Origin of the sequence: Hymenobacter sp. B1770, from assembly GCF_049896385.1 — a bacterium.
Taxonomy (GTDB): Bacteria; Bacteroidota; Bacteroidia; order Cytophagales; family Hymenobacteraceae; genus Hymenobacter.
The window spans coordinates 1-56,887 of the sequence record NZ_JAFCUF010000007.1; the positions used below are offsets into that span (position 1 = coordinate 1).

A 56,887-nucleotide genomic window follows, 5' to 3' on the forward strand; every position below is an offset into this window, starting at 1 on the left:
CCAACAACGCCCACGTGCGGTCACTGATTTCGTCTAATTGATTCACGAACGCAAAGCTAATTGTCCGTACAACCTAAAATAAGCGAACGAAGAAACGATAACAACGAACGAAGCTACAAGAAAGAATTATGGGGCTGGGTCGTGGCTACTTGCCAGGGGCTTTTCGTAGGCAATGGCGGCCACTTCTACCGTCTCCTCGGTCGGCCCGAGCTTGAGCTTGGCGGTTTTACCCAGCTTGGTGCCCAGCACCGCCCGGGCAATGGGCGCGATGAACGCCACTTTGCTTTCGGCGATATCGGCCTCGTCGACGCCCACGATGGTGAAGGTGCGCTCCTGCCCAACCTTGGCTGGCGCCGACCCTTGGTTGCCGCCGCTCACGGTGCGCAGCGTGACGGTGGCCCCAAAGCGCACTTCTTTGGGCGGCTGGGTGCGCGGGTCCACCACTTTTGCGCTGGCAATGCGCTCGGTGAGCAGGGCAATGCGACCGTTATAGAGGGAGAGGCGATGCGAGCGGTCGGTGTCGTTGTCGCGGTTGGCCTCGGCCTGGGCGCGCTCAGCTTCGAGGGTCGTGAGCTCGGTGCGGAGTTGCTCCAGGCCCGCCGGCGTGACGTAGTTGGGCGTACCAGCGGGCAGCGCCGCCCGCGGCGGGATGATGGGCGGCGTTTGGGCGTCGTCCTCTTTGGTAAATCCTCGGCTCATAGCTGCTTGAACGCAACCGCATCGCCTGGGTTCTGCCTCGTGCAGCCCCTTTACCGGTGGCGGCTGCCCAGCGCCGCCCCAAGGGCCTGTTCTTCAGCACTCCCGACCCGACCCAGCGCGATACCAGCAAGCCGGGCACCTTGGTGGGGCTAGTGGGCAGCGGCGACAAAGTACTCCTGCGCATCCGACTGACGCCCCACCCGCCACTTACCGCCCGCAACGGCCGTAGCACGCCCGGGCCTGCCTTAGCCGGCCCCAACGGCCTCGAAATCATGCACGAACAGCAGCGTATCGGCTACGTCGATTTTGCCGCTGTCAAGGCCTGCGTGTGGCCCCGCGACGACCTTCCGCCCGGGCTACGCTTCCTCACGGCCACCACCCTAAGCGCGCTTCTGCTAAAAAGCGTTTGGTAGTACAACAACTCCTCGGCTCCCAGCAGCTTAAACGCCGGTGCAGTCGCGGGTTTTGCCGCAAACGTAACTATCACCGGCTTTTTGCTGTTAGGCCAGACTGCGTTTGCGCCGCCCTTAGCATTGCCTGTTTGTTTTTTTATGAAAGAATCCCTTGTTGAGAATACCCTGTTATCCGTTCCAACCGCTTCCCCGCCTACTCTCCCCACCGACTCCCCTACCCCACATAAGCTCGACAACGCCCTAGTGTGGCTAATGGCCGTTACCTGCGGCCTTGTGGTGGCCAACATCTATTACAATCAACCCCTGCTAGCTGCCATTGGCCGCACCTTTCGCCTCTCCGATAGCAGCGCCAGCCTCGTAGCCACAGCCACCCAGATAGGCTATACCCTGGGCATGCTGTTTGTGGTACCGCTGGGTGACAAGCTCGAGCGCAAGCGCATGATACTGATTATGCTGCTCGGTGCCGCCGCGTGCATGGGCCTGGCGGCCGTAGCACCCAGCTTTGGGGTGCTGGCGGGCGCCAGTGTGGTGCTGGGCATCTTTTCGGCAGTTCCGCAGTTGCTGGTGCCCATGGCCGCGCACTTGGCCCCCGAAGAAAGCCGCGGCCGCATTGTGGGCCGCGTGATGAGCGGCTTGCTCATCGGCATTCTGCTCTCTCGTACGCTCAGCGGCTACGTGGGGCTGCACCTGGGTTGGCGCGCCATGTTCGAAATCGGGGCCGGGCTCATGCTGTTGCTCGGCGTACTGCTGGCCTGGAAACTGCCCACCGACCAGCCCACTTTCACCGGCTCCTACGCTTCGCTGATGCAGTCGCTGCTCACGCTCACCCGCGAGCAAGCTCCCCTGCGGCGGGCCGCGCTGATAGGCGCCAGCCTCTTTGCCGCTTTCAGCGTGTTCTGGACTACCCTTACTTTTTACCTCGAAAGCCCACCCTTCAACTACGGCAGCGACGTGGTCGGTTTTTTTGGGCTAATCGGAGCCTTTGGGGCGCTGGCCGCCCCGCTGGCCGGCAAGATGGCCGACACCAGAGGAACGGGCTATACCATCACGATGGGCATAGTAATGGCGCTGGTCGCATACCTTATTCTGGGTTTCGCCGGGGTCTACATAGCCGGCCTGGTCATCGGGGTTATTCTCCTGGATGTGGGCGTGCAGGCTACGCACATCTCCAACCAGTCGATGGTATTTTCGCTGGTGCCCGAGGCCCGCAGCCGCCTCAACACTGTGTATATGACGGCATATTTCATCGGCGGCTCGCTGGGCTCGGTGCTCGGCGGACTGGCCTGGGTGCACGGCGGCTGGCCGGGGGCCTGTGCCCTGGGCGGGACGCTTACTGCGGTGGCGCTATTGGCGAGCCGGCGGCAAGCTTAGCTAGTGTGGGTTATGAGCCTCAACTTTGGGAACCTCACCCCAGCCGCCCCAGGCACACCTGCAGGCTGTGCCGCCAATGCGGAATAGCCACCCCCAGCTGCGTTTTGGCCTTGGTCTTATCCATGACCGAAAAGGCGGGCCGGGTGGCTTTGGTTGGGTATTCGGCCGTCCGGATGGGCACAGTGCGGACCGGCGTTGCGCTCAGCTCAAAAATGGCCGTGGCGAAATCGTACCACGATGTGACGCCCTCGTTGCTGTAGTGGTAGGTGCCGAATTCCTGACTCTGGGTTTCGATAATGGTGAGGATGCAGCCGGCCAAGTCGATGGCATAGGTAGGCGTGCCGACCTGGTCCCAGATGATGCGCAGCTCTTCGCGCTCGCGGCCCAACTTCAGCATGGTTTTAACAAAGTTGTTCGCGTATTCAGAATAAAGCCAGCTGGTGCGGAGAATGAAAAACTTGCTCGTATGCTCTGGAATCACCTGTTCGCCCTCCAGCTTGGTGAGGCCGTAGACGCTGATGGGCTCGGCTTCGTCGGTTTCTACCAGGGGCTGGTTGCCGGCGCCGGCAAACACAAAATCCGTGGAAATCTGAATGAGGATGGTGCCGTGTTCGCCGCAGAGCCGGGCCAGGTTTTCCACGCCGTCGCGGTTCACTTTACGGGCCAGGTCTACCTCGTCCTCGGCCTTGTCCACGGCGGTGTAGGCGGCGCAGTTGATGCAGTAGCTGGGCTGGTGCTGGGCAAAAAGCGCAGCCAAACCCTCCGGGTTGAGGATGTTGGCCTGCTCCTCGGGCAGAAATAGTAAGTTGGGCGTGTTTCGTTCTTGCGCTACGTGCGCCAGACACTGTCCTAATTGGCCCGAGGCCCCAAAAACCAGTATGCTGCTCATGTGTATCGACGTCTTGATTTGCTGCTGTACTACAGGGTTGTGCGGTGCACATACGAAAGGGCTGGCTTTTTGCTAAGCTGCCCCATCGTTTTTTCACCGGCACATCACCTTTATTCGAGCCGCAAGTTAGGGTCACGGGGCGGGCGCTTGTTCCTGATGGGCTCAAAACGCATCTCGCGGGGCTGTTTTTCGCTTAGGTATTTCCAGTAGCGCAACGGTATGTGGCGGCGATGAAGCTTCAAATTTTTGCGCTCCGGAATGTTGACGTGGTCGAAATACGACTGCCAGAGCAGCTTAAACAACGGCTCCCGCTCGTCGAGCACGGTGGCAGAAACACTGGTGGACGTTTGCGCCGAGCTGTTCTCAAACTTCACCACGTCGGTATGCGTCAGGTCGTAATAGAGGCCGTAGTAGCGGCGCCGGTCATAAATCAGCCAGCGCTGGTCGGCGTAGCGCTTGGTGAAGTGCGCGGCAATGAGCGGCAGCACGTCAAAATCAGGGTCGATGGTAGCGTGAAATAGCTCGTCGGTGGATTTCTCGAAGCGCACGAAGGCTTCCATGCGGTGCTTCTCGCGAAACATCTGCTGGGCCAGACGCTGAATGCGGCGCACGTCGGCATTGGCGTAGTTCTCCGAGATGTCGCGGTCGGTGCGCAGGGCTAGGTCTATATAACGGAAGATGAGCAATTCGCGCTCCGGGTCCTCGCTCAAAAAGACATGATAGAGCCTAGCACGGGCTTCATGGTCCATGGTTTTCAACAAGCCGTCCCAGACGCGGGTGGCCAGGGCTTCGTCGGTTTCGCGGTGCGCGGGCTGGGCGAAAAGGCCGGTTTGGGCCGTAGCTTCGGGCTGAATGCTACTGGGCGCCGCCCGCCAGTCGTAGATGGTAAACAGCACCGTGAGCAAGCCCTCAAACGTGCCATCGTAAGTATAGTCGCGGGGCGCAGCCGTGAGCTCGGGAGCTGGTCGCCGGCCCGCAGCGGCTGGGGCAGCGGCATTGCCGGAGCTGCGGATGGGCGTTAGCTTCCTCATAAGCGTTGGTATACGGGACCGGTCTGTGTTCCTCTGGGTTGGGTATCTTGCTTCTGCTAAGCTGCCGCCTGTTGCGCTGCGCTCGTGCAGTGTTTTATCACCTTGAAACGGGTTTCTCACTTCGTGAGCATGGCGGCAATTCGAAGCTCCTCATTTTACAGCACCTAAAAACTCTAGTAGCAACTCGTTCACTTCCTCAGCTCTTTCGTGCTGCACCCAGTGGGTAGCCCGCAGATACGTGAGTTCTGCATCGTCGCAAAAAGCTAAACTTTCGCGGGCTAATTCAGCTTTTAAAAAAGCGTCCTTTTCGCCCCAGATAATGCGAACTGGCACCCCAATGCGCCCGACCTTGCTAAGCCGACGCGCAAACCGGCCTGCTGCCCGGTACCAGTTTATCATGCTGCGCATGGCCCGTGGCTGGGCCCAAGCCGCCCGATACAGGGCTAAATCATCGTCGCTGAACGTGCCCCGACGACTGGTGCCGCGCAACGCCTTCCGGCCCATCCACCACCCGCGCAGGCGCACCAACGCCTCCGGCACCCAGGGCAACTGAAAGAAAAAGACATACCAGCTTTTGAGCAACTGGCCAGGCTTGCGGCGCATCGCCCGGCTCAACACTTGCGGGTGCGGCACGTTCAAAATAATCGCCCGGCTGATGCGGTCGGGGTGGTGCGCGGCCAGATGCCAAACCACCGCAGCGCCCCAGTCGTGGCCCACAACGGCGGCGGTTTGCTCGCCAACTGCATCAATCAGCCCAATAATATCGGCGGCAAGCTGGTCGATGGTGTAGTCCCGCACGCGGCGAGGCTTGTCGCTAAGGTTGTAGCCGCGCTGGTCAGGCGCCCACACCCGAAAGCCGGCTGCAGCCAGGGCCGGAATTTGGTGTCGCCACGCGTACCAAAACTCCGGAAAGCCGTGCAGCACCACCACCAGCGGCCCGCGGGCAGGCCCGCACTGCACGACGTGCAGCCGGATGCCGTTGGTAGCTACCTCATGGTGTTCGAGGGGGTAGGCCATGCAAAGCTGTACCACCGCCGCGCACCAGAAGTTGCGTTAGGCGGCCTGCTGGGCGTCGTTGTCGGCCATGCGCGCCATGGCGCGGGCGCGGGCTTCGTCGTGCGCTTGGCGCACCAGCGGCATAAGCTCGCTGATGCGGCAGCAGCACGAAAGCCGGGCTACCTTATCGGACGAAGCAGTAGTGCGAAAGGGCACATTCTGGCGGTGTATAACTTTCATGACGGAGAAAAAAATGTCGTTTTGCACGCCGCCCAGGCTGCTTTTCTGCAGCGGAGATTGGCCGTTCGAAAAAAGAGCGTCGTAGTTCATAGCTATCAGGAAGCCTGAGCAAATAAGTCTAGTTGTTGGGTCACGAGAGCAGAGCGCACCGAAGCGCCTCCAAACAGAATTTGGCGTCGCACCTGCTGCTCGCTGAGCTCGCCGATAATCGGCTGGTGCTCGCCCTGGCAGGTGAGAAAGTACTTGGCGCGCTTCAACACTACGCCCAGTTGGCGCAGGGTTTCCATGTTGAGGCTGGCGAAGCGGCGAGCAGCCACAATTTTCTTAGCCGAGCGGGCGCCCACGCCGGGAATGCGCAGTATCATCTCGTACTCAGCCGTGTTCACGTCCACCGGAAACACGTGGCGGTTGCGCAGGGCCCAGGCCAGCTTGGGGTCAATCTCGAGGTCAAGGTGCGGGTGAGCGGGGTCCAGAATTTCATCGGCCTGAAAACCATAGAAGCGCATCAGCCAGTCGGTCTGGTACAGGCGGTGCTCCCGGATAACGGGCGGCTGCGTCACCTGCGGCAGGCGGGCGTCGTCGGTCACGGGGATGTAGCCGGAATAGTACACCCGCTTCAGTCCGTAGCCCTGGTAGAGCGAATCGGTGAGCTTGATGATTTCCAGGTCCGTCTCGGCGCTGGCCCCCACAATGAGCTGCGTGGTTTGGCCGGCCGTAGCGAAAGCAGGCACCTTTTTAAAAAGCGCCTTCTCCTCTTTATTCTGAATAATGCCGTCCCGAATCTGGCCCATGGGGGTCAGAATCTCCTGGTAGTTCTTCTCCGGCGCCAGCGTGGTCAAGGCCAGCTCCGAGGGCAGCTCAATGTTTACACTGAGGCGGTCGGCGTAGAGGCCAGCTTCCTGAATCAGTTCCTCCGAGGCGCCCGGAATGGTTTTGACGTGGATGTAGCCGTTGAACTTGTGCTCGGTGCGCAGTTTTTTCACGATGCGCACCAAACGCTCCATGGTATAGTCGGGGCTACTGAAAATGCCGGAGCTCAGAAACAGGCCTTCGATGTAGTTGCGGCGGTAGAAGTTAATGGTAAGGTCCACCACTTCGTCCACAGTGAAGGCGGCGCGCTTTACGTCGTTGGAACGGCGCGAAACGCAGTAGGCGCAGTCGAAAATGCAGTGATTGGTCAGCAGTATCTTCAACAAACTCACACAACGGCCGTCCTCGGTGTAACTGTGGCAAATGCCCATGCCCTCGGCGTTTCCGAGGCCTTTGTTCTCATTTTTGCGCTTGCCGCCGCTGCTGCTGCACGAAGCATCGTACTTCGCGGCATCGGCTAATATGCTTAGTTTCTCTTGAATGCGCTCGTTCATGAGGAGGGGCTTGCTATCGGGCTTAAAATTAGTAAACAGCGGCCAAATAGGCACAATGTATTAAGCTAATTTTTTTGGTATTAGTTTCTTTTTACTCAGAAGAAATCAGCCAATATTGCTTCCTATTACTAAATTCTGCACTCTTACCCCTGCCGCACGTTGGCGGTGCGTAGCCTCATGCACCGGCTTGCTAAAAAGCAGGTGTGTTGGTAGCGCACTGGCCAGCTTCCGCAGCTGCTGGCAGGGGGCGCAGGGCTTGCATACCGGGGCAGGCTCCTTTTCGTAATTTGCAGCGTTGCGCCCCAATATGAGCTTTCGTGGTTTCTTCCTGCTGCTGTTTGTGATGCTTGGCCCGCTGGCCCGGCCGGCCCAGGGGCAGGCATTTGACCCCCGCTCGGCCGTACCGCCCGATTCGCTGCAGGCCAGCAGAGATGTTCTGCCCCACCGCACCGATTCGCTGCGTCGCCGTTTCGACGAGCAGCGGGTAATCAATCGACTGAAAGCGTACTCGCGCCGCAAAACCATTGCCGGCCGGGCCGTATCGGGCTTACTGAGATTTACCAAGCGCGATGAAGAGCAAGCTGGCCTCGACGCCGTCTTGCTGGACCGGCAATTCGACAGCCACAACTTCAAGATTGTGCGCCGCATCGAAATCAAGACCTTGGACGCCTTCGGCTACAGCCTTGCTGACTCTACCAAGCGGCCGCGCAGCATCGTGGAGAAGTCGGGCAATGCGCTTCACATCAAAACGGCTCGTTCCCGCATTCGGCAGGTGCTGCTGTTCAGGCCCGGCCGCCCCCTAGAGCCCCAAGCGCTGTCCGAGTCGGAGCGACTGCTACGCCAAACACCCGAAATCCTGGACGCCCGCGTGCTGGTAAATGAACTGACTACCACAAGCGACAGTGTCGATATCCAAATTCTCACCACCGACGTGTTCAGCATTACCGCGGGCCTCGATTTGCGTTCGCCTACGACGGGCCGAGTCAGGTTCGGCGATGACAACTTCTTGGGGCAGGGGCATCAGTTGGAGAATTCCTACCGCTACGGCCTGGGCCTGAGCACCGATAACAACGAAAAGCCCCAGCAGTGGTCGTACGAGGGCAGCTACACGGCACCGTTCCGCCACTTTGTGCGCGCCCAAGCCCGCTACCGCAACGAGAACAACTTCCGCTCGACGGGGCTCTCGGTGCAGCGTGACTTTTATTCGCCCAGCGCCCGCTATGCTGGCTCCATCACCCTGAACAGCGTCAACCAGAACACCACCCTGGCCGTGCCTCCGCCCGGCCAGCCTTACCTCTATTTTCCACTGCGCTATACCGTGCAAGATGCCTGGCTGGGCCGGGCCCTGCGCCTGCGCTCCTACGACCTGGGCTACGAAAACCCCGGGCGCATCATCGTGTCGGGGCGGCTGTACAACGTCAACTACAGCGCCACTCCCCAACCCGACCCCAGCACCGGCCTCAAGGCTCCGGACTTCCGCGATGGCACGCTACTGCTCGGCACGGTTGGGTACTCGGTGCGGCGTTATTATAAGGACCGGTACTTGTTTGGATTTGGCCGTACCGAAGACGTGCCCACCGGTACCCTGGTGAGCCTGACAGCCGGCTACGACCTCAACGGCTCGATACCCCGCCGCTACGCAGGCGTGCGCCTGTCGGCAGCCGGCTACAGCCCCCGCAGCGGGTATTTGTACGCGGGCATCGATTTTGGCTCTTTCCAGTTGCTCACCTCGGAACGGAGGTGGCAGCAAGGCTTGCTCTCGTTCCAATTGACTTCGTTTACCAAGCTCTACAATACCGGCAACTGGCAGTATCGCCATTTCTTTAGCAGCCGGGCCGCCGTAGGCTTCAACCGCTTGCCGGGCGAGCAGCTCCAGGGCATTAGCAACGAACGCGGGATACGGGGCTTTTCCACGGCTCTGCCCATTTTTGCCACCAGCCGCTTCTCTCTCAATTACGAAACCACCCTATTTACCCCTCTCTCGCTGCTGGGCTTCCGGCTGGCGGGCATTGCCTTCGCCGACGCCGTTTGGATAACCGACCGGCCCCGCGGCGGCTCGCCCTTCGACGGGGCACCTTACAGCGGGTTTGGGCTGGGCCTACGTCTCCGCAACGAGTACACTGCCTTGCGCACCTTTCAGGTGCTGATCGGCTACTACCCACGCGGCTTCAGCGATGCCAGCGGCGTGCGCATGTTTGAGTCGCCTCGCGAAACGGTCACCTTCACCGATTTTGGCCTTGGGCAGCCCGGCACCGGGCTTTATCAGTAAGGCATCCCAACCGTGCCCGAATGTGGCCGAGGCACAAAAACGAGCGTCCGGACGGGCGCGGCCTCCGTTTCCTCATCGCACAGCTACCTGCGTGGGTAGCCGCGTTAGAAGGAAGCGGAGCCGCGCCCGTCCGGACGCTCGTTATAATAAGCAGTGGTGCTTGCCGGCTTAAAGCGGCTTACCGGTCAGTATTAAACGTAATGGGCACGGTGCAGGCCACGCGCACGGGCTGGCCATTTACCCGGGCGGGCTCCCAAGGTGGCATCAGCCACACCAGGCGCAGGGCCTCGTCATTGAGGCCGCTGCCGGGCCCGCTGATAACGTGGGCATCCTGCACCTTGCCTTCGGCGTTGAGCACGAAGTTGACCATTACCCGGCCCGAGATGCGGCGCTGCAGCGCCTGCGGGGGGTAGCGCAGAGACTTGCTCAGATACGCCGAGAAGGCTTTGTCGCCGCCGGCAAACTGCGGACGAACTTCTGGGTTGATATACACCGAGTCGGGGTACACCACCACGGGCGCAACGCTGGCCTGTGGGCCGCTCTGCACCGTAGCATTAGGACCAGACTGGGCGAGGCATTGGCCGGTGGCCAACAGGCCCAACAGGCTTACGAATGATAATAAAGGTAGAGAGTGTGCCACGTTGCAAAAGTTAAGAGTGAGAGAAGCAATCAGCGGTTAGGCGGGTGAGCTACTTGTCAGTAACGAAATAAATATACAGGATAATTTATCAAAATTGTCTTTTCTTCGGAAAATAAAATTATCACACATAATAATTTTATTGGTATGCATATGGCTTATCCATGAGGTGCATTTATTGCTACTTGGCGAAAGCCTCATAAAACACTTATTAAAGCATTTTTTATATCTTACTACTTATGCAAAGATAAATGTGTTTGGCACTTTAAATATGAATAGCGTCAGACTTTTACAAAAACATAATAAAACAATTTCAAGATTACCATGCAAACCGCTTGCACTCATCAGTTAACCTTTTACTTTTGCTATCGTTAATCGACAATAAACGAAATATCTCCATGGCAGCCCATAAACGCGAACAGTTCACTGCTGCTGAACAACAGATAGCCCTCATTGCGAAAGCTCTGGGGCACCCGGCGCGAGTGGCCATCCTGCAGCTCCTAGCGCAGCGCCAATCATGCGTGTGCGGCGAGCTGGTGACAGAACTTCCCATCTCGCAAAGCACCGTGTCGCAACATCTTAAGGAGCTAAAGGCGGCGGGCCTGGTGCAAGGCGAAGTCGACGGCCCCCGCGTCTGCTACTGCATCGACCAAGCCGGCTGGGACCGTGCCCGCCAACTCATGGCGGGCCTACTGGCAGAGCTGCCAGCTCCCGCCAGTAGGCCCGCCTGCTAGTATTCATTCACTTACTATTAAAGACAGAACAGTATGAAAATCTCTGAAATGAAGCAGCTCCTGCCAGAGCTGGACGCCATCAACTTTCGACTGCCAAACGGCACCTACCTCCCGGCTCACTTCCATGTGACGGAAGTAGGCTTGGTGACCAAGCACTTCATTGATTGCGGAGGCGTGGAGCGCCGCGAAACAGTGGCCAATTTTCAGCTGTGGGAAGCCGGCGACTACGACCATCGGCTGGCGCCCCAGAAATTCCTTCACATCCTCAACCTCTCGGAGAAAATCCTAGGCAGCGACGACCTGGACATCGAGGTGGAATATCAGCAGGACACCATTGGCAAGTATGGGCTCACGTTCGACGGCAAGAATTTCCAGCTAACCCCGAAACAGACGGCTTGCCTGGCGCAGGACGCATGCGGCATTCCCGACGCTGCTTTCTCGTTGCCCCAGTTGCAGGTAGCTGGCTGCAACCCGGGCGGCGGGTGTTGCTAATGTAACCGAACGGCGCTGCCTTCTGCGGGTGGCGCCGCTTGGTGTTGCTTGTTTCCTCCCTTCCCTTGCCATGACTATTGCTTTTTTTTCTGATGTGCACGGCAACCTGCCGGCCCTGGAAGCGGTGCTTGCCGATATTGACCGGCGCCGGCCCGACATGGTTTTCTGCCTGGGCGACCTGGTTGGCTACGCACCCTGGCCCAATGAGGTGGTGAACGAGGTGCGCCGCCGCGGGATTCCCACGCTGGCCGGTAACTACGACCAGGGCATAGGCCTGGCCAGCCCGGAATGCGGCTGCGCCTATAAAACGGACACCGAGAAGGACCTCGGCGCCCAAAGCATTGCCTTTACCAACTACGTGGTGGGGGCCGAGGAGCGCCGCTACCTGCGCCTGCTGCCCAAGCACATGCGGCTCGACTTTCAGGACGAGCCTTGCACACTAAGCCTTCTGATGGTGCACGGCTCGCCGCGTAAAATCAACGAGTACCTGTTTGAGGACCGGCCTGAGAAAAGCTTCCTGCGGGTGCTGGAAGAAGCCAACGCCAACGTTCTGCTCTTCGGCCACACCCACAAACCCTTCCACCGCACCTTCGCTTACGAGCACGAAAGTGGCGAAACCCGCTACCGCCACGCGCTGAACATCGGCTCAGTGGGCAAGCCCAAAGACGGCGACCCGCGCGCCGCATACCAACTGCTGCACCTCAACGAACAAACCACCCTCACCGACCCGGCCAGTGTGCGCTCGGAGCTGGTGCGCGTGGCTTACGACGTGGAACAGGCAGCCCACGCCGTGGAGGCCTCGCCCCTGCCCAACGAGTACGCCGACATGCTCCGCAAAGCTTACTAACCATCTTCTTCACACCCCATGACCCTCCAGCCCTTAACGGCTGCGCACTGGCCTCAGGTGCGAGCCATCTACGAGCAAGGCATTGCCACGGGCAACGCCACTTTTGCCACCAGTGCCCCCACCTGGGAAGCCTGGGACCGCGACCACCTCGCTCACAGCCGCCTGGTGACGGTCGATTCCGGGCAGGGCGGCAGCGACCAGGTGTTGGGCTGGGCGGCGCTGTCGCCGGTGTCGGGCCGCTGCGTATACGGCGGCGTGGCCGAGGTGAGCGTGTACGTGGCCAGCAGCGCCCGGGGGCGCGGCGTGGGCCGGCAGTTGCTGGCCGCTTTGGTCACCGAGTCCGAAGCTAACGGCATCTGGACCCTGCAGGCCGGCATTTTTCCCGAAAACACCTCCAGCCTCAGCATTCACGCCGGGGCTGGGTTTCGCGAAGTGGGCCGCCGCGAACGAATCGGCCAACTCCACGGCGTCTGGCGCGATACCGTGCTGCTGGAGCGCCGCAGCCAGGTGGTGGGCGCGGCCGAGCCTCAGCCCTTTGCCACTTCTAACCTTGCACCCACTACTATAAATGACAACGCTTAACCATTCTGCCCGGCGGAGTTCGCCGGCTCCGGCGGCCCTGGCCGAAAAGAAGCTCTCAGGCCTCGACCGCGGCCTCACGCTGTGGATATTCCTGGCCATGGCGCTGGGCGTGGGCCTGGGCTACTTGGTGCCCGGCGTGGAGCGCGTGGTAAACTACTTCTCGGTGGGCACCGTGAACGTGCCCCTGGCCCTGGGCCTCATCGTGATGATGTACCCGCCGCTGGCCAAGGTGAAATACGAGCAGCTGCCGCGGGTATTCAAAAACACGCGCATCATTGGGCTGTCGCTGTTTCTGAATTGGATAGTGGGCCCGTTGCTCATGTTTTTCCTGGCCATTTGGCTGCTGCCCGACAAGCCGGAATACATGATGGGGCTGATTTTGATTGGCATTGCCCGCTGCATTGCCATGGTGCTGGTGTGGAACGACCTGGCCGACGGCAGCCGCGAGTACGCCGCCGGCCTGGTGGCGCTGAACTCCATTTTTCAGGTGCTTTTCTACAGCTTACTGGCGTGGCTGTTCATCACTGTATTGCCGCCCTACTTTGGGCTGAAAGGCTACTCTGTGAACATTGGCATCTGGGACATTGCGCAGAGCGTACTGGTGTATTTGGGCATTCCGTTCGCGGCCGGGTTTCTGTCGCGGCTGGTGCTGCGCCGCCTCAAGGGCGACGCCTGGTACGACGGGGTGTTTATCCCAGCCATCAGCCCGCTCACCCTTATTGCCCTGCTGCTCACCATCGTGGTCATGTTTAGCCTGAAGGGCGAGTTGATTGTGCGCATTCCGCTGGATGTGCTGCGCGTGGCACTGCCGTTGGCGCTGTACTTCGGCATTATGTTCGTCGTCAGCTTTGCAGCCGGCAAGTGGCTGGGAGCCGACTATGCGGAGAATGCTTCGATTGCCTTTACGGCTACCGGCAACAACTTCGAGCTGGCAATTGCGGTGGCCATCGGGGTGTTTGGACTGAATTCGGGTCAGGCTTTTGCCGGGGTCATCGGGCCGCTGATTGAGGTGCCGGCACTGATTGCGCTGGTAAATGTGGCCTTCTGGTTCCGGCGGCGCTGGTATGGTGGGCGTACCACGGCAGACAGCAGTCTTTAAGGGGGTTAGAAACTTGGCGCGTCACGGCTGCATTTCCGCACCGTTGAAAAAATTGAGTGTGCAGGCTTTGATATCGAAGCACAAAACACAATGCCCCATTCAGGCAACGCCTAATATTGCTTCGTCCCTACCTATGTTAGCCCAAAAATGCATTGGTCGTCAACAGAGCACCGGGTCGGACGGGTTGATACCCCGTAGTTTTGTTACCTATTCGGTAATAATCCCCGACCTTAATCCTCGCGCAATATTTTGCCAGACACTAAGCCTTACTTCTCTATTGTCAGCCCAGTATACCGGGCCGAGCGCTTGCTCGATGAATTGGTGGGTCGCATTAAATCCGCCATTAGCCCGCTAACGGAGAACTACGAAATTATTTTAGTTGACGACCGTGGCCCTGATAACTCCTGGTCCCGCATTCAAGCCCTGGCCCTGCGAGACGCTCGGGTGCGTGGGGTACGCCTATCGAGGAACTTTGGCCAGCACAAAGCCATAACGGCTGGCCTAGAGCAAGCGCGAGGAGAGTGGATAGTGGTGATGGACTGTGATTTGCAAGACCAGCCCGAGGAAATCCCGGCGCTTTACAACCATGCAAAGGCAGGTAGTTATGACTTGGTATTCGCCCGCCGCGTTGTGCGGCAGGATTCTTGGTTGAAGCGGATGAGCTCGCGCGTGTTTTATCGGGTGCTATCTTACTTGACTGATACAAAGCAAGACCCAGCTATTGCAAATTTTGGTATCTACCATTGCAAAGTTGTTGATGCCGTACTCACGATGCGCGAGAGCATTCGTTACTTCCCCACCATGGTGCGCTGGGTTGGTTTCCGGGCGGGCAGTTTGACCGTGATTCATGCCGAACGTTCCGAAGGCACCAGCAGCTACAATTTCCGGGCGCTCGTTAACCTAGCCCTTGACATTATCCTGGCCTATTCCGACAAACCCTTGCGGTTAACTGTGAAGATGGGAATGGCAATTTCAGGACTGGCTTTTCTTATGGTGCTTGTTACACTGGGGCGCTACTTACTGGGTCACAGTTGGGAACCAGGGTACATCAGCATCATCACTTCCATCTGGTTCTTCGCGGGGCTGGTGCTTTCGGTGCTGGGTGTTGTGGGCTTATACATCGGAAAGACCTTCGAACAGGTGAAAAACCGCCCCATCTACGTGGTCGATGTGCGCACCGAAGAGTCTCATATTGTATGAAAAGCGCAACGCTGCCACTGCAGCATCTGCCTTGGGATAGCGAATTTTTAGGCTTTCCAGTGGCTCGACTCCTTGCGCAGGATTTGGCGCCACTCCAACTGGCTGCGGTGGCTACAGAAGCACGCCAGGCTGGCTATCACTTGGTGTATGTGATTGATAATCCAACGAACACAATTCATGCTGAGGCTATTGTTAGTGCCGGAGCGTGGCTTGCTGACCGAAAGGTTACTTTTTTGATGGACCTACCAGCGCCAGCTACAGTGACTGCGCAAACACCCAGCATTGAGTCGACTACAAAACTTACCACACAACTAGAGTCATTGGCTTGGCAGAGCGGCACGTTTTCCCGCTTTCGTTTAGATCCGCATTTTAGTCCTAAGGTTTTTCAGAACTTATACAGCGAATGGCTGCGTAATTCTCTGACCGGCGCCATTGCTCGGCGGGTCCTGGTTTGGTACGATGCTGAAGGTGTTGAGCGGGGCCTGTTAACACTCGGGAAAAAGAACGGGCGGGCCGACATTGGCCTATTGGCTGTCGATGAGGTTGTGCGCGGGCAGCAAGTAGGCCAGCAGCTGGTGGCCAGTGCTGCGGCCCAAGCATACGAATGGGGCTATCGGGAAATTCAGGTTGTAACGCAACGGGATAACCAACTAGCATGTCGCTTTTATAAAAAATGCGGTTTTCGGCTTGCGCACGAGGAGCACATATATCACCTGTGGCTAGGTTAGGGAATTATCACCTGTACTGTAAGCTACGAGCATACCTTTACAGCCTATAGAAATAAGCTTATGCTCCCTACAATACCCTTTAACAAACCATACTTTTCTGGCTCCGAGACCCGGTACATTGAAGAGTCTGTTCGTTCAGGAAAAATTTCAGGTGACGGTCTATTTACCAAGCTATGCCACCAGTTTTTTGAGCAGCAATTAGGGTTTCAGAAAGTGTTGTTGACCACTAGTTGCACCGATGCGCTAGAGATGGCAGCTATTCTGCTCGATTTGCAGCCCGGCGATGAAGTCATCGTCCCTTCGTACACCTTTGTGAGTACGCCAAACGCATTTGTCTTGCGAGGCGCCAAAATCGTGTTTATCGACAGCACCGCCGTAAACCCGAACATGGATGCGTCCCTGTTGGAGAGCTTAATTACCACGCGAACCCGAGCCATTGTTCCCGTGCACTACGCCGGCATCGCCTGCGACATGGATGCTATTCAGGCCACAGCCGACAAGCACGGAATTGCAGTAGTAGAAGACGCTGCCCAAGCCATCGACAGCTTTTATAAGAACCGCGCCCTAGGCACCATTGGAAAGCTGGCTGCTTTTTCGTTTCACGAAACCAAGAACATCATTTCGGGGGAGGGCGGAATGCTGGCCATTAACGACCCTGGGCTCATGCAGCGGGCCGAAATTATTCGGGAAAAAGGCACTAACCGCTCATCATTCTTTCGGGGCGAGGTAGACAAATACGGGTGGGTAGACTTGGGGTCCAGCTTCCTGCCATCCGACATTATTGCCGCGTTTCTATTCGCGCAACTAGAGAACTTGGCTGATATTCAAGCACGACGAAAAGCTATTTGGCGGGCATACTACGACGCCTTTTTTCCGTTGGCCGCCCAAGGAATAGGTCTGCCTATGCTGCCAGATTACGCTACCAACAACGGGCATCTGTTTTACCTCGTCTGCCGCAGCCTAGCTGAGCGCACAGCGCTTATTGAGCACCTAAAAGCATTGCATATCCTTCCGGTGTTTCATTACCTGTCGCTGCATACCAGTCCTTTCTATGCTAGCAAGCACGATGGGCGCGCCCTTCCCTGGGCTGACCATTACACCGATTGCCTTGTGCGTTTGCCCCTTTATTATGAGCTACACGCAGACTTGCAGCGTCGGGTAATTGACGGGGTGCTGGGCTTCTATCATAACATTTAAGCGAGTTGAGGGCCAACAGCCTTTCCGTGTTTCCTACAATTTCAGGCCGTGCGACCTTGCTACGCGCTCGCATCATTTGGGTGACACCTAATACAGCTTCTTCTCATGCCAACCCCCAAAAACGTACTGGTGCTCTGCACCGGAAATTCCTGCCGCAGCCAGCTGATGCACGGCTACCTCACCCAACTTCTCGGCGAGAAAGCTACCGTGTACAGCGCCGGCATCGAAACGCACGGCGTGAACCCCAAAGCCATCGCCGTGATGCAGGAAGACGGCATAGACATCGGCCACCACACCAGCAACCACGTAGACGAATACAGCCATGTCCACTTCGACTACGTTATTACCGTGTGCGACAACGCCAACGAGGCCTGCCCGGTATTTCCGTCGTCGGCCACGAAACTGCACCACAATTTCCCCGACCCAGCCAAAGCAATCGGCACGGCCGAGGAAGTAATGAGCCAGTTTCGGGCCGTGCGCGACCAGGTGAAGGCCTACGCCGCGAACTTCACCCGCCAGTACTTCGACTAAAACGCCCTCTGCCTGCACTATGAACACCCTTCTCGTCCTCACTGATTTCACGCCCGCCGCCGACAATGCCCTGCACTACGCCACCGGGCTGGCAGCTTCGCTTCAGGCTCACCTGCTGCTGCTGCACGTGCAACCCGGGCTTCTCAGCCCGGATGCGTTCACCGGCAAATATCCCAGCCGGAGCGAGAGCGAGCTACAGGCCCTGCTGGACGAGCGTTGCGCCCGCGCCGAAACCAGCGGCGTTGCTTGCGCCAGCGAGCTAGCCAGCGGCAGTGTGGGCGACACCGTAGCCAAGGCCGCTCGCCGACACCATGCCCTACTGGCTATTGCTGGCAAGCCCAATACCCAGGAAACACAGGACGAATTGGTGGACAGCGCCTCCTTGGACTTGGTGCGCGACACGCCCTGCCCTGTGCTGGTGGTGCCCGAATCGTATGCCTCTGCGCAACTGCCGGCCCGCCTGCTGCTGGCCACCGACCTCTCCGATATCGACTTCGGCAACAGTGTGGTGAATGCCAACGCCCTGCTCCGCCATTGGCAGCCCGCCGTGACGGTGGCCTATGTAGCCGACGCCGACAACCCAAACGAGTTGGCGGTCGGGGCCACACATCTGGCCCCATTGCTACGCGATGTAAGCCAGGTTCAGGTACAACACTTCCGCCATTCCGATGCTGAAGAAGGTCTGCTGGCCGCCGCCCAGTCCGTACAGGCCGATTGGCTGCTGCTCGTTGCCCGGCAGCGCAGCCGCCTGAGCCTCATGTTCAACAACAGCGTGACGGCGAAGGTGCTGCTGCACAGCCCTGTGCCCGTGCTGGTGGTGGCCGAAGCATAGCGTAAGCAACAAGCCGAAGGCCGGTGGCTTAAAATGGGTCACTAAGCCATTAAATCATAATCAGTTCGCGACCAGCACTGGGGCCGGAGCAGCCGGCTTTGTATTTAAGCGCAAAAACGGTTTTTCGACAAGAAACCAGCTAATTGCGGCACAAGGCATTACGATAACCATAGAGACTAGAAAGAGGCCGTATACTCCCATGCTGTGCCCCGCATAAAGCATCACAAGCTGTTGCACTGGCCAGCCGTATAAATAAATGCCGTAAGAAAAGTCTCCGTATTTAGCGAAGCGGTGTAACCTCACCTTTTGGTTGAACACAAAATAGAACAGCACGTACGCCCCGAAAACGGATTGGGCGATTTCAAAGAAATTGAGCCACCGCAAAGTCAGTACCAGAACGGCTATGGAGAAGGCCACCAAGTAAATGGACCGTGGTATGTACTGCCGATAGGTATAAAAGCACATGCCCGCCACAAAGGGCAATAGCAGGTGAATTAAAGTAAGCCATTTAGGAGAATACACCTGAAAATACTGAGGCATCAGGCCAAACCCTAAAGGAGCGTAAGGCCCGCGCAAATAGTACGCCTTGTAGTCCACGACATTAATTAATAGCACGACAAGGAATATCAATAGCACCCGCCCGCGCTGTTGAAAGGCGCCTACAAGCGCGCACACGGGAATTATTATATAGCATATAAATTCGTAAGATATTGACCACAATGAACCATTGATAGAGCCCGGGTACGGCAGGGTCTTGTAGGTTTCGGGCAATATGGGTTCTCGTAAAGTGAGCGTGCGCAAAGCGAAGTGCTTGAAGTCTATAGACGACCAGTACTCGGTGATGGTGGTAGGTAATGTCCGGCCCAGGGGAGCAAAAAGAAATGCACAGGCCAAACACACGAAAATAAACCCGGGGTAAATCCGCAAAAACCTCTTTTTAAGAAAATAAGGCAGGTTCCGGCTCCGGTCCCAACTCTGACTTATTAAGAACCCGCTGATAACAAAGAAGAAGTTAATAGCAAACGTACCGAGCGTTAACTGATGGTTTGATAAGCGCCACAAAGGCTCGCGAAGAAGGCTGCCATCGTATATCACATAACAGTGGCAGAACACCACAATGGTCGCGAGTACAACCCTGGAAAAATCGAAATTATTTTTATAATTGTTTTCGGAAGGATAGAGAGTTACCATAGACCCTAGCTAATTGATTGTTATTCATTTTTTAACCCCTAAGGAAGCAGCATGAGGCTACCAACTTTTAATTTGTATTTTGAAAATAATTAACAGGATTTAAATATTTCACAAAATTCATAAGCCAACTTAAGAAAAGACTTTTATTACAAATAATTAATTTAATAAAAACATGAAAATCATTGTATTAAAAAACAACAGACGTGTTTTCTGTATTTGATAAAAAGTAGTAATAGGAGATTATTGACGGGGTTATATGCGCAGGTGCATTCCTTACGCATGTGCTTGTTTGAGCATCGACCAGTTCTTGCCCATCCGGGCAGAATCACCTAATTGTTTCGTCTATCCATAGTCACTGTATTCCATCGGCTAGCCTATTAATACTACCGGGACTACATGATTAATGCAATAGTTTTTCCTGCTACAACGTTTATAAGAGATTGGATTTACCAGTTACGAACGGATATCAGCAGTTCTTCCCCGCTGCTTTACTATTGATAGGCGGTTAGGCCAAAAATGTCCGCTACAGGGCCGTGTTCTTGCACATCGCAGTGGCCACGGGCGTAATTGCCGCATTCTGTCATTGCCAGAGCGGCCTCAAATTCATGTTCCGGGCGCGACAGTGAGAAGGTATTCACTCTTGTATTCTTGAGTAATAGCCGTGGCGCAACCAGAGGCCTAGCGTCCGCAAACACATACCAAGTGGCAGGGATACCGTAAGTGGAAGTTCCTTATCGGCGCCGACCTTTGCGCCCCACCTTAACTATCCTTACTCCATGGCCAGCCTCCTCCTCGGCGATTACAACGACCTCGAAGTAGCCCGCGAAACCAGCGTCGGCCTGTACCTCACTTCCGACGACGGCGACCTGCTGCTTCCCAATAAGTACGTGGAGCCCGGCACCCGCGTGGGCGACATCCTACGCGTCTTCGTGTACCGCGACTCCGAAGACCGCCTCATTGCCACCAATCTGCGTCCCCTGGCCCTGGTCAACTCCTTCGCCGCCCTCACCGTGCGCGACCACAGCCCCGCCGGCGCCTTTCTCGACTGGGGCCTCGAAAAGGACCTGCTCCTCCCCTACCGCAACCAGCGCCGCGACCTGCGCACCGGCGAGCGCGTGCTCGTGTACGTGTACCTCGACGAAGAAAGCGACCGCCTCGTGGCCTCGGCCAAGTGGAAGCAGTTCCTCAGCAACGCCACCTTCCCCGGCGAGCCCGGTGATGCGGTGCGCCTGCTCGTGGCCGACGAAACCGAGCTGGGTTACCCCGTCATCGTGAACGGCACGCACCAAGGCCTGCTGTTTCACAACGAGGTGTTCCGCCCCCTGCGCCTGGGCGAACAGCTGCCTGGTTTTCTGCGCCAGGTGCGCGACGATGGCAAGCTTGACGTGCGCCTCCAAAAAGAAGGCTATGGCGAAGTAGAGTCGGCCACCGATACGCTGCTCAAAGCCATTCAGGCAGCACCGGGCGGGCGCCTTCCCCTCGGCGACAAAAGCCTGGCCGAAGACGTGTACCGCCGCGTGGGCATGAGCAAGAAAGTGTTTAAAAAAGCCCTCGGGGCTCTGTTCCGGCAGGGCCTGGTGCTACTCGAGCCTGAGGCCACGGTACTGAAGTAGAATAAAAAACTCCCCTTACCTAGGAGGGGACGCTAACTCGTGAGGCTTAGCTGGGGGTGGTTGTAGACGGTGAACGACGATTCAGGCTTTAGTCGATAGTGCCGTAGCCGGTTTTATATTGCCGGTCAACTCTGCGCCTGAATAGTCGTTCAACGAGTTCAACCACCTCCGTTTCCGCTTCGCGGGAACATCCCCTCCTTACCAAGGAGGGGAGTTTATCGTTCTTTCTCCTTCAACTATGCGCAAAACCGCTTTACTCGCCGGGGCTACGGGCCTCATTGGCTCGCAACTGTTGCCGCTGTTGCTGGAATCGGAGCGTTATTCCAAGGTAATTGTGGTGGGGCGCAAAACCTTGACGATGCAGCATCCCAAGCTAACGCAAGTGGTTACGGACCTCGACAAACTGGAAGACAAGCGCCTGCAGCTTATTGCCGACGATGTCTTCTGCTGCTTGGGCACTACCATGAAGCAAGCTGGCTCGAAGGAAGCCTTCCATAAGGTCGATTTGCTGTACGTTGTGAAGCTGGCGGCGCTAGCGGCCGGCAATTTTGCTTCGCAATTTATAGTGGTTTCCAGCCTCGGGGCCAACGCCGACTCGGGGGTTTACTACAGCAAGGTGAAAGGTGAAATGGAGGCGGCCGTGCGGCAGCTTTCGTTTCGTGCCATTCACATTTTCCGTCCTTCGCTGCTGTTGGGCGAGCGTGAGCAGCCCCGTTTAGGCGAACGGATTGGCGCAGCGGTACTGGGGGCACTCAAGCCACTGATGCGCGGGCCCTTTCAGAAGTTTAAGCCCATAACCGCGGCCACAGTAGCCACCGCCATGCTGCGGGCCGCCGAAGAGGACGGAGGCGGGGTTCGCGTGCACTTATCCAATGAAATTGCAGAAGAAGAGAGCAAGAGAGCGAAAGCTTAGCGCCCGTCGCTTAGTTTTGTCCAAATTCTTGTGTTCACTTTTTATCATTTCATGAAACGCTTACAGTTTACTCTACTTTTTATTCTTCTTGCACTACCGGGCTTCATGGCCCATGCTCAATCTAAAAAGAAAAGCGATGGTGGCAGCGGCGGAAGCAGTTCGGGCTATAATACCGGCATCGGCCTGCGCGGCGGGGGCTACTCTTCGGGCCTTACCATTAAGCACTTCTTGGGCAACAAAAACGGAGTAGCTCTCGAAGCTCTTCTCACGACAGAATACAAAGCTCGCGGTGCGCGTCTCACCTTGCTAGGCGAGAAGCACAAAACGGTAGCCGACGTGAAGGGGCTGCAGTTTTACTACGGCGCGGGCTTCCACGCTGGCTCTTACCAAGGCCGCCACTACTTTTCCGATACGCGCTACTATAAGGGCCGCAAGGGCGAGGTGTACTTTGATAATCGCACCTATATGCGAGACGAAGAGACCTACATCGCATTCGGCGCCGACCTGATTTTGGGTCTCGAATACAAAATAGAAGACCTGCCTTTCGTAATCGGGGTTGACTATAAGCCTTTCTTCGACGTTTTCAACGGCTACACCGGCTTCTACAATGATGCGGCCGTAAGCCTGCGCTTCACTTTCTAAGTCGCGCTGCAGCTCAGTCTTCTTGTCAGAGCAACCGCCTAACGGCAAAAAAGCCCCGTCAGTTACTGACGGGGCTTTTTTATTTATCTGGCAAGGCTATTATGTGGCAAGGCTACGAATGGTCGTTCAGGCGCTCCAGCAACGCCTCCACTTTGCGTTCCAGTGCTGCCACCCGCTCATCGAGTAGGGCCGGTGGGCGCAGATGGGTGGTAAATACGCCCTTCACTTCCCATATTTCCAGGGCTTGGCTTAGCTCAAGGTCCTGGCTGCCGTAGTCGGGGTTGTCGGCGCGCAGCTTGAGGATTTGGGAGTCGGGCAGGCGACCGGCGAGGCGGCGGATGAGGATTTTGCCTTGCGTAACGAAGACGTAGACACTACCCGATTTCAGGGTAGGGTTGGCTTTGTCGATGCGGCAGCACAGCACAATGTCCTGGTGGCGCAGGCCCTGACGGTGCAGCAGCATGTCGGCGCCCGATACCTCGAAGGCTCGGGTGGGCCCCGTGAGCTGATGCGGCAGCTGCAGCCACGGCAGCGAATCGATAAAAGCCGGGTCGTGGTGCTTTACAATGTATTCAAGGGCCCGGTTGCGGTACACGAGCGGGGTCACGTTCTGCTGGCGGTCGGCTTCGGCTATTTCCTCGGCTGTAGGCGTGGGCGGCTGTAGCTGCTCCTTGAAAATATCGAAGCCGTAGAGCTCATTTACGGTCAACTCTTTTGTAAGTAGCAAGTCTACCGATAAGCCAAAATGTTGAGCAATCTGAATCAGAGTTTCCATTTTTGGCTCAGAGCGACCTTCTTCGTAAGCCCCTACGCTTGGCCTTGCCAAACCAAATAATTCCGCGAAAGCTGCCTGACTCAGCTTCTTAACTGTGCGAAGCTTGCGGATATTCTTTCCAACATTCGACATGTTATCAAAAAATTATTTCGCTCAAACTTTGAGCATATTCAAAACTTTGCTTACTATTGTATCGTAAATCTACCACCAAGTCAGCGAAGAGCTTCCTAGCCTCGCTACTTTTTTGAGCACCCAGCTTTCCTCATCTCTTTTCTGCCCATGGCCAACCCCTACTTCGCTACCATCAAAGGCTACCTCCTCGAACTGGGCTTCGATATCTGCCACGCCGACGAGCAAGAAGGCGTGTTTGTGGTCGACAAGCCGGAACTGGCCATCCGGAACCTCGTCATCGGCTGCGGCGACCCGCTGCTGATTCTGGAGCAGTATCTGCTCGACCTGCCCGCCCCCTCGCTGGAAGTGTACCAGCGCCTGCTGCAAAAGAACCGCGACATCATCCACGGTGCTTTCGCGCTCGACGAATCCGGCTGCAAGCTCATCTTCCGCGACACCCTGCAAATAGACTCGCTGGACTTGGCCGAGCTTGACGCCTGCGTCAATTCGCTGGGCCTGCTGCTCAGCGAGTTTGCCGACGAGCTGATTCAGTTCTCGAAAGGATAGTACTTGCCCGACTGCCCTGCCCCCGCCGTCTGTCATGCTGAGCTTGCGAAGCATCCTCTCACGTCACAACCGGTCGTGCAAACGCGATAAGATACTTCGCAAGCACAGCATGACAGACGGCACCTCAACTTCATAAATCATTAGTCCCCAACGCCATGAACATCCTCAACCGCCTTTTCAAAATCGGCCAGTCGGAAGCCCACTCGGCCGTCAATCAACTCGAAGACCCCATCAAAATGACCGAGCAGGGCCTGCGCGACCTGCGCCAGGACCTCGACAAAAGCCTGCACGGCCTGGCCGAAGTAAAGGCCATGGTCATCCGGGCTCGCAACGAAGGCGAAAGCTTCCGCACCAAGGCCTCGGACTACGAAAGCAAGGCCGTGCAACTGCTCCAACGCGCCCACAAAGGCGACCTGGACGCCACCGAAGCCGACCGTCTCGCGGGCGAAGCCCTGCTAAAAAAAGCCGAAAACGAAGCCCAGGCCGCCCGCGCTGCCACCGACCAGCAAAAGTTCGAACTTTCGGCCGCCCAGTTGGACCAGAACGTGAGCACGCTTAAGTCGACCATCAGCCAGTGGGAGAACGAGCTAAAAACCCTCAAGGCCCGCGTGACGGTGAGCGCCGCCACCATCACCATCAACAAGCAACTGGCGCAGCTCGACTCGTCGGGCACGGTGAGTTTGCTGGAGCGCATGAAGGAGAAGATTGCTGTGCAGGAGGCCTTGGCGGAGTCTTACGGCGAAATCGCCCAGGCTGGCAAGAGCATCGACACCGAAATCGATAAGGCCTTGGGGGGCAGCGGGGGCAGCAAAGCCAGCGAAGACCTCAAGGCTCTGAAGGCGAAGCTGGGCTACACCGAATAGGCTTTGCCGCGCCGGGCTGGCTTTGGAATCATTGTAATACTCCTACCTTTAAGCTGCCCTAGATATGCCCATGACCGAACTTTTACAAGCGGCCGTTCTGCCGCCTAATCTGCTGCCCACGGCCCTGCTGGTGTTTGTGCTGCTGTACTGGCTTACGGTGGTGGCTGGCCTGCTGGATATGAAAACCGTGGACCTGGACCTCAGCGACCACGGCCACGCGCATTTCGACAGCGACGCGCCCCACGAGGGCATGGGCACGAGTTGGCTCAACGGCGCGCTGGCCTTCTTTAACCTGGGACGCATTCCACTGATGATATTCCTCAGCTTCGTGTTTTTGCCGCTGTGGGTGGGCAGCATTTTGCTCAACTATTACACCGGCAATACTTCCCTCCCGCTCGGCCTAGCGTTTTTCCTGCCGCTGTTCATTGGCAGCCTGTTCGTGGCCAAGTTTCTAACGCTGCCTTTCGTGAAGCTGTTCATGGCCATGGAGAAAGACCACGACGGGGGCGCGGTGGTCATCGGCAAGGTGTGCACCGTGCTGTTGCCCGCTACGACCGAGCACCTGGGCCAAGCCTCGGTGCGCATCGACGGAGCCCCGCTGATACTGAACGTGCGGAGCACGAATGCGCCGCTGGGCAAAGGCGAAACAGCGCTGGTCATTGATTTCGATGCGGCAAGAAAATGCTATCTGATTGAGCCGTTTGCCGGCTAACCCCACCCCTGCTGTAGAGACGCGACACTTCGCGTCTTGGCGTTGAACGACTGGCACAGCGCAATGCGGCACAGTCATAACAACATCAGCAACGACGAGACGCGAGGTGTCGCGTCTCTACACCTGCCAAAAACCTTCAAAACCTACCTATTTAACAACCCCTACTCACATGTTAGTCTCACTTTCCTGGGCCGTCCTGATTATCGTCGGCCTGTTTCTCCTTGGCTTCCTGGCCGTCATTGCCAAGATGTACAAGAAGGCGGTTCAGGGCGAGGCCCTGCTGCGCACCGGCATGGGCGATGCCAAGGTTTCATTCTCCGGCATCATCGTGGTGCCCATCCTCCACAAGCTGGAGGTGATGGACATCAAGCTGAAGGCCATTGTTATTGCTCGCTCAGGCCCCGAGGGTTTGGTGTGCAAAGACAACATGCGCGCCGACGTAAAGGTGAACTTCTTTGTGCGCGTCAACAAAACCCACGACGACGTGGTGAACGTGGCCCAGAGCATTGGCACGCACCGCGCCTCCGACCCCGTGGCCCTCGAAAGCCTGTTCGACGCCAAGTTTTCGGAAGCCTTGAAAACCGTGGGCAAGCAGTTCGATTTCATTGAGCTCTACAACTCCCGCGAGCAGTTCAAGCAGGAAATCCTGCGCATCATCGGCACCGACCTCAACGGCTACGTGCTTGACGACTGCGCCATTGACTACCTCGAGCAGACCCCGCTTTCTTCGCTGAACCAAGACAATATTCTGGACGCCGAGGGCATCAAGAAAATCATTGCCCTAACTTCAGAACAGAAGATTCAAGCCAACCAGATTCAGCGCGACCAGCAGAAGACCATCAAGAAGCAGGACGTGGAGGCGCAGGAAACCATTCTGCAGCTGGAGAAACAGCTGGCCGAAAACCAGGAAAAGCAGTACCGCGAAATTGCCAACATCAAGGCTCGGGAAGCTGCCGAAACCGAGAAAGTGCGCCACGAGGAGCGCATGAAAGGCGAGAAAGCCCGCATCACGGCCGATGAGGAAATCAAGATTTCGGAGCAAAACCGCGACCGGCAGATTCTGGTGGCCGAGCGCAACAAGCAACGCACTGACGCTGTGGAAACCGAGCGCGTAGAGCAGGCCCGGGCGCTGGAAGCCAACGAGCGGGAGCGCATCGTGGCCCTGGCTCAGATTGAAAAGGAAAAGGCGCTGGAAGAAGAGCGCAAGAACATCCAAGGCATCATCCGCGAGCGGATTACGGTGGAAAAAGCCACGGTGATTGAGGAAGAGCGCATCAAGGACACCCGCGCTCAGGCCCAGGCCGACCGGGAGAAACTGGTGGCCGTGACCAAAGCCCACCAGGAAACCGAGCAGGCCACCATTGCCATGGTTGGCAGCGCCGATATGGAGAAGCAGGCCGCAGAGTACCGCGCCAAGCAGGCGCTGATTGATGCTGAAGCCGAGAAGGCTTCGGCCGAATTCCGCTCCTCGGCTATCCGAGTGCTGGCCGAAGCCGAGGCCAGCAAAGCCAGCGCCGTGGGCCTGGCTGAAGCCCAGGTGATGCAAGCCAAAGCCATTGCCCGCCAGAAAGAAGGCGAGTCAGAAGCCAACGTGATGCAGCTCACGGCCTCGGCCGAAGCCCAGGCCATTCAAGTGAAAGCCACGGCCCAGGCCGAAGCCGACGAGAAGCTCGGCGTGGTTGCGGCCAAGGTGAGCCTCGAGAAAGGTCTCTCCGAAGCCAGCGTAATCGAAGCCAAAGCCGATGCCGACCAGAAGCGCGGCCTGGCCGAAGTGACGGTGAACGAGCAGCGCTTCGCGGTGGAAGCCAAGGGCATCGAAGCCAAGGCCGACGCTATGAAAAAACTGGACGGCGTGGGCAAAGACCACGAGGAATTCAAGCTGCGTCTCGACAAGGAGAAGTCAGTAGAGCTGGCGCAAATTAACATTCAGAAGGACATTGCCAGCGCTCAGGCCGGCGTGATTTCGGAAGCCTTGAAGTCGGCCAAAATCGACATTGTAGGCGGCGAGACCATGTTCTTCGACCAGATTATCGGCTCCATTACCAAGGGCAAGATGATAGACCGCGCTGTGCACAATTCCGAAGTGCTTGGCACCGTGAAAGACGCCTTCTTCTCCATGGATGGCAATGGCGGAGGCGACTTCAAGACCAACCTGCGCCGCTTCGTCGACAAGTTTGGTCTGAGCTCCGACGACATGAAGAACCTGAGTATCTCGGCCCTGCTGCTGCAGATGATGAACAAGGCGGGCGATGACGCTACCCGCAGCACCATTACGCAACTGGCCAGCACGGCCACTGCGCTGGGCATCGGCGAAAAGCAGGTGAAGACGCTGAACCTGAACTAAGGTCATCTGCAATAACCCCATCCCCCGGCCCCTTCCCCTCCAGGGGAAGGGGAGCCGAGGCGGCGCGGCAATCGGCATTTTTCAACCTACAGAAAACAGTAACGACAAAATGAATCCTGACGAAAACCTAGAAAAGAGGCGTCAGGCTCCCCTTCCCCCGGAGGGGAAGGGGCCGGGGATGGGGTGAATACGCCCCACCCTTTCGGCATGTACACCACCGACGCGAAGCGCTGGATGACCTCGCTAAAAGATTACGCCCGCGCTAACCGCAAGAACCCGACTCCTGCCGAAAATCACCTCTGGCAAGAGCTGCGTTGCAATAAACTCGGTGCTCCATTCCGCCGCCAGCACGCCATCGGTCCATTCATAGTTGACTTCGTGTGCCTCGCGGCCTGGCTCATAATTGAAGTGGATGGCAGTATCCACGGCGATATAAGTCAAGCGGAGTATGACGGTGGGCGCACGCACGAATTGCAGGAGAACGGATTTCTAGTAATCCGTTTCACCAATGAAGAAGTGCTGCACAGCACACCAAAAGTTTTACGGACAATCGCCGAGCACCTAATCGCGCTCTACCCAAACTATGAGCCCCGATAATAACACTGCTACAAAGAAAAAAAACTACGCCGCCGTGGCTCCTCTTCCCCCGAAGGGGAAGGGGTCGGGGGATGGGGTCAAACTAGAGGGCGGCACCTACGAAATCCTCCGCAACCGCCTGCAAAAAAGCGGCGCGGACCTGCGCACCCGCCTCACTACCCTCAACACCGAGCGCAAAGCCGTTTTCGGCGCCATCGACACCAAGCTGATTGGCACTGGACGCATCAACACTGAGCACAATTGTGTGCCGTGGGACATGGTGCCGGTGGGAGGCCAATTCCTATTCGGCTACAACGTCGTGCTGGGGTTGAAAACCGAGGTGGAATTGTCGGATGTGTTCGGGGCGTATTCTTATGCGGAACACGAGTTTCATCCGCTGCCGTTGGAGCTTATTTCCAACGCGCAATTCACCGAGGAATTTCGCAACCTCTACAAGTATTACAAGAACACGCAGTTCGTGAAGTTTGCGCAGCTTGGGACGCACCTGTTTATGGTGTTTCGGGTGGGCAAAAGCGCGAACGATATCAAGACGTTTAAGTGGCTGCTGCAAGGTGATACGCTCACGTACATCGACAATCGCAGCGACCACGAATACGTGTTTCCGCCGCAGCACGAGTTTACCTGGAAGCGCACCACGCGCGACATGCAGCGCAGCGGCAAACACCCACATATCAGCATCGAGGACAAGGTTTTTGTGGAAACCATCCACGGCGACCTCACCATCAAGATTGAAAATAACACCGAAAACGGGCGCGGCATTTATTCCGAGCCGGTGGCGGACAAAGACCAAACGCTCGACGATTCGGAGATTTATTACTCGGTAGTTGGCAATATTATTCTGCTGAAAATACGGCCGTATCAGGAGCAGGACTACCGGTATTTTATTTACAATTTGAAGCTGCAAACGGCGCAGCGTTTGGATGCGCTGGCGGAGGCTTGCGTGCTGTTGCCCGACAACCAAGGCCTGATATTCCCGCACGGGTTTTACCTGCAAACCGGCGAAGGAAAATTATTTGAAAAAGGGCTGCGCGATATGCTTTTTGAGAAGCGAATTGTGTCGCCCAACGGGGAAGATTTTCTGTACGTTTTCTTCAACAAGGAAAACGGCGCGTACCTGCTGCTCTCCTACAACATCATCGCGCAGCGGGTCGATAATCCCATTAGCTGCCACGGCTACGCGCTGTTTGAGAACGGCGAGCTGTGCTACTTCCGAAAGGACGACGAGCCCAAGAAGCACCACGCAGTGCAAATCTGGCAGACGCCTTATGTGGCGCCGAATTTTGAGCTGCCGGTCACTTCCGATTCCTATCTCTACAAGCTGGGAAACAAGGAAATTGTGCGGGCCATGTCGGAGGCGCAAGAAGTGCTCACGCTGCTGGGCAAGGACGATAGCTACGCCGGGCTCTACCTGGATTTGATTCGCCTCACGGGCACGCTCACCGACACCTACCACTGGCTGCGCGAGCCCGCTGCCCAGGCCCTTGCCGAGCCCCTGCACGACATTCAGCAAGCCTCCAACGCGGCAGTAGACGAGTTTGACAAGGTGCTGAGCATCCGCAAAAGCACGGGCGCCGAAACCCAGCGCGTGCTGGCCAAGGCCGATGAGCTGACCGGGCGCATCAAGCGCACCACGGCGACCGACGTGAACGAATACGTGCAGCTGCTGGCGGAGCTGCGCGGCGTGCGCGGCGAGGTTATTTCGCTTAAGGAGCTGCGCTACGTGGAGTTGCCCGCCGTGGAAAAAGCCGCCGCCGAACTGGAGCAAACCAGCAAGGAAGTGGCCGGCCAGACGGTGGATTTCCTGCTGAAAGACGATGCGCTGAAGCCCTACTCGGTACGCGTGCACGCCATTGCCGAAGCCATTGAGAGGGTACAGAAAGTAGCCGAAGCTAACGAGCTGGAAAAGCAGGCCAACGCGGTATCGGGCGAGCTGGAATTGCTGATTGAAGTGGTGAGCAACCTGCCGATGGAGGACCCCACGCAGACCACGCGCATCATCGACAACATCTCGACGATTTACGCCAGCTTCAACCAGATTCGGGCTGCCCTGAAGCGGCGGCGGCAGGCGCTGGCCGGTACCGAGGCGCAGGCCGAATTCACGGCGCAAATCAAGCTGCTCGACCAGGCGCTGGTGAACTACCTCGACCTGTGTGACGTGCCCAACAAGTGCGACGAGTACAGCACCAAGCTCATGGTGCAGCTGGAGGAACTGGAAGGCAAATTCCCGGAATTTGACCAGTTCCTGAACCAGCTCGCGGGCAAGCGGGAGGAAGTTTCCGAAGCGTTTGAGTCGCGCAAGGTGAGTTTGGTAGAAGCCCGCAACCAGCGCGCTTCTGCCCTCCTCCAATCGGCGGAGCGCATTCTGAAAGCGGTGCAAAACCGACTGGGCCGCTTCGAGACCGTGGCGGATATCAACGGCTACTTCGCCTCGGATATGATGGTGGAGAAGGTGCGCCAGACCGTGCAGGACCTTCTCAACCTCGGCGACCCGGTGAAGGCCGACGACATCCAGAGCCGCCTGAAAACGGTGAAGGAAGACGCCGTGCGCCAGCTGAAGGACCGCGCTGAACTGTTCACCGACGGCGGGCAGGCCCTGAAATTCGGTCCCTACGCCTTCACCGTGAACACCCAGCCGCTGGAGCTGACCGTGGTGCTGCGCGACGGCGACCTGCACTACCATCTCACGGGCACCAATTTCTTCCAGAAAATCACGGAGCCCGCTGTGCTAACCTCCCGCGCCGTGTGGGACCAAACGGTGGTGTCGGAAAATGCCGACGTATACCGTGCCGAATACTTGGCTTGGTTGATTTTACAAGCCGCCCAGCACCCCGCACCCGCTCTGGATGGCGCACCCGCCGTGCTGTCGGCGGCGGAACTCTCGCACCTCACCGTGGCCGAGCTGACCAAGCACGTGCAGCAATTCATGGCCCCGCGCTACGCCGAGGGCTACCTCAAAGGCGTGCACGACCACGACGCGGCCCTGCTGCTTGAAGCGCTGGTGCGCCTCACCCGCACCGCCGATTTGCTGCGCTACCCTACCGATGTGCGCGCCGCGGCCGCGCTCTACTGGTACGGCTTCACGGGGCGCAAGAAGAAAGCCACCTGGCAGCACCAGCTGCAAGGTATCGGCGTGCTGCTGCAGGTGTTTCCGGACTCGCGGGAGTTCGAGGTACTGAAGGCGGAACTGCAGCTGGCTATTGAAGAATTCGCGGCAGGCACGGGCTTGTTTCAGCCAACGCATCTGGCCGAGGCTGGTGACTATTTATTCTGCGAATTAACCCGCGGCGAAACCTTCGTGATTGCGGCTGAAGCAGCGGAATTGCTGCAGCTGTTTCAGCAGTCGCTGAAGGAGCGGAACGCCACTGCGCAGTACGAGACTTCGGTGGCCTTGCTGGCCGACCAGCCGGGCGCGCAGTTCCAATTGGTGCGGCAGTGGCTGCAGTCGTTTTTGCAGCAGTCGCCTGCGGTGCACCTCACTGAGTTTCGGGACGAGTGCGCAGTATTGCTGCTCACCAATTCCTTCGACCCGGCACGCATTGTGCGTACGCCGCTACGCGAAATGCTAGCGGGTCTGCAAGGCTCGCACGCCCGTATTCACGAGCGTAACTACCAACTAAATTTCCCGGAATTTCGGCGCCGGCTGCACCACTATGCTCACACGGTAGTGCCGCTGTTTGAGGCCTTCGGCGCGCTGAAAAAGGAGTTGCTGGCCCGCTTCAGCGAGGAGCTGCGACTGAATGAGTTCCGGCCCCGGGTCCTCTCCTCTTTCGTGCGCAACAAACTGATTGACGAAGTGTACCTGCCGCTCATCGGTGCCAACCTGGCCAAGCAAATCGGCACGGCAGGTGCCGACAAGCGCACCGACCTCATGGGCCTGCTGCTGCTGGTATCGCCGCCCGGCTACGGCAAAACTACGCTCATGGAGTACGTGGCCAACCGCTTGGGGCTGATTTTCATGAAAATAAACGGCCCGGCCATTGGCCACGCCGTGACCAGTGTCGACCCCGAACAGGCCCCCAACTCCGGCGCCCGCGAGGAACTGCTGAAGCTGAACCTGGCCTTCGAGATGGGCGACAACGTCATGATTTACCTCGACGACATTCAGCACTGCAACCCTGAGTTTCTACAGAAATTCATTTCGCTCTGCGATGCCCAGCGCAAGATTGAGGGCGTGTACCAGGGCCGCGCCCGCACCTACGACTTCCGCGGGCGCAAGGTGGCCGTGGTGATGGCCGGCAACCCTTACACCGAATCGGGCGAGCAGTTCCGCATCCCCGACATGCTGGCCAACCGTGCCGATATCTACAACCTCGGCGACATCATCGGCGACACGGCCAATACCTTCCTACTCAGCTATCTCGAAAACGCGCTGGTGGCCAACCCCGTCCTCAGCCGCCTCGCCGCCAAAAGCCAGGCCGACGTGTACCCGCTTATCAAGCTGGCCGAAACCGGCGACAGCGCCGGCCTCACCTTCGAAGCCAACCACTCGCCCGAGGAAATCAACGAGTACGTGGCTGTGCTGCAGAAGCTGCTGCGCATCCGCGACGTGGTGGCCCGCGTGAACGAGGAGTACATCCGCTCGGCGGCCCAGGCCAACGAGTACCGGACCGAGCCGCCCTTCAAGCTGCAGGGCTCCTACCGCAACATGGCCAAGCTGGCCGAAAAGGTGCGCCCCATCATGAACGACGAGGAAGTGCGCGCCCTGCTGGCTACGCACTACGATAACGAAGCCCAAACCCTTACCAGCGGCACCGAAGCCAACCTGCTCAAGCTGCGCGAGCTGCTGGGCTGGCTGCAGGAAACCGAAACCATCCGCTGGGCCGACATCAAAGCCACCTTCGCCCGCAACCTGCGCACCAGCAGCGGCGGGCAGTTGCAAAGCGTGCTCACGCAACTGGAGAATATTGCCGGCGGGCTGTGCGGGATAAAGGCGGTGCTGGAGAAGGAGTAGATAATTAAACTACCGTGGCTGTTGCAGAACTCCCGGCTTCGTGTTCAGCACCAGTTCGACGCGCGAGGGAGCGAAAATAAAGGCCGTCCCAGGGGCTTTCTAGCATGTTGACCCAACGCACTTCACCCTTTACGCGTTCTGAGAGGAGTTCTGCAACAGCCACTACCGTTTGGGTAAACTATCTCCCACTAGGTAGTTGGGCAATGAATCGGTTTTTTAGGCCATCCAACTCAACAAAAATGCAGTCGGCATCTCCGAAAACCAGCATAATCCCCGTCCCCCATCCCACGTTTGGAAGCACGTCGTTTAGGTCAAGGGTGAGGGTGTCAATGCTAATGTTCTCGCTGATGACGTAACAGGTATGCGAGGCGATGCCCAGTTGCTTGAGGGCTTGGCAGATGCTATACTCATCGCCTCCAGTGACTCGCTCAAGCATACGCTGCTCGTAAAAGCTGCCCCCGTGCAGGTCAGCGATAAACCTCTTCCGGTTCTTGGCTGAGGTCACAAATTGCAGATACCGTTCGCGTTTATTCTTCGCGCTGAACCGGTTGATGACTTTAACTTCTAACGCAAGGTTTTGAGGCATAGTGTAAACTTACCTTCCACTGCTTTCAAACTCTCCTTAATTTGAACGCAGCGCGTTTACCGTCGGACCGTGGCTGTTGCAGAACACGTGGGTGGCGCCTGAAATCATGGGAGATGGCGCGTTCGGAGGCAAATAAGCCTCATAAACGGCCGTTCTTGCGGTTGGTTCGGTGAAATAACTTGGGAGCGTTAGCTCGGTCACGGGTTCTGCAACAGCCACGACCGTTTTCGTGAACTGGGATGGCATTTGGTTCGGCCCCGTAGTCGCCCTTGCTCGGCCCGTGGCCCGGGGACCCGCTGTACCTTGTGCGGGTCTACGCCTCCCCTTTCCTCGCCCCATGTTTAACATCCTGTATGTCCTCTTGGCCCTGGACACCGTGCTGCTCGGGGGCTGGCTGCTGTGGGTGCGGCCCACCCCAGACGTGGCCATCATCGATGCCTTAATCATTCCTTTGCTGGCCGGGTTCAACGCCTTGGTGGCGGCCGGGTGCTGGCTGCGCAAACGCCCCGCGCTGGCCGGGGCCTTTTTGCTCAACGCCTTTTTCGCCGGGGGCATCTTTGAGCTGCTGCTGCAGAGCTGGTACGACTACGACCGCAAGGAGCGGTACGACCGCTATGCCTTTGCCCAAAACGCGAAGCAATACGAACTAACTCTTGTCAAGCAAGACCACGAGTTCTTGCTTTCAGAGGTCACCCACCAAAAAGACGGGTACACAACCGAGGTGGCGACGGGCGAGTACGTCGTGCGCCACGACACGCTGGTGTTGCGGGAGTCGAATGGAACGCGGCGGTACGTGCTGCATCAGCGCATGCTGAGTGGCTTTGAGGGCAGCGCCGCGCCCATCCCCCTTCGGGAACTAAAGTAATCCTCCTCTGCCGCTTGCAATAACGCTCCTTTCCTTAAACCCCTCTCAAAAGCCCTGCACCAAGTAGCTAATAAGCCCTTACCGTGTGGGCAGAGTTCAAGAAACTGGTTTACCAATCAAAGTTTACGAAACTGCGTTAACTGATGAGTTTCGTAAACTTCCTCAACATTACGAAAACCCCGCCAGAACCTGACGGGGTTTTCGTTGCTCGGGCTTTGAAATCTTACCTCAACTGGAGCGAGTTTAGAGCAGCGTAACTCGTGACCGGCTATAACGGAGAAGCTGTGCCTCCCCTGCCCCGCGAGCGGCAAGCCGGGGTCGCAGTCGTTCACGCACTTTGTTCTGCTGCGGCCCGGATGGCCAGCCCGGGTTGCACTGCGGTAAACTTGCGCTAGCTGCGCGGGTAGTGACGGCAACGGACTACAGATTACGGACGCCTGACCACTGAGAAGCTGCGGAGTTTGCGCTTCGGAACGGGAACGATTGCGCAAGTATCGGCTGGGATTTCCCCCTCCTGGTGCCAACTTCGCTGTCACAACCACTCCAATAACATCCTGACATGACCAAAATACCCGTAGCGAACCCCGTGGTAGAACTCGATGGCGACGAAATGACGCGCATCATTTGGAAGTTTATCAAAGACAAACTCATCACTCCGTATCTGGAACTAGACATCAAGTACTACGACCTTGGCATTGAGTACCGCGACGAAACCAACGACCAGGTAACCATCGACGCGGCCAACGCCATCAAGCAGTACGGCGTGGGCATCAAGTGCGCTACTATCACCCCCGACGAAGAGCGGGTGCAGGAGTTTGGCCTGAAGCAGATGTGGAAGTCGCCCAACGGCACCATCCGCAACATCCTCGATGGCACCGTATTCCGCGAGCCCATTGTGATGAGCAACGTGCCCCGCCTCGTGCCCAACTGGACGGCCCCCATTTGCATCGGCCGCCACGCTTTCGGCGACCAGTACCGCGCCACCGATTTCGTGACCAAGGGCAAGGGCAAGCTCACCATCAGCTTCCAGCCCGAAGACGGCGGCGAAGCGCAGTCGTTTGAGGTGTACAACTTCAAGAGCGATGGCGTGGCCCTGGCCATGTACAACACCGACGAGTCCATCCGCGGATTTGCCCACGCCTGCTTCAACCAGGCCCTGATGAAAGGCTGGCCGCTGTACCTGAGCACCAAAAACACCATCCTGAAAAAGTACGATGGCCGCTTCAAGGACATCTTCCAGGAGATTTACGAGCAGGACTACCTCGCCAAATTCAAGGACGCCGGTATCACCTACGAGCACCGTCTGATTGATGACATGGTGGCCTCAGCGCTGAAGTGGAACGGCAACTTTGTGTGGGCTTGCAAAAACTACGACGGCGACGTGCAGAGCGACACCGTAGCCCAGGGCTTCGGCTCGCTGGGCTTGATGACCTCGACACTGGTGACGCCCGACGGCACCGTGATGGAAGCCGAAGCCGCCCACGGCACCGTGACGCGCCACTACCGCGACCACCAGAAGGGCAAGCCTACGTCGACCAACCCCATTGCGTCCATCTTCGCCTGGACGCGCGGCCTGGAATTCCGCGGCAAGCTCGACGGCAACCAGCCTCTTATTGACTTTTGCCACGCCCTCGAAGCCGTGTGCATCGAAACCGTGGAAAGCGGCAAAATGACCAAAGATTTGGCAGTCTGCATCCACGGCAACAAGGTGGAGCACGGCCGCGACTACCTCTACACCGAGGAGTTCTTGGAAGCCCTCGACGAGAACCTGAAAAAGAAGCTTGGCGCCTAAGCCTGGCGTCTATTCACTACCAAAGCCCATCCGGTTTCCGGGTGGGCTTTTTTGTAACCATTTCGCAAGCCGGCCAAGCGGGGCTTGTCAAACCTAAGGACGCCGCAGCCAAGCTGGGCCTAAGCACAACAAATTGCCGCTATCAGGTGACTACAGAACAGTACTCCCTGGGAGAACGCGCTTCTTTGCTAAAGTCACCTTTTTCCCCGTCCTATGAAAATCATCATTGCGCTGCTGTCCGTCTGGTGGGCCGCTTTCTCGCTGCCTTTCCAGGCAAAAAACCACCCGAAAAAGGCTGCTGCACCCAAAGAATACGTCATCACCCAGTTCGGAGCCAGCACCGACAGCACCAAGCTGAACACGCTGGCCATTCAGAAGACCATCGACAAGGCCAGCGCCAGCGGCGGGGGCACCATAGTGATTCCGAAAGGGATTTTTCTGAGCGGGGCGTTGTTTTTCAAGCCCAACACCCACCTGCGTTTGCAGAAAGGCGCCAAGCTGAAAGGTTCTGATAATATTGCGGACTACCCCTTGGTTCCGTCGCGCATGGAGGGCCAGAACCTGGACTATTACGCGGCCCTCGTCAATGCAAAAAAGGTTGACAACTTCAGCATAACGGGCCCCGGCACCATCGATGGCAACGGGCTGCGGTTTTGGAAAGCCTTCTGGGCCCACCGCGACTCCATGCAGAAAGCCGGCAAACCGTCGACGAACCTGGAGGTGCACCGGCCCCGGCTGGTTTTCATCTGGGGCAGCAACAACGTGACCATCAAAAACACCAAGCTGCACAATGCCGGTTTCTGGACCACGCACTTGTACCAGTGCAACAACGTGCTCATCGACGGGTGCGATATTCGCTCGCCCTTCCGGCCGGTGAAGGCCCCCAGCACCGATGCCATCGACATCGACGTGTGCAAGAAGGTGACCGTGCGCAACTGCTACATCTCCGTGAACGACGACGGCGTGGTCATGAAGGGCGGCAAAGGCCCCAACGCCCACAAGCTGCCCGAAAATGGGCCGATAGAAGACGTGCTGGTGGAGAACTGCACCTTCGGCGAAGTGCACGCGGCCATGACCTGCGGCAGCGAATGCATCAACGCCAACCGCATTACGATGCGCAACTGCAAGGTGGAAAACGACCGGCCGCTCCTGCTGTTCAAGATGCGCCCCGACACCTACCAGGTGTACGAAAACATCACCATTGAAAACATAACCGGCCGTTGCGGCACCATCGTCACGCTCTCGCCCTGGACGCAGTTTTTCAACATGGCCGGCAGTACGGAAAAGCCTTTTGGCACCATCCGCAACATCACCATTTCCAACGTAAAGGTGAAAACCAAGCAGTTCGCGGTACTGGACGGCAACCCTACTGATAAGGTGTCGAACATCACCTTCAAAAATGTGGAAGCCACGGCCGAAACAGCAGCCTTCCCGAACAAGTATGCGGACGTGAAATTTGAGAACGTCACCCTCAACGGCGCGCCCCTGAAAGCCCAAGGGGTTCAGCAAGGCCAAGCCGTGAAACCCTTAAAGCCTGATTAAACCTGGAAGTACCCAACTACTACCAACAAAAAGCCCCGTCTCAGTAGGCGGGGCTTTTTGTTGCTGCTCCAGCTTAGGCGCAGGTTTGTGCGAGGCATTTCCGGCTTTTACAAACAGCAAGCCAACATGCTGGTACCCTCAGCCGCGGGCCCTGCTTTCTTGGGTACAACAAGATATAGACACCCATAGCGGAGCTTGCTTTTTTTAGGAACTACTCAATTATAGAAACAGAACAACCTTTCTGATATCCTAGCGAATAAAGTGTATGATTTCCAACACTGTAACCATAATTGCGACGCTGGTAGGAGGGCTGATTCTGGTATTAGGGCTGGCTTCTAAATGGCTGCAGAGCAATCCCGTTCCGCCCACGCTGCTGGCCTTGATTGCCGGAGTTTTGGTGGGCCCCCAGGTGGCCAACGTGTTCGACCCGATGGTACTAGGCGAGCAATCTGTTATTCTGGAAACCACCGCCCGCTTCACCCTGGGAATTGGCTTGGTGGGCGTGGCGCTTCGGATTCCTAAGCAATACCCAAGGCAGAACTGGCGGGGCGTGCTACTCCTGACTGGGGCAGGCATGCTGCTGATGTGGGCCATCAGCACGGGCTTGGTGTATTTTATCCTGGGCCTGCCCTTCTGGCTGGCCGCTCTTATTGGGGCTATTGTGGCTCCGACCGACCCCATTGCCGCCAGCCCCATCGTTACTGGCCCCGTGGCCGAGAAAAACCTGCCGGACCAAGTGCGGCACGCCATTTCGTTTGAGTCGGGCGCCAACGACGGGATTAGCTACTTGCTGGTTTTTCTGCCGCTGCTACTCCTAACCAAGCCCACTGATGAAGCCCTGTCGCACTGGCTGTTGCAAAGCCTGCTCTGGGAGGTGGGAGCGGCCACTGCCCTCGGGCTGGGGCTGGGCTATCTGGCAGGAAAGCTGCTGCAAGCGTCTGAAAGAAAGGACTTAATTCAGGAAGAGTGGCGCTTGGTGTATACGGTAGCGCTGGCCCTGCTGGCAGTAGGCGCGGGCAAGCTCATTCACAGCGACGAGGTACTGGTAGTGTTTGCGGCCGGGGTAACTTTTGTGCAAGTAGTGGGCGAAGACGAACGCGGGGAAGAAGAGAAAGGGCAGGAAGCGGTGAACCGGTTTTTCGCCATTCCCATTTTTGCCCTTCTTGGCACGGCCATCCCGTGGTCGGGCTGGGTAGAACTGGGCTGGCGCGGGCTGCTGCTGGCCGGGGCCGTGCTGCTGTTGCGGCGGCCGCCGGTGCTGTGGCTGCTCCGATATTTTCTTCCGGGCTTGCGCAGCAAAAAAGACGCCTTGTTTATGGGCTGGTTTGGGCCGATTGCCGTGGCCGCTATTTACTACGGCTCCCTGGCCGAACACCGGCTCCACAACCCGTTAATATGGGATGTGGTCAGCCTGCTCATCAGCGCCTCCGTGGTGGTGCACGGCCTGACGGCCGTGCCGTTTACCCGGCTGTATGGCCGTGGTGCTGGCAACAAAGAAGCCTCCAACGGCGAAAGCTAAGTGAGCTAATCGGGAGCAGGGCCTGGGCACTACCTTTCGGTGTCAGTCTGAACTCACAATCCCATTTCCTGCGAGTGCTTGAGCGCGTCGCAGCTGTGCTCAAAGTAGCACGTCTCCACCCCGGCCTGCCTGATATCGGCCAACGCAGCCTCTGCGGCCGGGCGGCCCCGGGCATGCACCTGCCGGATGTATACCGCCCGCACGCGCCCCGGAAAGCGCTTCACCACGGCCTCGTAAATGCCGGGGTCGTGCTGCGAGTCGTCGCCGAGCAGCACGAAGCGCATGCCGGGGCAAGCCGCGAAAATGCGCACAATGCGGTCAAGCTTGGTGGCGTGCTTGTTCTGGCCGGTTTGGCGCAGCTGGCTTAGGCGCTTGAGCTGACTGAGCTGAAACACGCCCTTGGGCATGCGATTGAGGTCGGCAAACTCCATGATGAAGTCGTAGAGGTTCCACTCGCTGCTGCTCACGTAGAAAAATGCGTTGGGGCGGGCGGGTGTGGCGGGGCCGGCCTGGGCCAGCCACTGGTAGTGGGCAGCCACGTCGGCAAAAGGCGCCCGGCTGCGAGCATTGCGGCTCAGCAGCACCCACAGCCGCTGCCAGCGCGTGGCCGAATGCGAGACCAAAAAGGTGTCATCGATGTCGGAAATGAAGGCGTAGGGCGTTTCGTAGGGCACGTGCACCTCGGCGGTGGCGTGGGCCAAGCGACCGCCGGTGCCAGCATCGAGCAGCTCGGCCAGGGCCGGGTGCCAGCCAGCCGGCAGCGGCGCGGGCAGCTCAAGCTCGAGGCGAAAGAAGCCATCAGCGTCGGTGCGGGCGCCGGCGGTTTGGCCAGCCACGGTCACGCGCACTGGCACATCGGCCCAGGGACGCACCAAAAACAGGCGCAGCAGGCCCCAGACGTTGGCCCAGAAATTCACCCGGTTGTAGCGGCGTGCAAGCGGACTTTGCTGGAAAGCGTGGCCCTGCACCACCACACAGTCGGGGCTGCCGAAGCCACGATATAGCTTCAGCGTGGGCTGCCGGGTGAGGCGAAGCCGGGACAGGAGTTTTTCAATCATTCGAACAAAGAAATATTCAGCCGTGAAAAGCTGAAAATCGTTACGGCGAACAAGACTGATTGGATGAATTGTTGCCTACTTCCTGCTCATTTGAACGGCCTCGGTTGAGCCTGACCAACTAGGCTAAAGGGAAAGACGCTATAACCGAAATACATTTCCAACGCTTATGCCCACGCCATCTGCTACCCTGCGTTTTCTCTTCGTGGTGAATCCTGCCTCGGGCAGTGCCAAGAAGACGGACTGGGCCGCCACCATCCGCGAATACTTCGAGCCACTCCCCCACCGCGCCGACCTCCTGGAGCTCACCGGCCAAGACGACGATGCAGCCTTGAAGGCCCGCATCGAAAAAGACCAGCCCGACCGCTTGGTGGCCGTGGGAGGCGATGGCACCGTGAAAATCGTAGCCGAGCAAGCCATTGCTGCCAACCTGCCGCTGGCCGTGCTCCCTGCGGGCTCGGCCAACGGCATGGCCAAGGAGCTAGACCTGCCACCCGACCCCACCGAAGCACTCGACATTGCGGTGAATGGTCACGAAAAAGCCGTCGACGTCATCTACCTTAACGGCACGGACCTGTGCTTGCACCTGAGCGACATTGGCCTGAATGCCCAGCTGGTGCGCCACGCCCAAAGCCACAACTGGCGCGGTATGCTGGGCTACGCCCGGGCCGCCTTCTGGTCGCTGCTGCGGCGGCGCCAGATGCGGGTGCGCATCCAGTGCGACAAAGAGGAAGTGGAGCGCACCGCCTTTATGGTAGTGCTGGCCAACGCCCGCGTTTACGGCACGGGCGCCACCATCAACCCCGACGGCGACGTGTCTGACGGCAAATTCGAAGTTGTGGTGCTGCGGCGCCTGGTGGGCCGCGAGCTGCTGAAGATGTTCTGGCGCTTCCGCCCCTTCGACCGCGGTGCGGTCGAAATATTTTGCACCACCGCCGTGACCCTGGATGTGAAGCGGCGGGTAGAGCTGCAGGTCGATGGCGAATATCGGGGCCGCACCAGCCACGTGGAGGCCGCCATAAAGCCAAGTGCCCTGCGGGTACTGGTAGCAGCTAATACGCAGAAGTAAAAAACTCCCCTCCTTGGATAAGGAGGGGATGTTGTCGCGCAGCGATGACGGGGGTGGTTGGATTCGTTGAACGACACCCGAACGAGACGGTTGCGAGTCTTTCCGCCATCGTCCAATGCCCACAACCACCCCCGTTCAGCCTGGCGGCTGAACATCCCCTCCTTGGTAAGGAGGGGAGCTTGACCGTCTGTTTGGCTACTTCTTATCCTTTAGCGGGTCGTGGCCCCAATTCATGAGGGAGAAGCGCCAGCGCGACTTTTCTATATCAGCCGCATCGTGCGGGCCTTGGGCCGAATGGCGGCTGACGTAGCTGTGCACCTTGTGCATGTGGGCTTCGTCGTCGGACGTGAGGTCGGCTTTTTTCTTGTGGAGAATGTCGATAATGCGCTCGCCGGAGTGGCGGCCGATGCTCGTGCCGTCGCCGCTGTCCTGGCCTACGGACTTGGACTCTTCGGTTTTCAGCCACTTTTCGATTTCAGAAGCCGTCATGTTGACGTCCTGTTTGAAAGTGGTGTAAATGTCGTCGGAATTGGATGCCGCTGCCATGCCTGATAAGGGTTTGATGGAAGGAAATGTGGATAGGCATAACCAGCAAACCGCCGCGTGGTTGCGTCCGGCACCGCTGTAGAGAGGCGACACTTCGCATCTCGGCGTCCGCGCCGTTAAGAGTTAGTTCATCGTTCGGGCATCGTTCAACGCCGAGACGCGAAGTGTCGCGTCTCTACAGTGGAACTACATTCTTACCGGACACTACGGATTGGTTACCTGCCCAATGAACAGTATAGCATTTGAGGCCTTCTCCCGGATGAGAAACAGAAAGGGCCGGTTCACCTCCACCACCTGTGGCAACGACGTGACTACTATACTTATGGAGGTCACGGCTGCGGCCTCGGTACCTTCCTCATTCACGTCTACGTACGCTTTGTGCTTCACAGCACTGATGGCCAAATTGCCGGAGTTGCCGGCCAGCATGCGGGTAAAGTTGGCTTGGTTGGAGAAGGCCACGCCCATGCCCATCTTGGTTAGCGCATCGTTGAGCTCCTGTTCGTATTCCAAGCGGAACTTGGGCAGGCGCAACTCCAGGCGTGATGTATCGGCCGCGGCCAGCCAAGTGCTGAGCTGAGCGCCGGTGAGGCGGCCGGCTACGTTAGCTAGCGTGGTGGTGCCCTGGGGCACCACCAGCGTCATGCTGTACTGGCGGTTGCCGTAGGGTAGGTCGATAACTTGCTGCTGGGCATCGGCGTAGCGCAGGTACTTGGCTTTGGTCAGGCTCATCATTTCTACGGTTTTGGGCTGGCCGCTTTCCAGCGTGAAAGGCGCAGGGCGCGTCTGCTGCGGGTCGAAGCGGTAGGTCCAGTTGCCTTTGAAGTACAGGGCATTTATCAGGTACATCACGTCATCGGCGTTGGTCTGCCTAACGATGGTGCTAATCTTGCCCTGGGTCTTGCTGCTTACCCAGTTGTTGATGGCGTCCTTGGCGGTGGTCGAGGTGAAATCAACGGCCTGCACCGTGGCTCCGAAGGAGGCTTGGTTCTGCTGTACAAACGGCGTGGCCAACGGGTACTGCTGCCCGTGCCAGATGGAGTTGGCCGTGGTGAAGGTCACCTTGTTGTCAATGCCTGTGAGCAGTTCAAACAACGACTTGTAGGAATCATTGATTTCGGCATCGGTATGGGTCGTGAAACCTAGTGTTTCCTTTATGGCGGCTTTGGTGCCACCGTCGGCCCCGTTGTAGGCCATGGTCAGGGCCGCCGACACGCTCAGAGGCGAAATGCAGATGTTCTCGGCAGCAGCCCCGCTACGAAGGGAAGAAAACGCTCGAAACCCGAAGTCATTGGCACTACTCACGGTGCTGCGCTCGGCGTTGGTGAGGGGGCGCAGGTCGGGGACGTTGGTAGCCGCGGGCTCGACAGCTTGTTTTTGGCAGCCTAGCAAGAGCAAGGCGCTGGCAGACAAACTCAGGAAAACGGAGGTAAGCTGAAAACGAAACATAACGCAGAGTGGAAAGGTGAAGAAAGGCGTTGATGAAGCTCTTGCCGCTGGTTTCGGCGTAGGGTGTGTGGACAATAGAGAAAAAGCAGTCATGCAGAGCGCAGCGAAGCACCTCTACCTCAGTAGTAATTATTGCTTAACGCAACGAAGCGGTAGAGATGCTTTGCTGCGCTCTGCACGCCCGTCCAATGGAATGATATAACCACCTAGTTGACCGGTGACGTTGGCCCATGGTTGCAACCGCCTGCTGCTGGCGCGTCTGAATTTCTGAAAGACCCGGCCGACTGCAACCAGCACTGCTGCTTCTTGCTTTTTAACTAACTCCAGCTGCCGCAGGGTAGCACGGCCGAGGCGCAAAGGCCCTCTTCCCCCTGCCCAAAGCCGTACCTTAGACTATTCTTACTGTTGCCCAATACCGATTATGTTTGCTGTTGTGACCGAAGTTGAACGCGCTTTTGATTTGCTGTCCGGCAAGATGCTGGGCTGGTTTCGCCAGCTGATAGTAATGCTACCCAACTTGGTGGTAGCCGCTGTTCTTCTGGCAATTACCTTGATAGGCGCCCGCATTGTGCGTCGGCTGGTGCGGCGGGTGCTGCCGCGGGTGTCGGCCAGCGACACCCTCAACAACCTGCTGACGACGATGCTCTACATCTTCACCCTGCTGGTGGGGACTTTCTTCGTGCTCACGGTCCTCAACCTCGACAAAACCGTGACTTCGCTCCTGGCCGGTGTCGGTATCATCGGTCTGGCGTTAGGTTTCGCGTTTCAGGACATCGCGGCCAACTTCATCAGCGGCGTCATCATTGCCGTGCAACGGCCCTTCAATGTGGGCGACGTTATTGAAACCGATAAGTTCTTCGGCACCATCGAGCGCATCAGCCTGCGCACGCTCAACATTCGCCAGACCACGGGCGAGCTGGTAATCATGCCCAACCGCAAGGTATTCGAAAACCCGCTCATCAACTTCACGCAGCAAACCATGCGCCGTGTGGACCTAGAATGCGGCGTGGCCTACAACTCCGACCTCGAGCTGGTGCAGCAGGTGGTGAAGCAGGCCGTGAGTGCCATACCGGAACTCGTGCCCGAACGACCGCTTGAAGTGATGTTTACGGCCTTTGCCGAAAGCGCCATCACCTTTCAAGTACGCTTTTGGGTGCCCTACCGCCGGCAGTTCGACTACGTGAGCGCCCGCAGCGAGGCCATCATTCGCATTAAGCGGGCGTTTGATGACAATGACATCTCCATTCCGTTCCCGATTCGCACCCTGCACCTGCACCCCGAAGCCACGGCTATGCTGGCCCCGGCGCTGGAAGCCAAACGCTCCGACGGCAATTAGTAAGCAGGCCGCCAGGGCGCCTCGCCCGGCTCAGCCGCAAAACCGAGGTGCACAGGGCGCTTCTAAACCATATCGGAAAGCGCCGCTGGGCTTTACTCGCGTTTCAACCCCAGGCGCTCCACGGTTTCACCCTCAAAGTCGAACTCGATGAGAATGGCGGGTTCGGTGCCCACTACCCAGCCGTCGTGGCCGGGCGCAATAGCCACGGCCTGAGGCGCCACAAACCGCTCGAGGGTGCCGTCGGCGTATTGCACATCAATCTGCCCGCTGGCCAGAAAGCCTACGTGTGCGTGCATGCACAGCTCGGTTCCGACAACTTCCTTGAGGTTTATCGACCAGCGAAAACCCTGCGGATACACAATGCGCTTGACCCGCGCGTTGCCGGTCTTCACCACATCAACTTGCACGCCGCCTACTTCACGGCGTGTGGCGCCCTTCAGCGGGCCCAGAAGCGTATTTGTATTCATGCCTCAACTTACAAATTAAAAATCAGATGCCTGCGTCCTTACTGCTTGGGCGGCAGGACGGAAAACGGTTAGCTACTCTGCAACAAAAGCCCCTGCTGTCGTAGTAGCCGGGTTTTTGTTGCTTTTGGCCGAATGGTGTCGAGCTATTTTTTAACTGTTTGGGGCTGAGAGCCAGCCACCACGGTGGTGTTGGCGGGTAGGGGAATTTCGCGGGAGGTTTCGAAAGTACCGGGCTCGGAAGCGGTTTCCTCCACGCGGCGCTGCACCACCCGGAGGCGGCGCTCGCCCACGCTTAGCACTGCCAGGTCGGAGCTGGTGCCGAAAGCAGCGTGGTAGCTGCGGAAGCCCATGAGCATGCCGGAGGGAAAGCCGGCTTGCCTGGCCTTGGCGGCGTCTACCACATCGGGACGGCCGGCAAACTTGCCCAGGTCGATGTCCATGGGCTTGGTACCCTGCAGCACGAGGTGCACACTGGTTTTGGGCTGGCTGGGGTTGTCAGGGTCCGGGGAGGGCTTGAAGCTGAAGGAAGCTTTCAGGGTTTCGGCCTGGGTCAGCGCGGGCGCTGGCGCGGTAGCCACTTTATCGGCAGGCGCAGCGGCCGAATCTATGTTAATGGGAGGCGGCACAGCTGAATCGGTGGTGGCAGTAGTGGCGGGTGCAGCGGTAGGCTGTTCCGTCGCGGGTGCGGTCTGGTTGCAGGCGGCCAGGAGCAGCGCAGCTCCGCCGAGGGCTAAGTAAAAAGGTTTCATGCAGGAAATTTGGAGGTTTTAAGCAGCAAGGTACACGGGGTTAAGGGCCTCTCGGCAAACGTCGCTTCTGGCGCGGCCAGCCCGTGAATGTGCTCGTAAACCGAATTAGCGGCAGGCAGCAAATAAGGGCCTTCGCACATTCATGCCTTATCTATGGATATTATGCTGTGGCTTGTTTAGCAGCCCGGCGGGTAGCCAGCAGCCCCAGCACCGGCCCGGGCACCAGCAACAAAAACAGATAGCGGGCCTCCACGTAGTGCTGCATACCGGCAAAAACCTGCAGGCTAACAATGGTGAGCGCAAACCCCAAACACGTAACCAGCGTGAGCGCCGTGCCCGTGGCCGCGGCCGGTGCCCGCTGCGCCACCAGCGCCGAAAACTGTGGCGAATCGGCCACTACGGCCATACCCCACACCAGCACCCCCACCCCAAAAGCCGACCGCGGCAGCCCCAGCAGAATTGGACTGAGCAGGCAACATGCTCCCGACACCGCCAGCGCCGCCCGGGCCGTGCCCAGACTGCCCCAGCGCCGGGCCAGGTAGCCGCCCGCCACGCAGGCCGGCGCCCCGGCCGCAATCAGTCCGAAGGCCCAACCCGGGCCTACCGGCCCGGCCTCGGGGTGCAACCTGGCGTGCGTAGCCAGCAGCAGCGGCACAAATGCCCAAAATGTGTAAAGCTCCCACATGTGCCCGAAGTAGCCCAGCGCCGCCTGCCGAAACGGCCGCTCGCGGAATACATCCCACGCCGCCGTCAGCTGCAGCCGGGCGCCCGGCCGCCGAAACGGCCCGTTGGGCACCAGCAGCCACAGCAGCAGCCCGCCCAGCAGCGCCAGGCCCGAGGTGGCCAGCACCACGGCCTGCCAGGCAAAATCAGCGGCCAGCAGCCGCAGCAGATGGGGCAGCGCCGTGCCCAGCACCAGCGCGCCCACCAGGTAGCCCAGGGCCCGGCCCAAGCCGTTTTCATAATAATCGGCCGCTATTTTCATGCCTACTGGGTAGATTCCCGCCAGGCACAGCCCCGTAGCAAAGCGCAGCCCCAGCACCGCAAGAGGCGTGGGCCCTGGCAGCAGCAGGGCCGCATTGGTGAGGCTGCCGGCCACGGCGCACAGCAAAAAAAGCCGTGCCGGCGGCACCCGGTCGGCCAGCCGGAGCAGGCCAAATACCAGCGTGCCCACAATAAACCCCAGCTGCACCGCCGACACCACCGCGCCCAGCGACGTATCCACGAGCCCGGCATCACGCAGCAAATCGGGTAGCACGGCATTTCCCGCAAACCACAGTGAGGTGCAGGCAAACTGCGCAAAAACGATGGTGGGCAGTACCCACCGGGGGCGCAAGCTGACGGAAGACGACAAGAAGAGGAGCGCGAAAAGGCGTGTGAGGTGCGGCAGAAAATCGGGATAAACCTACGCCAAAGCCCCGAAAAACAGTGTACCAGGCCCCAAGCATAGCGGTACAAATAGGCTGCTGTGTTGCCCACCTTCTCCCAATAGCCGTATGCAAATGGATGGCCTGATTACTCCGACACGGCTGCGCATGGAGCAGTTCTTACGACGGCGTATCCCGACTCCACCCCCGGCCCCACTCTTCTCTCGGAAGGAGCCGGGGGTGAAACCCATCATAGAAACTGTTCTCAAAAGCACAAGTCTACCGAACAAAAGAGCATACTTCTTCGCTCAAGACACTAAGAAAAGAAGCATGATAAAACCCATACGCCTGCTGACCCTGCTGTTGCTGCTGCTGTCTACGGCTTGTGTGAAGCGCATATACTACGGGCCCGAAGCCGGAAACTGGCGAAGCTCGGCGGCGCCGGACTCCACCAAGCTGGCTTACACGGTTTACCTGCTCGGCGATGCCGGTGCGCCCAAAACCGACCCGCCCGAGCCGGCCCTGCGCCTGCTGAAGTCCCAGCTCGATGCCGACCCCAACAGCACGCTGGTGGTGCTTGGCGACAACCTCTACCACAAGGGGCTCTCGGCCGAAGGTGACCCCGGCCGCGCCGAAGACGAGCGCCGCCTCAATGGGCAGCTGTACGTTGCCCAACAGTACAAGGGCCGTGTATTCTTTGTGCCCGGCAACCACGACTGGGACTATTCCGGACCGCAGGGCCTAGTAAAAGTCCGGCGGCAGGAGCAGTACATCGAGCAGAAGCTGAACCGCGGCAACACCTTCGTGCCCGACAATGGCTGCCCCGGCCCCTTCGTGGAGCAGGTAAGTGGCGAAGTGTTGTTTATCGGCCTCGACACCGAGTGGTGGCTGCACAAGCACGAAAAGCCTTACGGCCTCAACAGCACCTGCAGCGCCGCTACCGAGGAAGAATTTCTGCGCCAGCTTGACCAAGCCCTGGCCCGGAACCGGGGCAAGCACATTGTGGTATCGGCCCACCACCCGCTTATGACCAATAGCAACCACGGTGGCTACTACTCGGTGATGGACCACATGTTTCCATTGCGGCTGATTCGCGACGGCCTCTATGTGCCGCTGCCGGTGATTGGGTCGCTGTACCCGTACTTCCGGCAGTTGGGCGGGGTCGACCAAGACCTGCCCCACTACCGCTACAAGCTGCTTTCGGAGCGGCTACAGGCCATTTTCCGGCGCTATGACAACGTGGTGTACACGGCCGGGCACGACCATAACCTGCAGCTTCACCAAACCGAAGCCCTTACGCACATCGTGAGCGGCTCGGGCTGCAAAACCAATCATATTGCCGAAGGCAACAATGCCACCTTCGTACACCGCGAAAAGGGCTTTGTCAGCATTCGCTACTACCAGAATGGTGAGTCCTGGGCGGAATTCTGGGCCCCCAACGGCGACGGGGCCACCGGCACCATGCACTACCGCGGCCTGCTACACAACCGCAACCCCAAAACGCCGCCGCCCGCCTGCGACGCCCCCACGCCGTCCGCCGCGCAGCCCACGGCCCTGGCCGATGCCAGCCGCAAACCTTACCCCCTGGCCGGCACCCTGCTCAAAAGCAGCTACCGCCAGGCCTGGCTAACGCCCATCACCCTGCCCGTTCTCAATCTAACCACTGCCCAGGGGGGGCTTACGCCTTTCGGAATCAGCACCGAAGAGGATAGATTTCTGTTGCGCCTACGCAGCGGGGAGGGCCACGAATACAGCTTCCGGCCGTATCGGCGCAATGCGCTGGGCACCGCGCCCGAACGCTACGGCCGCGCCCTCAAGCTCTCGCTGCCCACCAAAGCAGAGCAAACTTGGCTGCCCTCGCAGCACCCCTACGCGCCGCTGGTGGTAGGGGCGCTGGAGCGGGCGGCCGGCCTGCTCAGCACCGCGCCCCAATTGCTGCGGCTGCCCGATGCCGAATGCCTCGAGCCCTACCGGCAGCAGTTTGGCGGGCAGCCCGGCTTTCTGGAACCCGATGCCCGCGAGTACCAGCAGGAAAAGCTGCCCGGCATCCCGGGCGTGATGCAGGAAATAAACTACACCAGCCTGATTCAGCAGCTCGAGCGCAGCCCCGCGCACCGCGTTGATGCGCGCGCCTTCGCCACCATGCGCCTGCTCGATATGCTGGTGGGCGACTGGGACCGCCACGAGCGGCAATACGAGTGGGTTATTTTTAAGCAGGGCGCGCAAACCATCTACCGCCCGCTGGCCAAAGACCGCGACAACGCCTTTTTCCTTTTCAATGGCCTGGTGCCCCGGCTGGTATCCAGCAGCTGGGGCATCCGCGAGCTGCAGCACTTCGGCCCCGAAATCCGCAACATCAAAAGCCTCAACTACGCTGCCCGGCAGCTCGACCGCCGCCTCCTCGGCAGCCTCCGCCCCGCCGACTGGAAAGCCTTGGCCGACAGCCTCCAGCAGCGCCTGCCCGACCCTGTGCTACAAGCCGCCCTGCGCCGCATGCCGCCCGAGGTATACGCCCTGCACGGGCCCGAAATCCTGGCCAAGCTTCAGGCCCGGCGCGCCCAGCTTTCGCAGGTGGCCGAAGCCTACGGCAAACTCCTGGCCCGCTACACCGACGTGTACGGCAGCAACCTGGCCGAGCGGTTTGAAGTCGAGCGCCGGGCCGATGGCAGCACCGTGGTGGCAGTGCACCTGGCCGGCGCCCCGGCCGGGCAGGCCCCCTTTTACTACCGCACCTTCCGGCCCGATGAAACCGACGAAATCCGGCTTTATGGCTTGCAGGGGCGCGATGTGTACAACATCAGCGGCACCGCGGGCAGTCGGATAAAAGTGCGCGTGGTAGCCTACCAGGAAAAGGGAAGCTACCAGTACGGCGACACCTCCCGCACCCGCAGCTACACCCTCGAAAACACCATTCAGGACAAGCGCATCCTCGACAACACCACCGACACCAACACCGACTTTGCCGCCGGCGACCTCATTAACAGCCCGGCGTCCGACCGCTTCGACTACACTAAGCTGAGTCCCTCTGTCGATGCCCAGTTTAACTCGGCCGATGGCTGGGTGGTGAGCGCCGGGGTGCGGTACATTCCCTACAAGTTTCGTAGCAGCCCCTACGGCGCTTCGCACCGCCTGCAGTACCAGCAGTTCTTCGGCAACAACGTGGGGCGCTTCTCCTACGATGGCGAAATCAAGAACGTGGCCTTCGACCTGGACTTTATCGGTCAGGCCTGGGCTTTCGCGCCGGTCTACAAAATGCCCTTCCGCGGCTACGGGCACCCGCCAGCGGGCGAAGCGGCCGCGCCGGCTACCCAGGCGGCCTTTGGCAACTCCTACGCTTCGGCAGCCCTACAAAAGCCGTTTGCCTCGTTTTTTGCCGTAGGCGGCGGCCTGCTCTACGAGCATTTTAATCTGCGCGAAACCCGCAACCCCGAACTACGCTCGCGCCTACCCGAAGGCCAGGGCGCCGGTTTCGGCCCCCGCAACTACCTCGGCGCGCTGCTCTACTTCCGCAGCAGCGTGAAAGACAACGAGCACAACCCCACGCGCGGCCTGGTGATGAATGCGCAGGGCAGCTGGCGCCAGGGTCTCAACAGCGAAACCGGCCGCTACGGCCGCTATCAGTACGAAGTGCGCTACTACATGAGCCCCGACCTGCCGCTGCAACTCACGTTTGCGGGCCGGCTGGGCGGCGGCCTCAACACCGGCCGCTACGCCTTCTACCAAAGCAACATGGTGGGCGGCGGCCTGCTGCCTGACTTCAGCCAGACCGTGCGCGGCTACGCTCACACCCGCCTGCTCGGCGACCGCAGCCTCTACGCCAACCTCGAAATGCGGGTGTCGCTGCTCACGTCCCGCCTCTACATTTTCCCCAGCCAGCTCGGGCTTCTCGGCCTCTACGACGCTGGCAACGTCTGGACGCGGCAGCAGCCCGGCCGAGGCCCCTGGCTTAGCGCCTATGGCGGCGGCGCCTGGCTGGCCCTGGCCAACCGACTGGTGCTTTCGGCCACGGTGGCCAGTTCGTCGGAGGGCCGTTACTACAACCTCCAACACGGCTTTTTCTTCTGAGGCCAGGCGACTGAGTTGCCCACTGCATCCGGCCGCCACCACGGCCTTGCCGTACACTTGAATTCGCTTATTTCTTGCTCTTGATATGATAATTGCCAAAATCGTCCGTCCACTGATTCGCCCGTTCGTTGAGTTTTTTCGCCTGTCGGCGGCGGGCGGCATAGTCCTGATGATAAGCGCCGTGTTGGCCCTCATCCTGGCCAACATCGACTGGGGGCCGGCCCGCTACTTCCCGGCTATCTGGAGCGAGCACCTGCGCCTCACTTTCTTCGGGGTAGACCTGGACGAGAGCTTGCTGCACTGGATAAACGACGGACTGATGGCCATCTTCTTTCTCATAGTGGGCCTGGAAATCAAGCGGGAAGTCACCAACGGGGAGCTGTCGTCGATGCGGCAGGCCGCCTTGCCCCTAGCCGGCGCCATCGGCGGCATGGTGGTGCCGGCTTTGCTGTATGTGCTCCTGAACCGGGGCACACCGACGGCCGGCGGCTGGGGCATTCCCATGGCCACCGACATCGCCTTCGCCCTGGCCGTGCTGCAGCTGCTGGGACCGCGCATCCCACTGGCGGTGAAGCTGTTTCTGACCGCGCTGGCCATTGTCGACGACCTGGGCGCGGTCATGGTCATTGCCGGTTTCTACACCCGCGAGCTGCACCTCAACTACCTCTACCTGGGTCTGGGCACCTGGGGTATTCTGCTGCTCTTCAACTGGATGGGGGCCCGCAGCTTGTGGGTGTACCTGCCGCTGGGCATCGTGCTGTGGTACTTCACCCTGGAGTCGGGCGTGCACGCCACGCTGGCGGGCGTGCTGTTGGCGGTTACCATTCCTGGCAACATCCGCTACAGCCGGCCCGAGCTGCTGACCATGATTGAAGAGCGACTGGCCTTGCTGAAAGCAGAGTTTAACACCACCGAAGGCGACCCGGCCACCATTGGCGAGGAGCTGGAGTTTTTATCGGAAGCCATTAGCTCCCCCGCTCAGAAGCTGGAGCAACGCCTGCACGGCGTGGTGGCATTCGGCATCATCCCCCTCTTCGCCTTTGCCAACACCAGCCTCGCCCTCGACGCTGCCGTATTTGGCGAGCTGGCCTCGCCGCTGGCGCTGGGCATCATTCTGGGATTGGTGGTGGGCAAGCCCCTGGGCGTCGGAGCGATGGCCTGGGGCGCCGTACGCCTGGGCTGGGCCTCCCTGCCCAAGGGCGTGCTGTGGCGGCACATCTGGGGGGCGGGCATGCTGTCGGGCATTGGCTTCACCATGTCACTGTTCATCACGCTGCTGGCGTTGGGCGAGAACTCGCCCGGCGAAGCCGTAGCCAAGCTGGCCATTCTGCTGGCATCGCTGGTAGCGGGCACGGCGGGGTACCTGCTTCTGCGCAGCACCCCCAAGCCCATTGAAGCCGAAGAAGAGGATGCCAAGGCCGAAGCGGCCACCGTTGTGCAGCACCCCTGAGCTTAGCCCGGGCGGTTGAGCCACTGGCGAAACGCCAGAGTGCCCAAGGCGTACGCCACCACATCGAACGGGTCGCCCACGGCCGTAGCCGAGAAATACGGCAGAATGGCTTCGAAGAAAACTGAAACGTAGGCCCAGGCAGCCAGCAGCCACAGGTCGGGCAGCACAAAGGCCCGCGACTTCGCCACCATGCGCCGTTGCGCGGCCAGGGCCAGGCTGAGCATGACGGGCATGGCCGCCAAGTCGCCCAGGTAGCTGGTGAGCAACGCGGGCATGGGCCAATGCAGCACGTACCGGTTGAGCTGGTAGGCCACGTACAAAAGCACGGAGACTACAAACAACGGATGTCGAAATTCGGGCCAGGGTTTACGCATACAATCTTATCCCGCTACCACGGCCACTACCCAAACAATAAAAGAAAGGATGGCGGCAAATGCCAGTTGTCCGCCCCGCACAATTGTCTTAAAAAAGCGTTTTATCGGGCCATCTTCCGGGTTGATTTCCATCAGCACCACGGAGGGCATTTTCTGATTGGCGAGCTTCTCCCGCGCCACGGCGCTTTTCTGTGCCTGTGGGTCGAGCAGTTCGCCGCAGTGCTCGCAGCGGTCGTTGGGACTCTGCTGCCAAATGGACCATTGATGGCAATTCGGGCACTTCTTCGAAGCAAGTGGAGGTGACTCTGACATACCATTAGGTACGTGCAATTGGGCCAGGTGTTCAAAATCTCACCACTTTACAAGGCCCCTAGCAGATGCAGTAAGCTACAGTTATATCTCCCATTCAGCATTTTAAACCAGTAGCACTTCTGCTATTGGCACAGCTTTGCACCAACAGCTTTCCCGCTATTTTCTCATAAAAAAAGCTCCGCTACCGGGTAGCAGAGCTTTTCAGAACTAACTGGTTTTTTAGCCTCACCAACGGCCAAAACGGCGACCCCGTGGACCATAGTAAGGCCGAGGAGGATAATAAGCCCGGGGCGCACAATACGGAGCGGGCACTACTACCACGGGCGGCGGCACGACATATACCACCCTGGGCCGAGGCGGGTAGTACTGGGGGCCATAATACAGCCGGGGCGGTGGGCCATAGTAGCCGCCGTGTACTACCACCACCTGCGCCCGGGCCACGCCCCGCCCCCCCAACGAAGCCAGAAGCAGCACGGCCAGCACCATCAGAAACGAGCGAGTTTTCATCGTAACAAGCTGATTAAGTGAAACCAAGGTTTTTACTGTTTCTGACAGCGCGAAGTTGCTCGGGTTTAATGAACGGTGCTTCCTCCTTCAGCCAGATGAGCCCGACTATGCACAACCGCTAGAGGCGGATACGATACATGACATCGGCCGCGCCGCCAAACAAGCCGTACCCGTTACGCACGTTGGAAACTAGCGGAGCAGGCTCGGCGAAGGGGTTTCCGTCGCTGTCGAAATAGCGGCGGCGCGACAGGTAGAAGTTGTAAGCATCGGCCGTGATGCTGACAATGTGCACCTCGATGAAGGCAGGCGAAGAGCAACTGCCTTGGAAGCAATGATTAAATAAGCGTACGTCGCTCCTCAGGGTAATGCGCTGCCCGCTTACATCGGTGTCGGCAAAGGGATAAATACTGTATTGCCCTTGCTGCCGTGGGCTCGAAAGCTGAAACTGTCCAATGGATGCGCCAATGTCGCTGTCGAAGTCTTCGTACACACCTGCCCCATTATCCCCGGGCCGCCCTTGCTGGTCGAGCACGTGGGCAAAGGCCAGGTAGTAGTTGGCCACGGCGGGGTCGTCGCGCAGCACCACGGTCAGGCGGCCGCGATTGTCGTTGGCGTTCCCGCCCGGCGCGGTGGTGCGGGGCGTGTAGGTGGCACTTTCCACCACCACTGGCGCGGGCATGGTGAGGGTGCTCTCAACGGTTTCCAGGCCGGGCAGGGCGGCGCGCAAGGTATAGGTTTGGCCAGGCTGGGGCTGGAAACCAAGCACGGGGCGGTAGTAACCCTGATAGTAACCAGTGCCTCTCACCCCGCTCAGGGGCCGGTAGCGCTCCACCACGCTGCCGCTGGTGTTGCGCAGCTCCACGGTGGCATCCTTGCGTCCGGTTAGCTCCCGGGTGTCGAACACGCGCTGGCTGTTGCTTATGTAGAGTTGGCGGCCGGAATACAACTCCTGAAAAGAAGAGTCTTGGGGGGCCGTGGTCAGGGTATAAAGCAGCGACACGCGCGGCGTGTGCGGCGGCTCGGGCAGGTCTACGGTGGTTTCGCAGCCGGCTAGGGCGGCGGCAGCCAGCAGCAGCGTTAAGGAGATGTACTTCATGCAAAGGGCGGGAATACCTGGAATGACTTTCGCCCGGAATTAAAACCGGAACGTCTTGCTAAAAGATGGCAGAATGGGAAACAGCGACACTTGCCGGTAGCTCAGTTCGTCGCTGCCCTGCCCCCGGCCCAGGTAAATGAAATAAGGATTGCGGCGGTTGTAGGCGTTGTACACGCTGAAGCTGTTCACGATTTCGCCCCAACGCTTTTTCTTGGTTTTGCTCAGGTCCAGGTCGAGGCGGTGGTAGGGGGCCATGCGGTAGCTGTTGCGCGAGCCGTAGTCCTCAAACGCCTCGAATGGCCCCAGCTGGTAGCGGCCCTGCGAGAGCGTGGTGGCGTTGCCGCTGCCGTACACGGCCGTGCCCGAGAGCGTGAGCGTGGGGCTGAACTCGTGAATGACCACCAGCTTGAGGTCGTGCCGCCGGTCGTACTTGTAGGGAAAGGTTTGGCCCTGGTTCAGCTCCGCGAAGCGGCGGGTGCTCCAGGCCAGCGTGTAGCCCAGCCAGCCGGTGGTGCGGCCCGATTTCTTCTGCACAAACACCTCACCGCCGTAGGCCAAGCCATTGCCGCTCGTGATTTTGCTTTCGTAGTTGTCGTCGGACGTCCCCACGAAATCAGCGCCCTCGCGGAACTCAATCAGGTTCTGCATGGGCTTGTAGTAGGTCTCGAAGCTCAGCTCGTAGTCCTCGTCCTTGAAGCGCAGGTTGCGGGCCACCCCGGCGCTCACTTGCTGGGCGCGCTGGGGCTTGATTTTGGCCGTGGCAGGCACCCACAGGTCGGTGGGCAGGCCAATGCCGCTGTTGGTGAGCAGGTGAATAAACTGCGTGGTGCGGGCGTAGGAGGCTTTCAGCGACCAGTCTTCCGTGAGTAAATAGCGTGCGGCCAGGCGCGGCTCCAGCGAGGGGTACAGCTTTTTATCAACCAGGAAGTTATTGAAGCGTGCCCCGATGTTCACCTTCAGGCGGTCTGTCACCTTAACGTCGTCCTCCCCGTAAATGCTGGCTTCGTCGGCGTAGATACGGCGGCCCAGCACCTGGTTTTGCGCAGGGTCGACGCTGCCACTCGTTTGCAAGGCGCCGGGCCGGAACAGGTGCCGGATGTATTGCCCCCCAAAACGTATGTAGTGGTTGGGATTGGGCAAGTAGTCGAAGTCTGACTTCACGCTCAAGTCCTGGATGTTGGACAGGTAAGTGAGGGCGTTCTTGTCGGTTTGCAACTGATTGTTGCTATTAAGAAACCGGTCTTCACTTTCGATGCCCACGCTGAACTGGTAGCGGGTGTAGGTGAAGTGGGTGTTCACGAACAGCCGGTCGTT

Annotated in this window: 51 protein-coding genes (1 of these 51 cut by a window edge); 30 read left to right on the top strand and 21 right to left on the bottom strand. The window is 58.7% G+C overall.

Annotated elements, in window-relative coordinates; genetic code table 11:
- Positions 1–126: 126 nt before the first annotated feature.
- Complete coding sequence (locus ACP7AJ_RS14560; RefSeq protein WP_426060939.1) at positions 127–699, bottom strand: GreA/GreB family elongation factor; 573 nt, start codon at positions 697–699, stop codon at positions 127–129.
- Positions 700–755: 56 nt separating this feature from the next.
- On the opposite strand from ACP7AJ_RS14560, the gene ACP7AJ_RS14565 reads away from it, so the two are divergent.
- Positions 756–1,112 (top strand): hypothetical protein, encoded by a 357-nt coding sequence (locus ACP7AJ_RS14565; protein WP_426060940.1) that lies wholly within the window; start codon positions 756–758, stop codon positions 1,110–1,112.
- A 138-nt stretch (positions 1,113–1,250) separates the two neighbouring features.
- Complete coding sequence (locus ACP7AJ_RS14570; RefSeq protein ID WP_426060941.1) at positions 1,251–2,483, top strand: MFS transporter; 1,233 nt, start codon at positions 1,251–1,253, stop codon at positions 2,481–2,483.
- A gap of 34 nt (positions 2,484–2,517) precedes the next feature.
- On the opposite strand, the gene rfbD is transcribed toward ACP7AJ_RS14570, so the two are convergent.
- From rfbD to ACP7AJ_RS14595, 5 genes are all read right to left on the bottom strand, one after another.
- Positions 2,518–3,372, bottom strand: coding sequence for a dTDP-4-dehydrorhamnose reductase (rfbD, locus tag ACP7AJ_RS14575; protein WP_426060942.1), 855 nt, complete (start codon positions 3,370–3,372; stop codon positions 2,518–2,520).
- A 110-nt stretch (positions 3,373–3,482) separates the two neighbouring features.
- Entirely contained in the window at positions 3,483–4,403 is a 921-nt protein-coding gene (locus tag ACP7AJ_RS14580) for a TIGR03915 family putative DNA repair protein (protein ID WP_426060943.1), read from the bottom strand.
- Between the two features lie 150 nt (positions 4,404–4,553).
- A complete protein-coding gene (locus ACP7AJ_RS14585) occupies positions 4,554–5,420 on the bottom strand; it encodes an alpha/beta fold hydrolase (RefSeq protein WP_426060944.1) in 867 nt (288 codons plus the stop codon).
- 36 nt (positions 5,421–5,456) lie between these two features.
- Positions 5,457–5,729, bottom strand: a complete 273-nt coding sequence (locus tag ACP7AJ_RS14590) for a hypothetical protein (RefSeq protein ID WP_426060945.1) — start codon at positions 5,727–5,729, stop codon at positions 5,457–5,459.
- Between the two features lie 5 nt (positions 5,730–5,734).
- Complete coding sequence (locus tag ACP7AJ_RS14595) at positions 5,735–7,003, bottom strand: putative DNA modification/repair radical SAM protein (protein WP_426060946.1); 1,269 nt, start codon at positions 7,001–7,003, stop codon at positions 5,735–5,737.
- Between the two features lie 307 nt (positions 7,004–7,310).
- Here ACP7AJ_RS14595 and ACP7AJ_RS14600 point away from each other — a divergent pair, with 307 nt between their 5' ends.
- Positions 7,311–9,272 (top strand): hypothetical protein, encoded by a 1,962-nt coding sequence (locus ACP7AJ_RS14600; RefSeq protein WP_426060947.1) that lies wholly within the window; start codon positions 7,311–7,313, stop codon positions 9,270–9,272.
- A gap of 178 nt (positions 9,273–9,450) precedes the next feature.
- Here ACP7AJ_RS14600 and ACP7AJ_RS14605 read toward each other — a convergent pair whose 3' ends face one another.
- Complete coding sequence (locus ACP7AJ_RS14605; protein WP_426060948.1) at positions 9,451–9,912, bottom strand: energy transducer TonB; 462 nt, start codon at positions 9,910–9,912, stop codon at positions 9,451–9,453.
- A 395-nt stretch (positions 9,913–10,307) separates the two neighbouring features.
- Here ACP7AJ_RS14605 and ACP7AJ_RS14610 point away from each other — a divergent pair, with 395 nt between their 5' ends.
- From ACP7AJ_RS14610 to ACP7AJ_RS14655, 10 genes are all read left to right on the top strand, one after another.
- Positions 10,308–10,643 carry an ArsR/SmtB family transcription factor gene (locus ACP7AJ_RS14610; protein ID WP_426060949.1) on the top strand — a complete coding sequence of 112 codons (336 nt, stop codon included), beginning with the start codon at positions 10,308–10,310 and terminating at the stop codon, positions 10,641–10,643.
- 33 nt (positions 10,644–10,676) lie between these two features.
- On the top strand, positions 10,677–11,135 hold the full coding sequence (locus ACP7AJ_RS14615; RefSeq protein WP_426060950.1) for a DUF6428 family protein: 459 nt from the start codon (positions 10,677–10,679) through the stop codon (positions 11,133–11,135).
- 70 nt (positions 11,136–11,205) lie between these two features.
- Positions 11,206–11,982, top strand: a complete 777-nt coding sequence (locus ACP7AJ_RS14620) for a metallophosphoesterase family protein (protein ID WP_426060951.1) — start codon at positions 11,206–11,208, stop codon at positions 11,980–11,982.
- A gap of 18 nt (positions 11,983–12,000) precedes the next feature.
- Positions 12,001–12,564: a GNAT family N-acetyltransferase gene (locus ACP7AJ_RS14625; protein WP_426060952.1), complete on the top strand. Its 564-nt coding sequence runs from the start codon at positions 12,001–12,003 to the stop codon at positions 12,562–12,564.
- Positions 12,551–13,663, top strand: a complete 1,113-nt coding sequence (arsB, locus tag ACP7AJ_RS14630) for an ACR3 family arsenite efflux transporter (protein ID WP_426060953.1) — start codon at positions 12,551–12,553, stop codon at positions 13,661–13,663. The genes ACP7AJ_RS14625 and arsB overlap by 14 nt, the downstream gene beginning before the upstream one ends.
- A gap of 249 nt (positions 13,664–13,912) precedes the next feature.
- On the top strand, positions 13,913–14,863 hold the full coding sequence (locus tag ACP7AJ_RS14635) for a glycosyltransferase family 2 protein (RefSeq protein ID WP_426060954.1): 951 nt from the start codon (positions 13,913–13,915) through the stop codon (positions 14,861–14,863).
- The gene (locus ACP7AJ_RS14640) at positions 14,860–15,591 is read left to right on the top strand and encodes a GNAT family N-acetyltransferase (RefSeq protein ID WP_426060955.1); all 732 of its coding nucleotides are present in this window, start codon (positions 14,860–14,862) and stop codon (positions 15,589–15,591) included. Before ACP7AJ_RS14635 ends, ACP7AJ_RS14640 begins: the two co-directional genes overlap by 4 nt.
- Before the next feature lie 60 nt (positions 15,592–15,651).
- On the top strand, positions 15,652–16,788 hold the full coding sequence (gene rffA / locus ACP7AJ_RS14645) for a dTDP-4-amino-4,6-dideoxygalactose transaminase (RefSeq protein WP_426060956.1): 1,137 nt from the start codon (positions 15,652–15,654) through the stop codon (positions 16,786–16,788).
- 105 nt (positions 16,789–16,893) lie between these two features.
- Entirely contained in the window at positions 16,894–17,319 is a 426-nt protein-coding gene (locus ACP7AJ_RS14650; RefSeq protein ID WP_426060957.1) for an arsenate reductase ArsC, read from the top strand.
- Positions 17,320–17,338: 19 nt separating this feature from the next.
- Positions 17,339–18,151, top strand: coding sequence for a universal stress protein (locus tag ACP7AJ_RS14655; protein WP_426060958.1), 813 nt, complete (start codon positions 17,339–17,341; stop codon positions 18,149–18,151).
- A 60-nt stretch (positions 18,152–18,211) separates the two neighbouring features.
- On the opposite strand, the gene ACP7AJ_RS14660 is transcribed toward ACP7AJ_RS14655, so the two are convergent.
- Complete coding sequence (locus ACP7AJ_RS14660; protein WP_426060959.1) at positions 18,212–19,342, bottom strand: acyltransferase family protein; 1,131 nt, start codon at positions 19,340–19,342, stop codon at positions 18,212–18,214.
- Between the two features lie 776 nt (positions 19,343–20,118).
- Between ACP7AJ_RS14660 and ACP7AJ_RS14665 the strand changes: the two genes are divergently transcribed.
- The 3 genes from ACP7AJ_RS14665 (at position 20,119) to ACP7AJ_RS14675 (ending at position 22,510) form a co-directional block, all read left to right on the top strand.
- A complete protein-coding gene (locus tag ACP7AJ_RS14665) occupies positions 20,119–20,955 on the top strand; it encodes a CvfB family protein (RefSeq protein ID WP_426060960.1) in 837 nt (278 codons plus the stop codon).
- Positions 20,956–21,193: 238 nt separating this feature from the next.
- Positions 21,194–21,868, top strand: a complete 675-nt coding sequence (locus ACP7AJ_RS14670) for an NAD(P)H-binding protein (RefSeq protein ID WP_426060961.1) — start codon at positions 21,194–21,196, stop codon at positions 21,866–21,868.
- Positions 21,869–21,973: 105 nt separating this feature from the next.
- On the top strand, positions 21,974–22,510 hold the full coding sequence (locus ACP7AJ_RS14675) for a hypothetical protein (protein WP_426060962.1): 537 nt from the start codon (positions 21,974–21,976) through the stop codon (positions 22,508–22,510).
- A 112-nt stretch (positions 22,511–22,622) separates the two neighbouring features.
- Here the strand turns inward: ACP7AJ_RS14675 and ACP7AJ_RS14680 are convergent, their stop codons facing one another.
- The gene (locus ACP7AJ_RS14680) at positions 22,623–23,417 is read right to left on the bottom strand and encodes an XRE family transcriptional regulator (RefSeq protein WP_426060963.1); all 795 of its coding nucleotides are present in this window, start codon (positions 23,415–23,417) and stop codon (positions 22,623–22,625) included.
- Positions 23,418–23,564: 147 nt separating this feature from the next.
- On the opposite strand from ACP7AJ_RS14680, the gene ACP7AJ_RS14685 reads away from it, so the two are divergent.
- The 6 genes from ACP7AJ_RS14685 to ACP7AJ_RS14710 all read left to right on the top strand — a co-directional run bounded on the left by ACP7AJ_RS14685 (position 23,565) and on the right by ACP7AJ_RS14710 (position 33,430).
- The gene (locus tag ACP7AJ_RS14685; RefSeq protein ID WP_426060964.1) at positions 23,565–23,963 is read left to right on the top strand and encodes a YbjN domain-containing protein; all 399 of its coding nucleotides are present in this window, start codon (positions 23,565–23,567) and stop codon (positions 23,961–23,963) included.
- A 155-nt stretch (positions 23,964–24,118) separates the two neighbouring features.
- The gene (locus ACP7AJ_RS14690) at positions 24,119–24,826 is read left to right on the top strand and encodes a PspA/IM30 family protein (protein ID WP_426060965.1); all 708 of its coding nucleotides are present in this window, start codon (positions 24,119–24,121) and stop codon (positions 24,824–24,826) included.
- A 70-nt stretch (positions 24,827–24,896) separates the two neighbouring features.
- Positions 24,897–25,538: a hypothetical protein gene (locus tag ACP7AJ_RS14695; RefSeq protein ID WP_426060966.1), complete on the top strand. Its 642-nt coding sequence runs from the start codon at positions 24,897–24,899 to the stop codon at positions 25,536–25,538.
- Positions 25,539–25,707: 169 nt separating this feature from the next.
- Positions 25,708–27,882 (top strand): flotillin family protein, encoded by a 2,175-nt coding sequence (locus ACP7AJ_RS14700; protein WP_426060967.1) that lies wholly within the window; start codon positions 25,708–25,710, stop codon positions 27,880–27,882.
- A gap of 207 nt (positions 27,883–28,089) precedes the next feature.
- Entirely contained in the window at positions 28,090–28,479 is a 390-nt protein-coding gene (locus ACP7AJ_RS14705) for an endonuclease domain-containing protein (protein WP_426060968.1), read from the top strand.
- The gene (locus ACP7AJ_RS14710; RefSeq protein ID WP_426060969.1) at positions 28,466–33,430 is read left to right on the top strand and encodes a DNA repair ATPase; all 4,965 of its coding nucleotides are present in this window, start codon (positions 28,466–28,468) and stop codon (positions 33,428–33,430) included. Before ACP7AJ_RS14705 ends, ACP7AJ_RS14710 begins: the two co-directional genes overlap by 14 nt.
- Positions 33,431–33,608: 178 nt before the next feature.
- On the opposite strand, the gene ACP7AJ_RS14715 is transcribed toward ACP7AJ_RS14710, so the two are convergent.
- Positions 33,609–34,016, bottom strand: a complete 408-nt coding sequence (locus ACP7AJ_RS14715) for a hypothetical protein (RefSeq protein WP_426060970.1) — start codon at positions 34,014–34,016, stop codon at positions 33,609–33,611.
- Positions 34,017–34,353: 337 nt separating this feature from the next.
- Between ACP7AJ_RS14715 and ACP7AJ_RS14720 the strand changes: the two genes are divergently transcribed.
- The 4 genes from ACP7AJ_RS14720 (at position 34,354) to ACP7AJ_RS14735 (ending at position 39,734) form a co-directional block, all read left to right on the top strand.
- Positions 34,354–34,881, top strand: coding sequence for a hypothetical protein (locus tag ACP7AJ_RS14720; protein WP_426060971.1), 528 nt, complete (start codon positions 34,354–34,356; stop codon positions 34,879–34,881).
- A 559-nt stretch (positions 34,882–35,440) separates the two neighbouring features.
- Positions 35,441–36,673 (top strand): NADP-dependent isocitrate dehydrogenase, encoded by a 1,233-nt coding sequence (locus ACP7AJ_RS14725; RefSeq protein ID WP_426060972.1) that lies wholly within the window; start codon positions 35,441–35,443, stop codon positions 36,671–36,673.
- Between the two features lie 213 nt (positions 36,674–36,886).
- Positions 36,887–38,215 carry a glycoside hydrolase family 28 protein gene (locus ACP7AJ_RS14730; RefSeq protein ID WP_426060973.1) on the top strand — a complete coding sequence of 443 codons (1,329 nt, stop codon included), beginning with the start codon at positions 36,887–36,889 and terminating at the stop codon, positions 38,213–38,215.
- A gap of 265 nt (positions 38,216–38,480) precedes the next feature.
- The gene (locus ACP7AJ_RS14735; protein WP_426060974.1) at positions 38,481–39,734 is read left to right on the top strand and encodes a cation:proton antiporter; all 1,254 of its coding nucleotides are present in this window, start codon (positions 38,481–38,483) and stop codon (positions 39,732–39,734) included.
- Positions 39,735–39,787: 53 nt separating this feature from the next.
- Here the strand turns inward: ACP7AJ_RS14735 and ACP7AJ_RS14740 are convergent, their stop codons facing one another.
- On the bottom strand, positions 39,788–40,792 hold the full coding sequence (locus ACP7AJ_RS14740) for an App1 family protein (protein ID WP_426060975.1): 1,005 nt from the start codon (positions 40,790–40,792) through the stop codon (positions 39,788–39,790).
- Positions 40,793–40,958: 166 nt separating this feature from the next.
- On the opposite strand from ACP7AJ_RS14740, the gene ACP7AJ_RS14745 reads away from it, so the two are divergent.
- Positions 40,959–41,858 (top strand): diacylglycerol/lipid kinase family protein, encoded by a 900-nt coding sequence (locus ACP7AJ_RS14745; RefSeq protein ID WP_426060976.1) that lies wholly within the window; start codon positions 40,959–40,961, stop codon positions 41,856–41,858.
- Between the two features lie 195 nt (positions 41,859–42,053).
- Here the strand turns inward: ACP7AJ_RS14745 and ACP7AJ_RS14750 are convergent, their stop codons facing one another.
- Positions 42,054–42,404 (bottom strand): DUF3140 domain-containing protein, encoded by a 351-nt coding sequence (locus ACP7AJ_RS14750; protein ID WP_426060977.1) that lies wholly within the window; start codon positions 42,402–42,404, stop codon positions 42,054–42,056.
- A gap of 204 nt (positions 42,405–42,608) precedes the next feature.
- A complete protein-coding gene (locus ACP7AJ_RS14755; protein ID WP_426060978.1) occupies positions 42,609–43,850 on the bottom strand; it encodes a serpin family protein in 1,242 nt (413 codons plus the stop codon).
- A gap of 433 nt (positions 43,851–44,283) precedes the next feature.
- Here ACP7AJ_RS14755 and ACP7AJ_RS14760 point away from each other — a divergent pair, with 433 nt between their 5' ends.
- Positions 44,284–45,186: a mechanosensitive ion channel family protein gene (locus ACP7AJ_RS14760; protein WP_426060979.1), complete on the top strand. Its 903-nt coding sequence runs from the start codon at positions 44,284–44,286 to the stop codon at positions 45,184–45,186.
- Between the two features lie 92 nt (positions 45,187–45,278).
- On the opposite strand, the gene ACP7AJ_RS14765 is transcribed toward ACP7AJ_RS14760, so the two are convergent.
- The 3 genes from ACP7AJ_RS14765 to ACP7AJ_RS14775 form a co-directional block, all read right to left on the bottom strand.
- Complete coding sequence (locus tag ACP7AJ_RS14765) at positions 45,279–45,653, bottom strand: hypothetical protein (RefSeq protein WP_426060980.1); 375 nt, start codon at positions 45,651–45,653, stop codon at positions 45,279–45,281.
- A gap of 143 nt (positions 45,654–45,796) precedes the next feature.
- Positions 45,797–46,402, bottom strand: a complete 606-nt coding sequence (locus ACP7AJ_RS14770; protein ID WP_426060981.1) for a hypothetical protein — start codon at positions 46,400–46,402, stop codon at positions 45,797–45,799.
- A gap of 160 nt (positions 46,403–46,562) precedes the next feature.
- The gene (locus ACP7AJ_RS14775; RefSeq protein WP_426060982.1) at positions 46,563–47,756 is read right to left on the bottom strand and encodes an MFS transporter; all 1,194 of its coding nucleotides are present in this window, start codon (positions 47,754–47,756) and stop codon (positions 46,563–46,565) included.
- A 343-nt stretch (positions 47,757–48,099) separates the two neighbouring features.
- On the opposite strand from ACP7AJ_RS14775, the gene ACP7AJ_RS14780 reads away from it, so the two are divergent.
- Complete coding sequence (locus tag ACP7AJ_RS14780) at positions 48,100–51,834, top strand: metallophosphoesterase (RefSeq protein ID WP_426060983.1); 3,735 nt, start codon at positions 48,100–48,102, stop codon at positions 51,832–51,834.
- 85 nt (positions 51,835–51,919) lie between these two features.
- The gene (gene nhaA, locus ACP7AJ_RS14785) at positions 51,920–53,284 is read left to right on the top strand and encodes a Na+/H+ antiporter NhaA (protein ID WP_426060984.1); all 1,365 of its coding nucleotides are present in this window, start codon (positions 51,920–51,922) and stop codon (positions 53,282–53,284) included.
- 2 nt (positions 53,285–53,286) lie between these two features.
- Here nhaA and ACP7AJ_RS14790 read toward each other — a convergent pair whose 3' ends face one another.
- The 5 genes from ACP7AJ_RS14790 to ACP7AJ_RS14810 all read right to left on the bottom strand — a co-directional run.
- Positions 53,287–53,658: a hypothetical protein gene (locus tag ACP7AJ_RS14790; RefSeq protein WP_426060985.1), complete on the bottom strand. Its 372-nt coding sequence runs from the start codon at positions 53,656–53,658 to the stop codon at positions 53,287–53,289.
- Between the two features lie 6 nt (positions 53,659–53,664).
- Positions 53,665–53,970, bottom strand: coding sequence for a hypothetical protein (locus ACP7AJ_RS14795; protein WP_426060986.1), 306 nt, complete (start codon positions 53,968–53,970; stop codon positions 53,665–53,667).
- A gap of 225 nt (positions 53,971–54,195) precedes the next feature.
- Positions 54,196–54,477, bottom strand: coding sequence for a hypothetical protein (locus ACP7AJ_RS14800; RefSeq protein WP_426060987.1), 282 nt, complete (start codon positions 54,475–54,477; stop codon positions 54,196–54,198).
- A gap of 118 nt (positions 54,478–54,595) precedes the next feature.
- Positions 54,596–55,573, bottom strand: coding sequence for a DUF4249 domain-containing protein (locus tag ACP7AJ_RS14805; RefSeq protein ID WP_426060988.1), 978 nt, complete (start codon positions 55,571–55,573; stop codon positions 54,596–54,598).
- A 39-nt stretch (positions 55,574–55,612) separates the two neighbouring features.
- Positions 55,613–56,887, bottom strand: partial view of a TonB-dependent receptor gene (locus ACP7AJ_RS14810; RefSeq protein WP_426060989.1) — the 3' portion only. It continues 1,089 nt past the right edge of the window; only the last 1,275 of its 2,364 coding nucleotides appear in the window; its start codon lies off the right edge, out of view; it ends in the stop codon at positions 55,613–55,615.

Excerpts from the sequence above, each read along its gene's own strand:
- ACP7AJ_RS14560 (WP_426060939.1), bottom strand. The coding sequence starts at position 699 with ATGAGCCGAGGATTTACCAAAGAGGACGACGCCCAAACGCCGCCCATC.
- ACP7AJ_RS14570 (WP_426060941.1), top strand. The coding sequence starts at position 1,251 with ATGAAAGAATCCCTTGTTGAGAATACCCTGTTATCCGTTCCAACCGCT.
- rfbD (WP_426060942.1), bottom strand. The coding sequence starts at position 3,372 with ATGAGCAGCATACTGGTTTTTGGGGCCTCGGGCCAATTAGGACAGTGT.
- ACP7AJ_RS14580 (WP_426060943.1), bottom strand. The coding sequence starts at position 4,403 with ATGAGGAAGCTAACGCCCATCCGCAGCTCCGGCAATGCCGCTGCCCCA.
- ACP7AJ_RS14585 (WP_426060944.1), bottom strand. The coding sequence starts at position 5,420 with ATGGCCTACCCCCTCGAACACCATGAGGTAGCTACCAACGGCATCCGG.
- ACP7AJ_RS14590 (WP_426060945.1), bottom strand. The coding sequence starts at position 5,729 with ATGAACTACGACGCTCTTTTTTCGAACGGCCAATCTCCGCTGCAGAAA.
- ACP7AJ_RS14595 (WP_426060946.1), bottom strand. The coding sequence starts at position 7,003 with ATGAACGAGCGCATTCAAGAGAAACTAAGCATATTAGCCGATGCCGCG.
- ACP7AJ_RS14600 (WP_426060947.1), top strand. The coding sequence starts at position 7,311 with ATGAGCTTTCGTGGTTTCTTCCTGCTGCTGTTTGTGATGCTTGGCCCG.
- ACP7AJ_RS14610 (WP_426060949.1), top strand. The coding sequence starts at position 10,308 with ATGGCAGCCCATAAACGCGAACAGTTCACTGCTGCTGAACAACAGATA.
- ACP7AJ_RS14615 (WP_426060950.1), top strand. The coding sequence starts at position 10,677 with ATGAAAATCTCTGAAATGAAGCAGCTCCTGCCAGAGCTGGACGCCATC.
- ACP7AJ_RS14620 (WP_426060951.1), top strand. The coding sequence starts at position 11,206 with ATGACTATTGCTTTTTTTTCTGATGTGCACGGCAACCTGCCGGCCCTG.
- ACP7AJ_RS14625 (WP_426060952.1), top strand. The coding sequence starts at position 12,001 with ATGACCCTCCAGCCCTTAACGGCTGCGCACTGGCCTCAGGTGCGAGCC.
- arsB (WP_426060953.1), top strand. The coding sequence starts at position 12,551 with ATGACAACGCTTAACCATTCTGCCCGGCGGAGTTCGCCGGCTCCGGCG.
- ACP7AJ_RS14640 (WP_426060955.1), top strand. The coding sequence starts at position 14,860 with ATGAAAAGCGCAACGCTGCCACTGCAGCATCTGCCTTGGGATAGCGAA.
- rffA (WP_426060956.1), top strand. The coding sequence starts at position 15,652 with ATGCTCCCTACAATACCCTTTAACAAACCATACTTTTCTGGCTCCGAG.
- ACP7AJ_RS14650 (WP_426060957.1), top strand. The coding sequence starts at position 16,894 with ATGCCAACCCCCAAAAACGTACTGGTGCTCTGCACCGGAAATTCCTGC.
- ACP7AJ_RS14655 (WP_426060958.1), top strand. The coding sequence starts at position 17,339 with ATGAACACCCTTCTCGTCCTCACTGATTTCACGCCCGCCGCCGACAAT.
- ACP7AJ_RS14660 (WP_426060959.1), bottom strand. The coding sequence starts at position 19,342 with ATGGTAACTCTCTATCCTTCCGAAAACAATTATAAAAATAATTTCGAT.
- ACP7AJ_RS14665 (WP_426060960.1), top strand. The coding sequence starts at position 20,119 with ATGGCCAGCCTCCTCCTCGGCGATTACAACGACCTCGAAGTAGCCCGC.
- ACP7AJ_RS14670 (WP_426060961.1), top strand. The coding sequence starts at position 21,194 with ATGCGCAAAACCGCTTTACTCGCCGGGGCTACGGGCCTCATTGGCTCG.
- ACP7AJ_RS14675 (WP_426060962.1), top strand. The coding sequence starts at position 21,974 with ATGGCCCATGCTCAATCTAAAAAGAAAAGCGATGGTGGCAGCGGCGGA.
- ACP7AJ_RS14680 (WP_426060963.1), bottom strand. The coding sequence starts at position 23,417 with ATGTCGAATGTTGGAAAGAATATCCGCAAGCTTCGCACAGTTAAGAAG.
- ACP7AJ_RS14685 (WP_426060964.1), top strand. The coding sequence starts at position 23,565 with ATGGCCAACCCCTACTTCGCTACCATCAAAGGCTACCTCCTCGAACTG.
- ACP7AJ_RS14690 (WP_426060965.1), top strand. The coding sequence starts at position 24,119 with ATGAACATCCTCAACCGCCTTTTCAAAATCGGCCAGTCGGAAGCCCAC.
- ACP7AJ_RS14695 (WP_426060966.1), top strand. The coding sequence starts at position 24,897 with ATGACCGAACTTTTACAAGCGGCCGTTCTGCCGCCTAATCTGCTGCCC.
- ACP7AJ_RS14700 (WP_426060967.1), top strand. The coding sequence starts at position 25,708 with ATGTTAGTCTCACTTTCCTGGGCCGTCCTGATTATCGTCGGCCTGTTT.
- ACP7AJ_RS14705 (WP_426060968.1), top strand. The coding sequence starts at position 28,090 with ATGTACACCACCGACGCGAAGCGCTGGATGACCTCGCTAAAAGATTAC.
- ACP7AJ_RS14710 (WP_426060969.1), top strand. The coding sequence starts at position 28,466 with ATGAGCCCCGATAATAACACTGCTACAAAGAAAAAAAACTACGCCGCC.
- ACP7AJ_RS14715 (WP_426060970.1), bottom strand. The coding sequence starts at position 34,016 with ATGCCTCAAAACCTTGCGTTAGAAGTTAAAGTCATCAACCGGTTCAGC.
- ACP7AJ_RS14720 (WP_426060971.1), top strand. The coding sequence starts at position 34,354 with ATGTTTAACATCCTGTATGTCCTCTTGGCCCTGGACACCGTGCTGCTC.
- ACP7AJ_RS14725 (WP_426060972.1), top strand. The coding sequence starts at position 35,441 with ATGACCAAAATACCCGTAGCGAACCCCGTGGTAGAACTCGATGGCGAC.
- ACP7AJ_RS14730 (WP_426060973.1), top strand. The coding sequence starts at position 36,887 with ATGAAAATCATCATTGCGCTGCTGTCCGTCTGGTGGGCCGCTTTCTCG.
- ACP7AJ_RS14735 (WP_426060974.1), top strand. The coding sequence starts at position 38,481 with ATGATTTCCAACACTGTAACCATAATTGCGACGCTGGTAGGAGGGCTG.
- ACP7AJ_RS14740 (WP_426060975.1), bottom strand. The coding sequence starts at position 40,792 with ATGATTGAAAAACTCCTGTCCCGGCTTCGCCTCACCCGGCAGCCCACG.
- ACP7AJ_RS14745 (WP_426060976.1), top strand. The coding sequence starts at position 40,959 with ATGCCCACGCCATCTGCTACCCTGCGTTTTCTCTTCGTGGTGAATCCT.
- ACP7AJ_RS14750 (WP_426060977.1), bottom strand. The coding sequence starts at position 42,404 with ATGGCAGCGGCATCCAATTCCGACGACATTTACACCACTTTCAAACAG.
- ACP7AJ_RS14755 (WP_426060978.1), bottom strand. The coding sequence starts at position 43,850 with ATGTTTCGTTTTCAGCTTACCTCCGTTTTCCTGAGTTTGTCTGCCAGC.
- ACP7AJ_RS14765 (WP_426060980.1), bottom strand. The coding sequence starts at position 45,653 with ATGAATACAAATACGCTTCTGGGCCCGCTGAAGGGCGCCACACGCCGT.
- ACP7AJ_RS14770 (WP_426060981.1), bottom strand. The coding sequence starts at position 46,402 with ATGAAACCTTTTTACTTAGCCCTCGGCGGAGCTGCGCTGCTCCTGGCC.
- ACP7AJ_RS14780 (WP_426060983.1), top strand. The coding sequence starts at position 48,100 with ATGATAAAACCCATACGCCTGCTGACCCTGCTGTTGCTGCTGCTGTCT.
- nhaA (WP_426060984.1), top strand. The coding sequence starts at position 51,920 with ATGATAATTGCCAAAATCGTCCGTCCACTGATTCGCCCGTTCGTTGAG.
- ACP7AJ_RS14790 (WP_426060985.1), bottom strand. The coding sequence starts at position 53,658 with ATGCGTAAACCCTGGCCCGAATTTCGACATCCGTTGTTTGTAGTCTCC.
- ACP7AJ_RS14795 (WP_426060986.1), bottom strand. The coding sequence starts at position 53,970 with ATGTCAGAGTCACCTCCACTTGCTTCGAAGAAGTGCCCGAATTGCCAT.
- ACP7AJ_RS14800 (WP_426060987.1), bottom strand. The coding sequence starts at position 54,477 with ATGAAAACTCGCTCGTTTCTGATGGTGCTGGCCGTGCTGCTTCTGGCT.
- ACP7AJ_RS14805 (WP_426060988.1), bottom strand. The coding sequence starts at position 55,573 with ATGAAGTACATCTCCTTAACGCTGCTGCTGGCTGCCGCCGCCCTAGCC.